At 68.4% G+C, this 56,614-nt stretch carries 47 protein-coding genes (1 of these 47 running past the window's edge); 14 read left to right on the top strand and 33 right to left on the bottom strand.

Annotated elements, in window-relative coordinates; genetic code table 11:
* A protein-coding gene (gmk, locus tag J2W78_RS18980) for a guanylate kinase (protein WP_253373035.1) crosses the window boundary here: on the top strand, positions 1-492 show its 3' portion. It extends 180 nt beyond the left edge of the window; the window shows 492 of its 672 coding nt (coding positions 181-672); its start codon lies beyond the left edge, outside the window; its stop codon occupies positions 490-492.
* Positions 493-667: 175 nt separating this feature from the next.
* Here gmk and J2W78_RS18975 read toward each other — a convergent pair whose 3' ends face one another.
* The 4 genes from J2W78_RS18975 to bluB form a co-directional block, all read right to left on the bottom strand.
* Positions 668-2,416: an ABC transporter ATP-binding protein gene (locus J2W78_RS18975; protein WP_253374086.1), complete on the bottom strand. Its 1,749-nt coding sequence runs from the start codon at positions 2,414-2,416 to the stop codon at positions 668-670.
* 100 nt (positions 2,417-2,516) lie between these two features.
* Entirely contained in the window at positions 2,517-3,731 is a 1,215-nt protein-coding gene (locus tag J2W78_RS18970) for an MFS transporter (protein ID WP_253374085.1), read from the bottom strand.
* Positions 3,732-3,993: 262 nt separating this feature from the next.
* Complete coding sequence (locus J2W78_RS18965) at positions 3,994-4,509, bottom strand: L,D-transpeptidase (RefSeq protein ID WP_253373033.1); 516 nt, start codon at positions 4,507-4,509, stop codon at positions 3,994-3,996.
* Between the two features lie 193 nt (positions 4,510-4,702).
* Positions 4,703-5,368 (bottom strand): 5,6-dimethylbenzimidazole synthase, encoded by a 666-nt coding sequence (gene bluB, locus J2W78_RS18960; RefSeq protein ID WP_253373030.1) that lies wholly within the window; start codon positions 5,366-5,368, stop codon positions 4,703-4,705.
* Positions 5,369-5,882: 514 nt separating this feature from the next.
* On the opposite strand from bluB, the gene J2W78_RS18955 reads away from it, so the two are divergent.
* On the top strand, positions 5,883-6,278 hold the full coding sequence (locus J2W78_RS18955) for a DUF2794 domain-containing protein (RefSeq protein WP_253373028.1): 396 nt from the start codon (positions 5,883-5,885) through the stop codon (positions 6,276-6,278).
* 44 nt (positions 6,279-6,322) lie between these two features.
* Here J2W78_RS18955 and J2W78_RS18950 read toward each other — a convergent pair whose 3' ends face one another.
* The 7 genes from J2W78_RS18950 to J2W78_RS18920 form a co-directional block, all read right to left on the bottom strand.
* Positions 6,323-8,497: a TonB-dependent receptor gene (locus tag J2W78_RS18950; RefSeq protein WP_253373026.1), complete on the bottom strand. Its 2,175-nt coding sequence runs from the start codon at positions 8,495-8,497 to the stop codon at positions 6,323-6,325.
* A 419-nt stretch (positions 8,498-8,916) separates the two neighbouring features.
* Positions 8,917-9,537 carry a bifunctional 4-hydroxy-2-oxoglutarate aldolase/2-dehydro-3-deoxy-phosphogluconate aldolase gene (gene eda / locus J2W78_RS18945; protein WP_253373024.1) on the bottom strand — a complete coding sequence of 207 codons (621 nt, stop codon included), beginning with the start codon at positions 9,535-9,537 and terminating at the stop codon, positions 8,917-8,919.
* A 155-nt stretch (positions 9,538-9,692) separates the two neighbouring features.
* The gene (gene edd, locus J2W78_RS18940; RefSeq protein WP_253373022.1) at positions 9,693-11,522 is read right to left on the bottom strand and encodes a phosphogluconate dehydratase; all 1,830 of its coding nucleotides are present in this window, start codon (positions 11,520-11,522) and stop codon (positions 9,693-9,695) included.
* Positions 11,523-11,672: 150 nt separating this feature from the next.
* The gene (locus tag J2W78_RS18935; RefSeq protein ID WP_253373020.1) at positions 11,673-11,888 is read right to left on the bottom strand and encodes a hypothetical protein; all 216 of its coding nucleotides are present in this window, start codon (positions 11,886-11,888) and stop codon (positions 11,673-11,675) included.
* A 153-nt stretch (positions 11,889-12,041) separates the two neighbouring features.
* Complete coding sequence (locus tag J2W78_RS18930; RefSeq protein WP_253373018.1) at positions 12,042-13,049, bottom strand: Hsp33 family molecular chaperone; 1,008 nt, start codon at positions 13,047-13,049, stop codon at positions 12,042-12,044.
* A 274-nt stretch (positions 13,050-13,323) separates the two neighbouring features.
* The gene (locus tag J2W78_RS18925; protein ID WP_253373016.1) at positions 13,324-15,435 is read right to left on the bottom strand and encodes a carbohydrate porin; all 2,112 of its coding nucleotides are present in this window, start codon (positions 15,433-15,435) and stop codon (positions 13,324-13,326) included.
* 363 nt (positions 15,436-15,798) lie between these two features.
* The gene (locus J2W78_RS18920) at positions 15,799-16,311 is read right to left on the bottom strand and encodes a DUF2147 domain-containing protein (protein ID WP_253373014.1); all 513 of its coding nucleotides are present in this window, start codon (positions 16,309-16,311) and stop codon (positions 15,799-15,801) included.
* Between the two features lie 375 nt (positions 16,312-16,686).
* On the opposite strand from J2W78_RS18920, the gene ndk reads away from it, so the two are divergent.
* A complete protein-coding gene (gene ndk / locus J2W78_RS18915) occupies positions 16,687-17,109 on the top strand; it encodes a nucleoside-diphosphate kinase (RefSeq protein ID WP_253373012.1) in 423 nt (140 codons plus the stop codon).
* A gap of 182 nt (positions 17,110-17,291) precedes the next feature.
* Positions 17,292-17,672, top strand: a complete 381-nt coding sequence (locus J2W78_RS18910; protein WP_253373010.1) for a hypothetical protein — start codon at positions 17,292-17,294, stop codon at positions 17,670-17,672.
* Between the two features lie 93 nt (positions 17,673-17,765).
* Here the strand turns inward: J2W78_RS18910 and J2W78_RS18905 are convergent, their stop codons facing one another.
* The 7 genes from J2W78_RS18905 to J2W78_RS18875 all read right to left on the bottom strand — a co-directional run bounded on the left by J2W78_RS18905 (position 17,766) and on the right by J2W78_RS18875 (position 25,250).
* A complete protein-coding gene (locus tag J2W78_RS18905) occupies positions 17,766-18,902 on the bottom strand; it encodes a M48 family metallopeptidase (protein ID WP_253373008.1) in 1,137 nt (378 codons plus the stop codon).
* Between the two features lie 7 nt (positions 18,903-18,909).
* Positions 18,910-20,199 carry a YjgN family protein gene (locus tag J2W78_RS18900; RefSeq protein ID WP_253373006.1) on the bottom strand — a complete coding sequence of 430 codons (1,290 nt, stop codon included), beginning with the start codon at positions 20,197-20,199 and terminating at the stop codon, positions 18,910-18,912.
* A 389-nt stretch (positions 20,200-20,588) separates the two neighbouring features.
* On the bottom strand, positions 20,589-20,822 hold the full coding sequence (locus J2W78_RS18895) for a YbdD/YjiX family protein (protein ID WP_253373004.1): 234 nt from the start codon (positions 20,820-20,822) through the stop codon (positions 20,589-20,591).
* 7 nt (positions 20,823-20,829) lie between these two features.
* A complete protein-coding gene (locus tag J2W78_RS18890; RefSeq protein WP_253373002.1) occupies positions 20,830-22,887 on the bottom strand; it encodes a carbon starvation CstA family protein in 2,058 nt (685 codons plus the stop codon).
* 300 nt (positions 22,888-23,187) lie between these two features.
* Complete coding sequence (locus J2W78_RS18885; protein WP_253373001.1) at positions 23,188-23,814, bottom strand: TPM domain-containing protein; 627 nt, start codon at positions 23,812-23,814, stop codon at positions 23,188-23,190.
* Positions 23,804-24,592, bottom strand: coding sequence for a TPM domain-containing protein (locus tag J2W78_RS18880; RefSeq protein WP_253372999.1), 789 nt, complete (start codon positions 24,590-24,592; stop codon positions 23,804-23,806). Before J2W78_RS18880 ends, J2W78_RS18885 begins: the two co-directional genes overlap by 11 nt.
* 22 nt (positions 24,593-24,614) lie before the next feature.
* A complete protein-coding gene (locus J2W78_RS18875) occupies positions 24,615-25,250 on the bottom strand; it encodes a LemA family protein (RefSeq protein WP_253372997.1) in 636 nt (211 codons plus the stop codon).
* A 243-nt stretch (positions 25,251-25,493) separates the two neighbouring features.
* Between J2W78_RS18875 and J2W78_RS18870 the strand changes: the two genes are divergently transcribed.
* Positions 25,494-25,808: a SelT/SelW/SelH family protein gene (locus tag J2W78_RS18870; RefSeq protein WP_253372995.1), complete on the top strand. Its 315-nt coding sequence runs from the start codon at positions 25,494-25,496 to the stop codon at positions 25,806-25,808.
* A 102-nt stretch (positions 25,809-25,910) separates the two neighbouring features.
* The gene (locus tag J2W78_RS18865; RefSeq protein WP_253372993.1) at positions 25,911-28,052 is read left to right on the top strand and encodes a sensor histidine kinase; all 2,142 of its coding nucleotides are present in this window, start codon (positions 25,911-25,913) and stop codon (positions 28,050-28,052) included.
* 31 nt (positions 28,053-28,083) lie between these two features.
* Here J2W78_RS18865 and J2W78_RS18860 read toward each other — a convergent pair whose 3' ends face one another.
* The 4 genes from J2W78_RS18860 to J2W78_RS18845 form a co-directional block, all read right to left on the bottom strand.
* On the bottom strand, positions 28,084-28,920 hold the full coding sequence (locus tag J2W78_RS18860; RefSeq protein ID WP_253372992.1) for an aldo/keto reductase: 837 nt from the start codon (positions 28,918-28,920) through the stop codon (positions 28,084-28,086).
* Positions 28,921-29,049: 129 nt separating this feature from the next.
* Positions 29,050-29,829: a Crp/Fnr family transcriptional regulator gene (locus tag J2W78_RS18855; protein ID WP_253372989.1), complete on the bottom strand. Its 780-nt coding sequence runs from the start codon at positions 29,827-29,829 to the stop codon at positions 29,050-29,052.
* 222 nt (positions 29,830-30,051) lie between these two features.
* Positions 30,052-31,578 (bottom strand): glycogen synthase GlgA, encoded by a 1,527-nt coding sequence (gene glgA / locus J2W78_RS18850; RefSeq protein WP_253372987.1) that lies wholly within the window; start codon positions 31,576-31,578, stop codon positions 30,052-30,054.
* A 253-nt stretch (positions 31,579-31,831) separates the two neighbouring features.
* The gene (locus tag J2W78_RS18845) at positions 31,832-33,463 is read right to left on the bottom strand and encodes an alpha-amylase family glycosyl hydrolase (RefSeq protein ID WP_253372985.1); all 1,632 of its coding nucleotides are present in this window, start codon (positions 33,461-33,463) and stop codon (positions 31,832-31,834) included.
* 327 nt (positions 33,464-33,790) lie between these two features.
* On the opposite strand from J2W78_RS18845, the gene J2W78_RS18840 reads away from it, so the two are divergent.
* On the top strand, positions 33,791-36,337 hold the full coding sequence (locus J2W78_RS18840) for a glycogen/starch/alpha-glucan phosphorylase (protein ID WP_253372983.1): 2,547 nt from the start codon (positions 33,791-33,793) through the stop codon (positions 36,335-36,337).
* Positions 36,338-36,605: 268 nt separating this feature from the next.
* On the opposite strand, the gene J2W78_RS18835 is transcribed toward J2W78_RS18840, so the two are convergent.
* The 3 genes from J2W78_RS18835 to J2W78_RS18825 form a co-directional block, all read right to left on the bottom strand.
* A complete protein-coding gene (locus J2W78_RS18835; RefSeq protein WP_253372981.1) occupies positions 36,606-37,547 on the bottom strand; it encodes a ferredoxin--NAD(+) reductase in 942 nt (313 codons plus the stop codon).
* A 44-nt stretch (positions 37,548-37,591) separates the two neighbouring features.
* Positions 37,592-37,975, bottom strand: coding sequence for a hypothetical protein (locus J2W78_RS18830; RefSeq protein WP_253372979.1), 384 nt, complete (start codon positions 37,973-37,975; stop codon positions 37,592-37,594).
* Between the two features lie 121 nt (positions 37,976-38,096).
* Positions 38,097-41,027 carry an EAL domain-containing protein gene (locus J2W78_RS18825; RefSeq protein WP_253372977.1) on the bottom strand — a complete coding sequence of 977 codons (2,931 nt, stop codon included), beginning with the start codon at positions 41,025-41,027 and terminating at the stop codon, positions 38,097-38,099.
* Positions 41,028-41,328: 301 nt separating this feature from the next.
* Here J2W78_RS18825 and J2W78_RS18820 point away from each other — a divergent pair, with 301 nt between their 5' ends.
* The 3 genes from J2W78_RS18820 to J2W78_RS18810 all read left to right on the top strand — a co-directional run bounded on the left by J2W78_RS18820 (position 41,329) and on the right by J2W78_RS18810 (position 43,962).
* On the top strand, positions 41,329-42,336 hold the full coding sequence (locus J2W78_RS18820; RefSeq protein ID WP_253372975.1) for a glycosyl transferase: 1,008 nt from the start codon (positions 41,329-41,331) through the stop codon (positions 42,334-42,336).
* Positions 42,337-42,347: 11 nt separating this feature from the next.
* Positions 42,348-43,271, top strand: a complete 924-nt coding sequence (locus J2W78_RS18815) for an NAD-dependent epimerase/dehydratase family protein (protein ID WP_253372973.1) — start codon at positions 42,348-42,350, stop codon at positions 43,269-43,271.
* Between the two features lie 133 nt (positions 43,272-43,404).
* Positions 43,405-43,962 (top strand): hypothetical protein, encoded by a 558-nt coding sequence (locus J2W78_RS18810; protein WP_253372971.1) that lies wholly within the window; start codon positions 43,405-43,407, stop codon positions 43,960-43,962.
* Between the two features lie 36 nt (positions 43,963-43,998).
* Here the strand turns inward: J2W78_RS18810 and J2W78_RS18805 are convergent, their stop codons facing one another.
* From J2W78_RS18805 to J2W78_RS18780, 6 genes are all read right to left on the bottom strand, one after another.
* Positions 43,999-45,987: a nucleoside-diphosphate sugar epimerase/dehydratase gene (locus J2W78_RS18805; RefSeq protein ID WP_253372969.1), complete on the bottom strand. Its 1,989-nt coding sequence runs from the start codon at positions 45,985-45,987 to the stop codon at positions 43,999-44,001.
* Positions 45,988-46,090: 103 nt separating this feature from the next.
* Complete coding sequence (locus J2W78_RS18800) at positions 46,091-46,942, bottom strand: DUF1206 domain-containing protein (protein ID WP_253372967.1); 852 nt, start codon at positions 46,940-46,942, stop codon at positions 46,091-46,093.
* Positions 46,943-46,948: 6 nt separating this feature from the next.
* Positions 46,949-47,290 carry a hypothetical protein gene (locus J2W78_RS18795; protein WP_253372965.1) on the bottom strand — a complete coding sequence of 114 codons (342 nt, stop codon included), beginning with the start codon at positions 47,288-47,290 and terminating at the stop codon, positions 46,949-46,951.
* Between the two features lie 25 nt (positions 47,291-47,315).
* Positions 47,316-47,882 (bottom strand): Uma2 family endonuclease, encoded by a 567-nt coding sequence (locus tag J2W78_RS18790; protein WP_253372963.1) that lies wholly within the window; start codon positions 47,880-47,882, stop codon positions 47,316-47,318.
* A 71-nt stretch (positions 47,883-47,953) separates the two neighbouring features.
* Positions 47,954-48,514 carry a Uma2 family endonuclease gene (locus J2W78_RS18785; RefSeq protein ID WP_253372962.1) on the bottom strand — a complete coding sequence of 187 codons (561 nt, stop codon included), beginning with the start codon at positions 48,512-48,514 and terminating at the stop codon, positions 47,954-47,956.
* A 90-nt stretch (positions 48,515-48,604) separates the two neighbouring features.
* Positions 48,605-50,053 carry a homospermidine synthase gene (locus tag J2W78_RS18780; protein WP_253372960.1) on the bottom strand — a complete coding sequence of 483 codons (1,449 nt, stop codon included), beginning with the start codon at positions 50,051-50,053 and terminating at the stop codon, positions 48,605-48,607.
* Positions 50,054-50,325: 272 nt separating this feature from the next.
* Here J2W78_RS18780 and J2W78_RS18775 point away from each other — a divergent pair, with 272 nt between their 5' ends.
* Positions 50,326-50,514 (top strand): hypothetical protein, encoded by a 189-nt coding sequence (locus J2W78_RS18775; RefSeq protein WP_003604239.1) that lies wholly within the window; start codon positions 50,326-50,328, stop codon positions 50,512-50,514.
* A gap of 146 nt (positions 50,515-50,660) precedes the next feature.
* Here the strand turns inward: J2W78_RS18775 and J2W78_RS18770 are convergent, their stop codons facing one another.
* Both J2W78_RS18770 and J2W78_RS18765 read right to left on the bottom strand, forming a co-directional pair.
* The gene (locus J2W78_RS18770; RefSeq protein ID WP_253372958.1) at positions 50,661-51,218 is read right to left on the bottom strand and encodes a GNAT family N-acetyltransferase; all 558 of its coding nucleotides are present in this window, start codon (positions 51,216-51,218) and stop codon (positions 50,661-50,663) included.
* A 178-nt stretch (positions 51,219-51,396) separates the two neighbouring features.
* Positions 51,397-52,563 (bottom strand): type III PLP-dependent enzyme, encoded by a 1,167-nt coding sequence (locus tag J2W78_RS18765; protein ID WP_253372956.1) that lies wholly within the window; start codon positions 52,561-52,563, stop codon positions 51,397-51,399.
* A 683-nt stretch (positions 52,564-53,246) separates the two neighbouring features.
* Here J2W78_RS18765 and J2W78_RS18760 point away from each other — a divergent pair.
* From J2W78_RS18760 to J2W78_RS18750, 3 genes are all read left to right on the top strand, one after another.
* Positions 53,247-54,866: a glucan biosynthesis protein G gene (locus tag J2W78_RS18760; RefSeq protein ID WP_253372954.1), complete on the top strand. Its 1,620-nt coding sequence runs from the start codon at positions 53,247-53,249 to the stop codon at positions 54,864-54,866.
* The gene (locus tag J2W78_RS18755) at positions 54,839-55,375 is read left to right on the top strand and encodes a GNAT family N-acetyltransferase (protein WP_253372952.1); all 537 of its coding nucleotides are present in this window, start codon (positions 54,839-54,841) and stop codon (positions 55,373-55,375) included. Before J2W78_RS18760 ends, J2W78_RS18755 begins: the two co-directional genes overlap by 28 nt.
* A 143-nt stretch (positions 55,376-55,518) precedes the next feature.
* Positions 55,519-56,607: an alkene reductase gene (locus J2W78_RS18750; protein ID WP_253372950.1), complete on the top strand. Its 1,089-nt coding sequence runs from the start codon at positions 55,519-55,521 to the stop codon at positions 56,605-56,607.
* Positions 56,608-56,614 lie beyond the last annotated feature (7 nt).

Genomic DNA, 56,614 nt, shown 5'->3' with positions numbered 1-56,614 from the left:
GACGGGCGCGACTACCGCTTCATCGACCGCGAGGCGTTCGAGGATCTTCGCACGCGCGACGACCTGCTCGAATGGGCCGAGGTCCACGGCAACTTCTACGGCACGCCGCGCCGCCCGGTCGAGAAGACCCTCGGGCAGGGCCGGGACATGATCTTCGACATCGACTATCAGGGCACCCGCCAGGTCCGGCAGCGGCTGCAGGACGACGTGGTGACGGTGTTCATCCTGCCGCCGAGCTTTTCCGAGTTGCGCAACCGCCTGGAGCGCCGGGCGGAGGACGCCCCCGAGACCATCGAGCGGCGGCTGGCCAACGCCCGCAACGAGATGCAGCGCTGGAGCGAGTACGACTACGTCATCGTCAACGACGACCTCGACGAGTCGTTTCGAGCGCTTCAGTCGATCCTGGCCGCCGAGCGCCTCAAGCGCACCCGCCGCACCGGCCTGCCGGGCTTCGTCGACGGGCTGCTGGCGGAGGCCGGGCAGGGCGGCTGATACGGTTTCTAGAGCATCATCCCGAAAGGTGGCTGCCGGCTTTCGGAAAAAGATGATGCAAAGACAATAGGCTAGAGCATCGTCCTGGATCCGATATCCAGGACGATGCTCTAGCCGATCACTTCGGTTATCGCGTGTGTCCCCCTCTCCCCGCCCGGCGGGGAGAGGGGGCGCCTCACTCCGCTGCCGTGCGCGGCCGATCCGAAAACGATTCCTCGACCTGGGCGGCGTGCAGGCGGCGGTAGTAGCCGTCGCCGGCCAGCAGCGCGTCGTGGCGGCCCTGCTCGGCGATGCCGCTCTCGGCCACCACCACGATGCGGTCGGCGTGGCGGATGGTGGCCAGCCGGTGGGCGATGACGAGGGTCGTGCGCCCCTCCGCCAGCTCGAACAGCGAGGTCTGGATCTCCCGCTCGGTCTCGGTGTCGAGCGCCGAGGTCGCCTCGTCGAGGATCAGGATCGGCGGGTTCTTGAGGAAGGCGCGGGCGATCGCGAGCCGCTGCTTCTGCCCGCCCGACAGCTTCACACCGCGCTCGCCGATCACCGTGTCGAGCCCCTCGGGCAGGGCGGCGATCAGCCCATCGAGCCGGGCGCGGGTAGCGGCGTCCATGATCTCGGCCTCGCTCGCACCGAGACGGCCATAAGCGATGTTCTCGCGGATCGTGCCGGCAAACAGGAACACGTCCTGCTGCACGATGCCGATCTGCCCGCGCAGCGAGGCCAGCGTCAGGTCGCGGATGTCGTGGCCGTCGATGGTGATGCGCCCGGCTTGCCCCTCGTAGAAGCGCGGAATCAGCGAGAGGAGCGTCGTCTTGCCCGCCCCCGAGGGTCCGACGAAGGCCACCGTCTCGCCCGCGCGGATCGTCAGATCGACGCCGGCCAGCACCGGCCGGTCCGGGCTGTAGCCGAAGCGCACGCCCTCGAAGCGGATCTCGCCCTTGAGCGGCGGGGCGGGGATGGCGCCCGGCCGGTCGGCGATGTCGGGCTCGGTGGCGAGCAGTTCCTGGTAGCGGCGAAAGCCGGCGATGCCCTTCGGGTAGGTCTCGATCACCGCTCCGATCTTCTCCAGCGGCCGGTAGAACACCGCCACGAGAAGCAGGAAGCCGACGAACCCGCCGGCCGTCAGGTCGCCGCGCACCACGAAGGCGGCGCCGCCCAGGAGCACCACGATCTGCACGAGGCGCAGGCCCAGATAGTTGATCGACAGGGCGCCCGCCATCAGCCGGTAGGCTTCGAGCTTGGTGGTGCGGTATTTCAGGTTGTCGGAGGCGAACAGCGCCCGCTCGTGCGCCTCGTTGGCGAAGGCCTTCACCACGCGGATGCCGCCGACATTCTCCTCAATGCGGGCGTTGAAGGCCCCGACGCGCCCGTACTGCGCCTGCCAGTTGCGGGTCATGCGCCCGCCGTAGCGGATGACGATGAAGGCGATCAGGGGCAGGATCGCCAGCGTCATCAGTGCCAATGGCGCGTGGACGAGAAACATCAGCGCGAAGGCGCCGAACAGCGTCATTACCGCGATGAACAGGTCCTCGGGGCCGTGATGGGCGACCTCGCCGATCTCCTCGAGATCCTTGGTGACGCGCGCCACCAGATGGCCGGTCTTCTGCCCGTCGAAGAACCGGAACGAGAGCTTCTGCAGGTGGTCGAAGGCGCGGGCGCGCATCTCGGTCTCGATGTTGATGCCGAGCACGTGGCCCCAATAGGTGACGACCACCATCAGGCCGGCATTGGCGACATAGAGCAGCGTCAGGCCCATGGCCGCGAGCAGGATCAGGCTCCAATCCTGCTGCGGCAGCAGCCGGTCGACGAAGGCTTTGACCGCGAGGGGAAAGCCGAGTTCGAGCAGGCCGGAAAGCACGGCGCAGCCGAAATCCACCAGGAACAGCGTCCGGTGCGGCCGGTAATAGGCGAGGAAGGCCTTCAGCATGGCGTGGCTGTGACGGGTCTTCTGGCCCGGAAGCGGGCGGCTCTCCGGCGCATAGGCGAGGGCGCGTCGTCGCGCCAGCGGCGCCGACGCGGGGCGGCCCTCACGAAGCCGCGTGGTCGGCTGCCAGCGTCCGCCCGATCGCACCGCGCAGGAGCAGCACGGCCAGCCCGTAGAGCGGCACCGCGAGGGCGAAGTAGGCGGGCCAGCCAACCGCCTCGGCGAGTGCCGGCGCCCCGACCCGCAGCGGCAGGGCGGCGAAGAAGGCCGCGCCGAAGAGAAGCGCGTAGTCGGTGGCGGGCTGCGGCCCCTGGGCCCAGCGGTAGATCATGTTGAAGACCGGCACGCCGAGCCCGCCGCCGCACAGGATGCCGAGGATCGCTGCCGCGAGGCCGAGATTGGGTGCTCCCTGCGCGGTCGCCCACAGCATGAGCAGGCCCGACCCCGCGACGCCGAGGGCGGAGACGGTGATGAGCGACAGCGTGCCGACCCGCCGCACGAGGAGGCCGGAGACCAGCGCCATGACGAGGTTGATGCCCGAGGCAAGCCCGCCGGTGACGAGGCCGACTTGCGCGAGCGGCACGCCGAGGTCGAGCAAGGCGAGGTTGTTCGAGCCGGTGAGCGCGAACATCGCCGCGAAGTAGAGGCCGAGCACCAGCACGCGCCCGCCGAGCAGCCGCAGCCGTCCGAGCGCCAGGGCACCGCGCTGCGCCTCCGCCGAGACCCGCCGCAGGGCGCGCTCGGGATAGCGCAGCATCGGCAGGAGGCAGAGCCCGTTCAGCACCGCCACGGCAAGCACGGCGTTGTGCCAGCCGAGCCGGTCGTACTCGGCGATCAGCACCCCGGCGCCGAACAGGCCGCCGAGCGAGGCGCCGCAGAGCTTGGCCGAAGCGACATAGGGCCGGCGCTCCGGGCCGACCGTCTCGACCACGAGGGCTTCGAGCGCGATGTCCATGGTGGCGACGCAGAAGCAGGTCGCGAGCGCGAGCCCGAACAGGAGCGGCAGCGGCCAGGCCTCGCCCCGGCTCAACACCAGCAGCAGGGCGATGGTCGCCCCCTGCATCAGCACGATCCAGCCGAGCCGGTGCGGCAGGCGCGGCAGGTGGATGCGGTCCACGAGCATGGCCCAGAGGAAGGTGAGCCCGACCGGCAGGTTGATGAGCTGGAGGAAGCCGACCTCGGCGAGATCGATGCCGCGGGCCCGCAGGATCAGCGGCGCGCCCCCGGTGAGGAAGCCGAGCGTCGTGCCGAAGGTGATGTAGAGGCAGAAGAACGGCGCCAATTGCGCCGCCCGACCGAGATCGTCCCGCTCAGGCATCGCCGCCTTGTCGCGTGCGGGTTCGAGACCGCTCACGCGCTCGAACCCCCTCGATCGAGCGGAGGGCTGCCGCGAACCCGCCCCTGTCCATCTGTCATCCCAGGTCCTTCGCGCCGCGATGCCGACTCACCGCTCCATCTCACCGCTCCATGGGCCGCCCGGCGCATGTCGGGGCTGCGAATGGCTCCGGTTCGGTCGCAGGGAGGGCCCGTGGGGGTGCGGCCCGCGCGGCGTTGCGGATGGCTGCGGCTCGAACTGCCGTTCAGCGCATGACATACACGTCGGTGCCGACGGTGACGCGCCCGAACAGGTCGGCGATGTCCTGGTTGTACATGCGGATGCAGCCGTAGGACGCGAAGGTGCCGATCGAATTCGGCCGGTTGGTGCCGTGGATGGCGTATTCGCCACCCCGCAGAGTCATCGCCGCCACGCCCATCGGATTGCTCGGCGAGCCGCCGCGGATGAGGTTGGGCAGGCGCGGGTTGTCGCGCTTCACCTCCGCCGGGGGCGACCAGTCGGGCTGGTAATACTTGCCGTCGATCTGCGTGGCGCCGCTCCACTGCTTGCCCGGCTTGCCGACCGCAACGGGGTAGCGGATCGCCGTGCCGTCGCCGTTGACGAGGTAGAGCCGGCGTTCGGTGGTGCGCACCACGATCGTGCCCGCTCCGATCCCCTCGGCGAAAGGGACGACTTCCCGAGCCTGTGCGGCACCGGCCGCGCACAGCACTCCTGCGAGCGCGCCCGCGAGACGCACCCTGTACTTGATTGTCCTGAACATCGAAGACCGCCTTACGAAGCTGGAGCGTAACTGTCGAAGACGATCCGCCGTTCCAGCTTGCCGTTCTGCTTTACGCGCGCAAAAAAGCGGGTCTCATGCACCGCCTCTTGGCAGCAGAGCGAATCCCGGGCTCGGAATTTCCCGAAAATTTTAAGTAACGGCGGCGAGTCCCGGCAACGTCCCCGGTGCTCCCTCAGCGCTCGTGGAGCCGGACCGCCTCCGGGTGCCGCTCCTGCCAGCCGTGGCGGACGAGTTCCGGGTCGGCATGCTCTTCGACCGGGTGGCCGACACAGAGATAGGCGATCAGATCCCAGCCTTCCGGCACGTCGAGGGCGTCGGTCACGAGGCCGGGTTCGAGGATCGAGACCCAGCCGACGCCGAGCCCGTGGGCGCGGGCGGCGAGCCAGAAGGCATGGATGCAGGCCGCCACCGAGTAGCGCAGCATCTCCGGCATGGTCGCGCGGCCCAGGCCGTGGCCGGCGCCCGTCCCGGAATCGCAGAACACGGCGAGATGAACCGGCGCCTCACGCAGGCCCGCGAGCTTCAGGCGGGCGTAGAGCGTCCGTTGTTCGTCGGCATAGGTCGCGCAGGCTGCGGCGTTGCAGCGCTCGAAGCTGGCGATGACCGCCGCGCGCCGTCGAGGCTCGGACACCCGTACGAACCGCCAGGGCTGGCTGTTGCCGACGGAGGGCGCCAGCGCCGCCAGATCGAGGCAGGTTCGCAGCGCGGCCTCATCGACCGGATCGCCGGAGAAGCGCCGCACGTCCCGCCGCCACGCGAACAGATCCGCGAGGCGGGCGCGGAAGGCGTCGTCGAAGACGGGCGGAGAGGTCGCCGCGGGGGGAAGGCACTCTGGCATGGCCGCCGCTTCTCGCGCCGGCGGGCGCGGCTGCCAAGATGGTTATTGGGGGCTGCGGCCCCGGCTCCATGCCGCGAGTATCGTCCCGAGGGGTGGCATCGGCTTTCGGGCTGATGCACCAGCGAGAAGCGGGAGCCTCGACACGAAAAAAGGGCGGCGCTCCGAGGAGGCCGCCTGAAGTCCTTGGGTCTCGAAACCCCTGGATGCCGGTTTGCCGAGATCCGCGGCATTGCCCGAGGGCTGGGGAGCTCGGGTTCAGGCGCCGCCGCAGTGGACAGACCGACGAGGTTTCAGGTCACAGTGAAAGCGTGTCGCGGTGGCGATGGCAAGGCGAGTCTGCGGCGGGACGGTGAAGTTTGCCACCTCACCGTGCGGCGACGCACATGCGTCTCGCGCCCCGCGCCGAAACCCTGCTCCTCCAACGATGGCCGGCGAAGCACCTTGCGGGTGCCTGCCGCGAGGCCCATCATCTCCCCCACGCCGCAGGAACGCCGGCACCGATACGGGAGTGACGATGAGCGAGGGGCAGAGCGTCGATCACCGCTCGAACGACCGGGATAGCCCAATGGCGCCGCAAGCGACGCCGCAAGTCATCCCGTTTCCGTCGCCCACCACCCCGCAAGTCGCCTTCCAGCGCGACGAGTTGCGGACCATCTTCAACCTCTATGGACGGCGCGTCGCCGAGGGCGAATGGCGCGACTACGCCCTCGATTTCCGCCGCGACAAGGCGGTGTTCTCGATCTATCGCCGCGCTTCCGAGATGCCGCTCTACCGGATCGAGAAGGATCCCAAGCTCGCCCGCCGCCAGGGCGCCTACGCGGTGATCGCGGCGAGCGGCCTCGTGATGAAGCGCGGCAACGACCTCGCTCGCGTCATCGGCGTCCTGGAGGGGCCGCTGCGGGCGGTGTAATCCCCGCCTCCGAAGGTCTCCGGAGGCGGGATCAGGCGGGGCGGCTACCAGCGCACGATGACTTGAGCCCGGACCGTGCGGGGGGCGCCGGGCAGGATGTTGTTGTTGTTGTGCGCCGAGACGATGTAGTTGCGGTCGAACAGGTTCTCGATGTTCACCTGTGCGCGCACATTCTCGTTGATCCGGTAGAACAAGCCCATATCGAAGCGCGAGTAGCTCGGGAGACGCACGGTCTGATCCGAGGTCGCGAAGGTGTGGGACTGGTTGATGAAGCCGACGCCGACCGAGAAGCTCGGGTCGATGTCGAACTTGTTCCACAGCGTGAAGGCGTTCAGCGGCACCAGCCCGACGAAGTTTCCGGCAACGATCGCTGGGGAAAGATTGCTGGTGATGCGTGCATCTGTGAAGGCGTAGCCGCCCGCGATCGACCACCAATCGGTGAGGTAGCCGTTGGCGCCGATCTCCGCGCCCTGCGTGTTGGTCCGGCCCGAGGTCAGGAAGAAGCCGGCCCGATTCGGGTCGGGGATGCGCTGGTTGCTGCGGTCGAGGTTGAACAGCGCACCGGTGATCTGAAGCACGGGGGAGACGTCGTATTTCACGCCGACTTCGGTGTTCTCGAACTTCTCCGGCTGGGCGATGGCGAGCCCTGGGCTCAGCGTGCTGAACTGGTCGCCCGACGAGGGCAGGTACGAGATGCTGTAGCTTGTGTAGAAGGCGAGGTTCTGCAGCGGCTTCACGACGAGGCCGGCCCGCGGCGAGACCAGATCATCCACGCGGGCGTTGGTGATATTGGTGCGCCGGTCGGTCGCCGCGAAGTTGAAATGGTCGAAGCGCAGGCCGCCGATGAGTTGCACATGCTCGTTCAGCTCGACCTGATCCTGCACGTAGGCCGCGGCGAGGCCGAGGTCGTAGACGCTGTTGGCGCCGGTCGTATTGCGGAAGTTGATGCCGACCCGGCTCAGCGGCGCAAGCGGATTGACGGCAAGGCTCAGCGGCGCGCCCGGCGTCGCGAAGAAGCCTTCCTCGCGGAAGCTCAAGCCTTCCTGGTAGCCGAGTTCGAACCCGGCGAGCAGGGTGTGCTTCACGGGCCCCGTCAGGAACTGGTAGGTGAAGTCGGTCTGGTTGAAGTAGTTCGTCCGGTCGGTCTGGCTGTTATAGGCCGAAATGTTGACCGCCGTTCCGGCCGCATTCACCTCCCCACCGGGGAAGACGTTCTGGTAGAATTTTTCGTAATCGGCGATGCGTGACTGGCTGCGCATCACGACGCCGTTCTCGAAGACGTGGTCGAGCTGCGCCGTGGCGATGTGGGCGTTGACATAGGTCGGCGACAGGAACGGGTTGCCGAAATAGGTCGTCCGGTTGTCGCGATACCGGTAGGGCCGGCCGAACTGCGAGGGGAGGCCGCGATCGGTGGTGCGGTCGTCGTGGAAGAATTCGTAGGAGAGGCGCAGCGTTGTCTGCGGCCCGAGCAGGAACGTCATCGTCGGGTTCACGCCGTAGCGGCGGATATCGACGAAGTCGCGGTAGGTCGCCGTATCCTCGAACACGCCGTTCATGCGGAAGAACACACTGTCGGAGACGCGGTCGCCGACATCGAGCGCCACGCGCTTGTTCGCGAACTGGCCGCCCTGGGCCACGATCTCGCGGGTCGGGACGCCGTCGGCCTCCTTGAGCACGCGATTGATGACGCCGCCGCCGCCGCCGCGGCCGAAGATCATCGCGTTCGGCCCCTTCAGCACTTCGATGCGCTGGATGTTGTAGAGGTCGCGGTAATACTGCACATCGTCGCGGATTCCGTTGACGAAGAAGTCGGCATTCGAGCGCTGGCCGCGGATGATCAACTCATCGCGGTTGCCCTCGCCCTGGGCCTGGATCACGCCCGGCACGTAGCGCGTCGCCTCGCCGATCGACTGGAAGCCCTGGTCGAGGATCTGCTCCCGCGTGACGACCGAGACGGATTGCGGCGTATCGAGCAGGGGCGTCGGCGTCTTGGTGGCGCTCCGAGTCGCCTTTCCAAGATAGCCGACCGTGACGCCGCCCTGCGGCTCAAGGCGCAGGCCCCCGCGGCTGAGGCCCTCTACGGCCAATTCATCGAGCGCGACGGCGACAGGGGATGCCGTCACCGGAACGACAGGTTGTGCCTGTACAGGCCCTGCCAGTGCAGCGGTCGTCCCCGCCAGAATCGCAAAGGCGACTTCACTCGTTCCAGGACGTCTCAAGTTCAAGCCCCCGTCTTCTTCGTAATATTTGACGACGTCGTTCCGCCGTCTTGGCGGTCATGACGGCATCGCCTGACGGGGATCAAGCGGGTGGGGCTTTATAACAAACGACAGAAATCGTACTTTTGCTTGGAATAATTCGCAATCTGCGGTCAAGCCGCTGAAATTGAGTGCCTATTTTTCAGCATAGAAGCGTTAAAATCTATACAATGCAGCAACAATGTTGCTGCGAAGGCACAGTGTTGCTTGGGGCCATTGTAATCTGTGCGCTTGGTGTCGGCCCAGGGGGCGACGAGACGCCGACCGATCCCAGGCGAATCGCGGCGAGCCCTGCTGTCCAATGTGCCTTTGACAGGCGCGAAGGTTGCGGAGCCTCGCCCTTTTCAGGTGGGAATGCGACTGGCTTGCGCGATGATGCCCTACCGGGCGGGCCGCAAAGCCGCGGCGGCTTCGGCGAACCGGCGGATCGCCGCCGGGTCGAGCTTGCCGGCGGGGACCACCCAGCTTCCGCCGACGCAGAGCACGGCAGGATGGGCGAGCCAGTCCGCGGCGGCCGCCTCGGTGATGCCGCCGGTGGGGCAGAAGCGCACCTGTCCGAATGGCGCGGCGAGCGCCTTTAGCGCCTTCAGCCCGCCCGCGGCTTCCGCCGGGAAGAACTTGAAGCGGTCGAGTCCGTGGTCGAGGCCGCGCATGATGTCGGCGGAGGTCGCGACACCCGGCAGGTAGGGAACGCCCGAGGCGAGGGCCGCCTCCGTCAGCGGCGCTGTCAGCCCGGGGCTGACGATGAACTTCGCGCCTGCCCCGATGGCAGCATCGAGGTCGCGCGCATTCAGCACCGTTCCGGCGCCGACCACCGCGCCCTCGACGCTCGACATCGCCCGGATCACGTCGAGCGCCGCGGGGGTGCGGAGGGTGACCTCAAGGGCGGTGAGGCCGCCGCCGACCAGCGCCTCGGCGATGGGCACCGCGTCGGCGGCATCCTCCACCACCAGCACGGGGATGACGGGAACGGAGCGCATCAGCGCGTCGATGGTGCTCATCGGGGTCTCCTCCGGTGTCGGTTCTGCTGATCGCGCGTATTCGGGGCGATGCTCTAGAGCATCGTCCTGGATATCGGATCCAGGCCGATACTCTAGCCTTCTGATTTCACATCGTCTTTTTCCGAAAGCCGGGGACCACCTTTCGGGACGATGCTCTAAAGACCCGCCGCCGCCAGCATCGCCGAGCCGCCGCGCTCGGCCTCGTCGGCGCCCTGGCGCATGAAGGCGAACAGCTCGCGGCCGGTGCCGACGCCGTCCGGCGGCCGCACCGCCTCCTCCCGGCTGTCCCACTCGGCCGCATCGACCAGCACTTCGAGCAAGCCCTGCTCGGCCGAGAGCCGGACGATGTCGCCGTCGCGGATCCGGCTGATCGGACCGCCGCCAACGGCCTCGGGGCTGACATGGATCGCCGCCGGCACCTTGCCGGAGGCCCCCGACATCCGCCCGTCGGTGACGAGGGCCACCTTGTGGCCGCGGTCCTGCAGCACGCCGAGCGGCGGGGTCAGCTTGTGCAGCTCCGGCATCCCGTTGGCCCGCGGGCCCTGGAAGCGCACGACCACGACGACATCGCGCTCCAACTCGCCTGCCTTGAAGGCGGCGATGACGTCGTCCTGATCGGAGAAGACGCGGGCCGGGGCCTCGATGGTGCGGCGCTCGGGGTCGACCGCGCTGGTCTTGAAGGTGGCCCGACCGAGATTGCCCTTCACCAGCCGCATCCCGCCATCCGGCTGGAACGGGCGGGCGGGGGGGCGCAGCATGGCTTCGTCCAGCGGCTCGGCCGGCGCGTCCTCGAAGGTGAGGTCGTTCCCGTCCCCCAGGAGCTTCGGGTCGCGGGCGTGATCGCGCAGGCGCGTGCCGGCGACCGTCAAAAGGTCGTCGTGCAGGAGGCCGGCATCGATCAGCGAGGCGATGACGTAGGACATACCGCCGGCCGCGTGGAAGTGGTTCACGTCGCCCGCGCCGTTCGGGTAGACCCGCGCGATCAGCGGCACCACGCCGGAGAGCCGGTCGAAATCCTCCCAATCGACGACGATGCCGGCGGCCCGCGCCATGGCCGGTATGTGGATCGCGTGGTTGGTCGAGCCGCCGGTGGCGAGCAGGCCGACGATGGCGTTGACGATCGCCCGCTCGTCGATGCAGCGCCCGAGCGGGCGATAATCGTTGCCGTTCCAGCCGATCTCGGTGAGCCGGTGGATCGCCGAGCGCGTCACCGCCTGCCGCAGCCGCGTGCCGGGATTGATGAAGGAGGCGCCGGGCATGTGCAGGCCCATCACGTCCATCATCATCTGGTTGGAATTGGCGGTGCCGTAGAAGGTGCAGGTGCCGGCTCCGTGATAGGAGGCGGACTCGCTCTCCAGCAGTTCCGCGCGGCCGACCTTCCCCTCGGCATAGAGCTGCCGGATGCGCTGCTTCTCCTTGTTGGCCAGTCCCGAGGGCATCGGGCCGGCCGGGATCAGGATCATCGGCAGGTGGCCGAAGCGGAGCGCGCCGATGATCAGGCCGGGCACGATCTTGTCGCAGATGCCCAGAAGCGCCGCGCCCTCGAACATGCCGTGGCTGAGCGCGACCGCCGTGGAGAGGGCGATGGTATCGCGGGAGAACAGCGACAGCTCCATGCCGCGCTGGCCCTGGGTGACGCCGTCGCACATGGCGGGCGTGCCGCCGGCCACCTGGGCCGTCGCGCCCACTTCGCGGGCGAACAGCTTGATCTGCTCCGGATAGCGTCCGTAGGGCTGATGCGCCGAGAGCATGTCGTTGTAGGCGGTGACGATGCCGATGTTCATGGCGCGGCCCGCGATGATCGCCGGCTTGTCCTCGCCGGATGCCGCGAAGCCGTGGGCGAGGTTGCCGCAGGCGAGCATCGGGCGGTGCACGCCCGCCTCTCTCTCGCGCTCGATCAGGTCGAGATAGGCACGGCGGCTCTCGCGGGAGCGCGCGATGACGCGCTCGGTGACCGCGGCGACCTCGGGATGAAGCTCCGGCATGGCTCGTTCGCCTCGTTCGGATATCGACGGCACGGACAGGCCCGCAAGAACGGGGCCCGCGCACCCCTTAACATGGAGAGACTCCAAACGGGATCACGCTTGTGAGAACGTTTTCATCAATCCAACTGCGAGCTTCGACGCGCGGAAATTTCAGATTGCGACGGTCTGTGCCACGTCGATCGTGCCGCCGCTCACCTCACCCGCGATCACCGCGAACGCCCGTGCGCCGGGCCTTTCGTCGAATGGACGACTACGGCCGCCGCATGACTGAGCAAGCGAGGTAGAGAGGAGATGATCGATGTGGTCGGGGGGCATCTTGACCATCACCGTGAGAAACAACGCCACCGCGTCGTCTTCGCCCGTCACGATAGCGGTCTTGTGGCCCTCTGCGCCTGAGCCGAAGATCGGCGGGGTGCCACCCGCCGATCCTCACCCCTGATCTCATACACGTTCGCATTCCTGCAAACGTCGCCGGTTCATTGAGCTGCTGCCGTCGCAGAACGGACGGAGCGAACGACGTCACGCCCCCGGCGCGGTCGCGATATCCCGCTCGACCTCGGCCGGATCGAGCACGTAGCGGCGCGAGCAGAACTCACAGGTGATGGACACGGTGCCGTCATCCGCGACCATGTCCCGCCGCTCCTCGGCCGAGAACGAGCGGATCATCCCCAACACCCGCTCTTGCGAGCAGCGGCAGCGCTCGACCACGCTCTGCGCCTCGAACACGCGCACGCCGCGCTCGTGGAACAGGCGGTAGAGCAACCGCTCGCTCGAAACCGCCGGATCGACGATTTCGTGGTCCTCGACGGTGTTCACGAGGCTGCGCGCCTCGGTCCAGGCATCGTCGTCACGGGGGGCGCCGGTGAGAATCTCGTGGCCCTCCGGTGCGTCGCCGGGCGGAAGGTCGGCCTGGCGCATCCGGTCGGGTGAGGTCGGCAGGAACTGCACCAGCAGTCCGCCGGCCCGCCAGCGGCTCTCCCCGCCCTCCATCTGCTCGGCCACCGCGAGGCGGACCAGCGTCGGGATCTGCTCGGATTGCCGGAAGTATTGGTGCGCGGCCTCTTCGAGGCTTTGGCCCTCGAGAGCGACGACGCCCTGGTAGCGGCTCTGGGTTGGCCCCTGATCGATGGTCATGGCCAGATGCCCGCGACCCATCAGGTCGGCGGCGCGCGCCTTCGGGCCGAGGGCGGCCACCGGCTCCGCATCGAAGCGGGCGGTGGCCCGCACCCGGTCGGGCGCCTCGAAATCGACCACCAGCATGTTCACCGGTCCGTCGGTCTTGGTCTGGAGCTGGAAGCGGCCTTCGAGCTTCAGGGAGGCGCCGAGCAGCACGGTGAGTGCCGACGCCTCGCCGATCAGCCGAGCGACCGCGTCGGGATAGCCGTGGCGGCGCAGGATGGTGTCGATCGAGGGCCCGAGCCGCACCGCGCGGCCGCGCAGATCCAGCGCTTCGACGGCGAACGGCAGAACGGCGTCGTCGTCGCCTTCGAGCGAGGGTGTGAAAGAAGGGGCGTGTCCGGAGCTCATGGGCTCTCCGTATCCGGGCTGGATGAAAAAGAGGAGCGGGAGGGCGGCCGGTCCGGCGCCGTCGCGTCGAACCGACGGAGGTGCACGAATCGGCGCACGTCCTCGGCGCTCCTCATATGGGGGGCACCGTGCCCCGGCGCGAGACCGGCGCATGATGCCCTCGGCCGGCCCCACCACGCAAATAGTCCGCACGCGGCCGCGCTTGTCGTTTCCGCATCGTCTTTCTTCCGGAAGTCGGCGGCCACCTTTCGGGACGATGCCCTGGCCGGACGGCTCAGAAATCCGTGTGCAGCCGCGTGCCGAAGAAATCGGCCGGGCCCCGGTCGCGGTTATAGGCCGGGTTCTCGACGTGCTGGTAGTCGAAGGACATCGTCACTGCCTTCGTCAGGTTCATCGCGTAATAGACCTCGACCGCCCGTTCCGGCGCGTAATTGTCGAGGCGGCCGTCGCCGATCAGGAGTCCGAGCCCGCCATTGGCGAAGTAGGCGCGGTGAGAGGTCGAGATCCGGTTCGCGGCGGCGCCGATGCCGACCGTGTCCTGCGGCCGGCCCCAGGCCGCGCCCTTGAGCGAGAGGCCGCCCGAGACCGAGCCGTCGATATCGGTGAAGGAGAGGTTCTCGTTGCGCCCGTCGTTGACGCTCGCCCGCGCGAACAGGCCGAGATCGGCGGTCAGTGTCTGTTCGAGATTGACGTAGGCACCGCTCTTGCGCCGAGGCTCCCGGGTCGCGGCGGCCGCCGTGTTGATGTCGGCGAAGGCGCCCGTCTGCGTCAGCGCCACGATCTGCCGGAAGTTGGCGGTGTTGCCGACATTCGAGAACAGGCCGAGGCGTAAGCGGCCCGGCTGGTCGAGCACGGGCAGCGTGTGGCGCTCCTCGAACTCGATGACGGCGCCGGCCCGCTCGAACACCCGCGGGTCGAGCACGTCGGAGGAGGGCTCCTTGGGCACCTGCGTGTAGGCGGCGCGCACCGCAAATTCCGCGCGGTTGTACTCGACCATCACGCCTTGCGTGAAACCGGGAAGGTTGGCCGGGAAGTCCCAGGCGGCCGCGGCCCACAGGCCCCAGTTCATGAAGTCCACCCGCGGGTCGTGGGCGTAGACGTTGCCGTCGAAGAAGTCGCCGAGCGCGAACTTGCCGGCGATGACCGTGATGCGCTCGACGTCGCGCGTGCCGGCGATGGAGTTCGGCCCGTCCGGCACCGCTTCCGTCTCGCTGCCGAGCCCGAAGGTCTGGCGGACGAAGTAGCGGTTCGACCGCAGCTTCGGGAAGGGGGCGCCGGCCTTCTGCGCCTCGCCGTTGACGAAGCCGGCCACGCCCAGCGTGCGCGACAGGCCGAAGCCCTGGCTGAATTCCGGATTGTAGTAGAGTTCGGTTCCCTCGAAGAGCTTGAGGCCGAGGAACAGCGTCGCGGTCGTCGTCGCCTGCGCCTGATCCGGCACGAGGCTCTGCGGCCCGCGATAGGGGGCGCGGAAGCCCGTCACGCCCTGGTTCACGAAGGTGGTCTGGCCGTGCAACGAGAAGCGGGCGTCCTTCGGGGGCTCGTCCTCTTCCTCCGGCACCAGGGTCAGCGCCTGTGGGTGCCAGATCAGCCGCGCCATCATCTGGTTGGAAACGAAGCCGGTGCGGGTCGTCACCGGTCCCCCGTCGAGGCCCGGCAGCGTGCCGAGGCCGAAGCGGCCGCTCTCGCCGAGGTCGCTGTAGCGGTAGTCGATCCCGAGCGAGAGATGCGGATCGACCGCGAACTGCACGCCGGCACCCAGCGTGAAGCCGAGATAGGAGACGTTGCGAGAGGCCGTCGCCGTCGGGCCGCCGGCCTGATCCGGATAGGTGGCGAGCACCCGGCCGTTGGCGCCCGTGAGCCCGGCGGTCGCGTAGATCAGGTTGTTGCCGAAGGCGTAGCCGAGCCGCGCGCGGGCGGCTCCGAACACGTCCGTCTTCTCGCGGATCAGCGCGAAGGGCGGATCGATCGCCTCATAGCCGAAGCCCGGTGCATCGGAGCGTGCGCCACGCTTGAGATTGGCGCCGGCGAGGTCGGCTTCGATCCCGTAGACGAGGGCCCCGTCCTGCCCGTTCCAGCCGGCAAAGGCGCCGCCGATTACCGTGGTGGCGTCGCCGCCGAGGTCGCGGCTGCCGGTGGCATCACCCGTCGAGAGCGTCCGAACGCGGCGCGCGCCGATCGTGGTCGGGCCGAAATCGTAATTGCCGAAGGAAGCGCCCGCGCTGCCCTGTACCCCGGCATAGAAGCCGGACCAATCGATGAAGCGGGGCGTTGCGCGCTCCGCGAGGTCCGCGGCCATGCCGGCGCAGGCATGAAAGCCGAGAATCGCGGCAAGCCCTGCCGAGACGGCCCACCGTTTCGCGATCGTCCCCGCGCGCGCCTTGAACACTGCGCCAGCCCCCGCCGCCACCCCTTGAGCGGCCTAGCAGATGCCGTTGCCGCCGCAATGCGCCCACGACCCGCCGAAGCACGAGGCTTCAGAACGGTTGCGCGGGCGCCACGATGTCCGTGAGAAGCCGAAACATTCGACAGGACGATGACGGACGCGCCGTCACAGCCCGCGGAGAGGTGTGCGAAGCCGGGACGATCGCACGTAAGCGGTCCCAAAAAGACAAATAAGTGCCTACGGGTGCTTGCTGCATTGCACCGTCACGCTAACTTTTGAGCGGACTTGATCCCCATCAGGTTTGTCGAACTTCAGGGCGCGCCAGCAAAGGCGCGCCCCTTTTTCCCTAAAAATGTTCGGCGAGCATCACTCCGCGGGAGCGGCCGGTACCTTGGCCGGGGCCGGCTTCGCGACGGTTTTCGCAGGGGTCGCGGCGGCCTGCTGGTTCACGTCCGGCACGCGGGTCCAAGTCTGCGAGCCGCACAGCACCTTGAGCATGCAGCCCTGAACGCTCAGTTCGCCCTCGCTTTCGCGCTCCAGGCTGACCTGATAGATCTTGCCCTCGTCGGCGTTGTAGATCTCGCCGGCAAAACCCGCATCTTCCGGCTTGAGGTTTTCGAGGAGCGTCAGCCCGATGATCGGGCGTGCCCGCTTCTTCGGATCGGGGTTCTTCACATCGTTGCGCGGCGCCCCGGCGTCATCGGTCGGAGATTTTAGCCACACCACCTTGCCGCAGGCGTTGCCGCCGCTCGGCCCGCAGCGGTCGATGCGGATCTTCGCGCGTCCGTCCCCCGTCAGCCACGTTCCGGAGAGGTCTTTGGGGGCGGCGAAGGCGGCGTTCGAAGCCAGGAGGGCGGCGAGACCGAGAGCGATACGCATGAATGGCTCCTGAGGCTGGGCCCAAAGATGGGCTGAGGCTTGCGGAGGAAGGGTCGCCCCGGCAGCGAGCGGGGGCAGGCGAACCGTCCACCCATTGAGCCGCTGCAATCCGGCGATTTTTCGGCGGTGTTGCGCTAAAGCCATGGCGGAGCCGAAAAAGGCCGAGCTTGCCGTGATTCCGCTCGCATGGGCATCCGTTGCCTGTCAGCGGGTTGACGGTGGTTGAGGGCCTACCGGTCCACCGCTATAAGCCCGGCGCGCCGGGCGCCAGCCGGGCCGTCGACTGCCGACGCGGTCGATCTCTCGGGTGGCTTTCGAGCCCGCCCTCCTTCAGCGCGTCGCGCGACCCCTTTCTCCAACGAACCGGACCGGACCATGGCCAACGAGCGCACCTTCTCCATCCTCAAGCCCGACGCGACGCGCCGCAACCTCACCGGCGCGGTCAACGCCGTGATCGAGGCCGCCGGCCTGCGCATCGTCGGCCAGCGCCGCATCCGCATGACCCGCGAGCAGGCGGAGAAATTCTACGAGGTGCACAAGGAGCGCCCGTTCTTCGGTGAGCTGGTCGAGTTCATGACCTCGGGCCCCGTGGTCGTGCAGGTGCTGGAAGGCGAGAACGCCGTCGCCAAGTACCGCGAAGTCATGGGCGCCACGAACCCGGCCCAGGCCGCCGACGGCACCATCCGCAAGCAGTTCGCCGAGTCGGTCGGCGAGAACACCGTTCACGGCTCCGACAGCGCCGACAACGCCCGGCTCGAGATCGCGCAGTTCTTCAACGACGCCGACATCGCCGCCTAAAGCATGGTTCTCGCCGGCCTTCGTAACAGGGCCGGCGAGAAACACGCTCGCGCTTGCGCGGGGCTGACCTTCCCGGCGCAATCCGGCCGAGTGTGACTCTCCTGCCCTAGCGGTGCAGGGCGAGCGGCCCGAAGAACGGAATCGATCGACGATTTCCCGTCTCTCTTCGGATTTTCGCTCCCATGCGCCTCACGTTTTCGCGCACCGGCCGCCTGCTCGTCGCGGCCGGCCTCGTGTCCCTGCTCGCCGCCTGCAACACCGCCGGCCGCTCGACGCAGTACACCTCGCTCGAAGGCTATGTGCCCGATCCGACGCTGAAGACCGCGACCAAGACCAACCTGACCGGCCGCGTGCGCCACGCCTGCACCGTCACCCAGGCCCGGTTCCAGAAGGTTCCCGAAGACGCGCTCGCCGCGCCCTGCGGCTGCTATGCCGAGCGCACGCTCTCCGCCCTCGACAAGGACGAGATCGCTTCCTACCGCACCACCGGCTACTTCAACGACAGCGCGCGCGCCAAGGCGCTGAACGCGCTCGATAGCTGCAAGCTGCCGCGTCCGGTCTGATCGGATGAGGGACGGCGCTGAGCGCCGTCCCTTCGAGAGATGCAGGGCTCGAACCCGCACCTTTGATAGCTCCCGGTCTTTCGGAGCCGGAATCTACAGCTTCTCGGTCGGCGCCGTGGTATCCCCGTCGTCCGGCTTCGGCTTCTCCGGTTTGGCCGGCTTCGGGCAGATGCCCTGGAGGCTCTTCCACTCGGCCTCGGACAGGATGCCGGGGCCGGCCGGTTTCTGCCCTGCCAAAGACCGGATCCGCGCGGACCGCTCTGCCGTGACCGGATGGGAGCGCAGGAACGAGGTCGCGTCCGGCTTCTCGTCATCCGCGTCGGTGATGCGCTCCAGGATCGCGGCGAGCGCGGCCCCGTCCCCGCCGGCCCGCTTCACCGCCGTCACCGCGTAGGCATCCGCCGTTCGCTCCGCGTCGCGTGAGTAATTCGCCGAGATCGCGGCCTGCCCGATCGTTACCAGCACCGTCGAGCCGGTGAGATCGCCGAGCACGAGACTCAGCAGGAACGAGGTGCCGCCGGCCGTGATCACCGAGCGCATCGGATCGCGGGCGGCGACGTGGCCGAACTCGTGCGCAAGGATGCCGGCCAGCTCATCGCCGTTCTTGGCCTTGGCGATGATGTCCGAGAGCAGGATCACCCGTCCGCCCGGAAGGGCGAGCGCGTTGGCAACCGTGTGACGGCGCACGGTGACCTGCGGAGTCTCCGGCAGCGCCATGCCCTCGGCAAGCCGTGCCGTCAGCCGATCGAGCACTGTCCGCGCCGCCGAATCGTTGCAGAGCGGCGGGTCGCCGAGCAAGCCGACGATCTGAGTATCGACGCTGCGTCCGAGTTGCGCTTCGATCGCCCGCGGGACCAAGGGGGCGAGCAGGTTCGAGGCCGCCGGCACACCGTAAACGGCCGTCAGCAGCACGGAGACGCCCGCCGCGATCGACCAGAGCACGAGGCGGGTCAGGCCGCCTCCGCTCTCGGTCCGGTTCAGGTCGGGACATCGCGCCTTCAGGGCTTCCGCGAACGTCTCGTCGGCGAACTCGATGCTCTCCGGTCCCTGCGTATGGTTGATCCGCATCAGGGGTGGGGCAGCGTCGGCCGCGCGCAGATCGAGCAGGCTCCAATCGCGCGAAACGTCCCCGCCGGAGACTTCGAGCCGGAACGTCAGCCTCAGCGTCACCGGCCGGGGCCGGGCGCTGAGGCCGTCGAAGAACGTGCCGGTCGTGGTGATCGCCTCCATCGGCGGGCTAGAACCCGATCTCGAGGGCGCCGCCGACATCGAGCGCGTCGGCCAGCCCCTCGTTGAGGCCGCTGGCCGGCGCGCGCGTCGAGGCGAGCACCGCTTCCAGCGCCGGCAGGTTCTCGATCTGCATCGTGGTCGCCACCGCGTGCCACAGCCTCACCGTGATGATCCGGACATAGAGCACGTTCGTGCCGAGGATGGCCCCGAGATAGAGAAGCACGCTCGATGCGATGACGAAGGCGTGGATGCCCGCATTCTCGCCGTCCATGGCGATCAACGGCACGAGAAGAGCGAAGATGATGCCGAGAACGATGATGAAGCCGATCACCGCCAGCATGTAGACGAAATAGGGGAAGTAGAACTGGCGCGCCTTCAGCGAGGAGGCCAGCCGCGCCTCACCGAGATGGGCTGCATTGAGGAACGCGCGGGTCTCGCGCGCCCGATAATAGGGGATCAGCAGGAGCGCGAGGGGAATCGACACGCTGGCGGCGATCCCGACGGCGCTGGCGTAGGACACGAGCGGCGAATCCTCGTAGGCCGGATTGAAGATGAACTTGCTCTTCTCGCTCGCCGGATCCTGAATCAGCAGATCGCTCGGGATGTCGAAGCCGGTCGCTGCCAGCAGCGCCACGACGCTCAGCAGAATCGGCAGCAGCGCGGTGATGTAGAACATCATCCACGGCATCAGGATTGAGCGGCCGGTCGCGGTCGAGCGCATCCGGCTCTGGCCGATCAGCGTGTGGTCGATGCGGTAGCGCTCCAGCGCCGCGCGCATGAAGGGGAAGGCCAGGCCGAAGCTGAAGAAGGTCGCGAGCCACCACAGGCAGGCGCGTCCGGCATAAGCGAAGCCCGACCCGTCCTGCCCGAGGCGTATGCCGCGCCAGCGCGTGCGCGAAGCTCGGTAGCGCCGGCCGCGGAACAGCGCGTATTGCCCGAGCACGAACAGGCCGATGAAGGAGATCGGCGCAGTCAGGGCCGCCAGCACGGGGCTCAGGAGACCGACGACGAACAGGACGATGTAGATCGGCACCAGGATGGCAAGCGCCACGAGGAAGCCGAGGAACAACTCCTTGCCGGTGCCGAGATACTCGGCCGGGCTGCCGGCGACGATCGTGCGGCTCCAGAAATACCGCCGCAGATTGGTGATGTACCAGAACCGGTAGATCGAGAAGGTGACCAGCGAGAGCAGGAAGCCTTTGACGACGATGCCCGTCAGCCCCGGCGCCTTCCGGTCGAACGCAATTTGTCCCGTCCGCGCCCCAGCCGGGCCCGGCACGCCTGCCAATTGATCCATCGTTGCAGTCCCCCTCGTTGCTGGGAGACTAGAATCCGTGCTGGTTGCGTTGCAACAGCCGTCGCACACAATCGTTGCTTTAGGAACGATCGGTCACTGGAAAGCCGGTGCAGCGACCGCACGCCGCTGAGTTTTCATGGTTAATTTCACGTGAAAACCACGTCGCGACCGTTTCCCGACAGCTGTTTCTGAGCCGATGGCGGACGCCGCACTCAACTCCGATTCTGCCGCTCGTCTCGCTGCGATGTTGCGCGTAGCGATACCGCGCTCACAGGCAGACCACTGAACGTGCTTTCAAAAGAAAACGCCGGGCCCGATCACGGAGCCCGGCGTTTTCACATGACGTCATCACAAGAGGAGCGAACCGCACCCCTGGGAATCGAGGAGCTTCAGCAGCAACGGAAACCCGATGTGTTTCCGACCCCGAAGCGAGCGTTCTCGCGGTTGCGAAAGAACTCCCGCTCGGTCATCGGCGCCTGATCGGGATGGGTCTTGGCGATATGGGCGACGTAAGTGCCGTAATCGCCCTGACCCACCATCAGCCGCGCGCCGTCGCAGACGCACTTGTTGAAAGCCTGAAGGCGTTCGCGAAAGCTCTGCATCGACGTTGCGGTTCCGCTCATGACACGCTCACTCCGCCGGGACGAGTCTGGGATCGGCTTCCAGCGCCGTCCAGCGATCGGCGCGGTAGGCTTTCACGCAGGCCATGACGCCGAACACCGCGATCGCCACGACGAGGCCGACGAAGAACACGGCGAGGGCCGCGTCGATGCGGTCGTTGAAGACAATCTTGTGCATGTCCGCCATGCTCTTGGCCGGGCCGAGCACCTTGCCTTCCGCGATCGCCGCCGAGAAGCGGTCGGCGTGCGCGAGGAAGCCGATCTTCGGATCGGGCGAGAAGATCTTCTGCCAGCCGGCCGTCAGGGTGCAGATGCAGAGCCAGACGGTCGGGATGATGGTGACGAAAGCGTAGCGCTCGCGCTTCATCTTGAAGATCACCACGGTCGCCAGCGTCAGTGCGACGGCGGCCAGCATCTGGTTCGAGATGCCGAACAGCGGCCACAGGGTGTAGATGCCGCCCAGCGGATCGGTGACGCCCTGATAGAGGAAGAAGCCCCAGGCGCCGACGCACAGAGCGGTGGCGACCACGCTCGGACCCCAGGCCGAGGTATCCTTGAAGCGCGGCGAGAGCAGGCCGAGCAGATCCTGCAGCATGAAGCGGCCGGCGCGCGTGCCCGCATCCACCGCGGTCAGGATGAACAGGGCCTCGAACAGGATCGCGAAGTGATACCAGAAGGCCATCATCGCCTTGCCGCCGATGGCCGAGGAGATGATGTGCGCCATGCCGACCGCGAGGGTCGGCGCGCCGCCGACGCGCGAGATGATCGAGTGCTCGCCGACATCCTTGGCGGTCTGGGCGATGACGTCCGGAGCGATGGGGAAGCCGAGCGCCGTCACCGCAGCGGCGGCGGTTTCCGGCGTGCCGCCGAGCAGGGCGCCCGGGGAGTTCATGGTGAAGTAGATGCCCGGGTCGATCACGCTGGCGGCCACCAGCGCCATGATCGCCACGAAGCTCTCCATCAGCATGCCGCCGTAGCCGATGAAGCGGGTGTCCATCTCGTTGTTGACGAGCTTCGGGGTCGTGCCCGACGAGATCAGAGCGTGGAAGCCCGAGACCGCGCCGCAGGCGATGGTGATGAACAGGAACGGAAACAGCGAGCCCGCCCAGACCGGGCCGGTGCCGTCGACGAACTTCGTCGTGGCCGGCATCTGCATGTGCGGGGCGACGACGACGATGCCGAGCGCGAGGCCGACGATGGTGCCGATCTTGAGGAAGGTCGAGAGGTAGTCGCGCGGGGCGAGCAGCAGCCACACCGGCAGGATCGCGGCCACGAAGCCGTAGCCGATCAGCATCCAGGTGAGCTGGGTGCCGGTGAAGGTGAAGGCGGGACCCCAGGTGGGGTGCTCGTTGATCTGACCGCCGCCGACGATCGCGGCCATGAGCAGGACGAAGCCGATGATCGACACCTCGCCGATCTTGCCCGGCCGGATGTAGCGCGCGTAGAGGCCCATCAGGATCGCGATCGGGATCGTCGCGCCGACGGTGAAGGTGCCCCACGGGCTCTCGGCCAGTGCCTTGACCACGATCATCGCCAGCACGGCGAGCAGGATGACCATGATCATGAAGGTGCCGAACAGGGCGATGACGCCGGGGATCACCCCGAGTTCGGCCCGGATCAGTTCGCCCAGAGAGCGCCCATCGCGGCGCATCGAGATGAACAGGACCATGAAGTCCTGCACCGCGCCCGCGAGCACGACGCCGGCCAGGATCCACAGCATGCCGGGCAGGTAGCCCATCTGCGCGGCGAGCACGGGGCCAACCAGCGGGCCGGCGCCGGCGATGGCCGCGAAGTGGTGGCCGAACAGGACCGACTTGTTGGTGGGAACGTAGTCGAGGCCGTCGTTGTGACGGTGCGCCGGGGTCTCGCGCTTCGGGTCGAGGCGCATCACCTTGTCGGCGATGAAAAGGGAATAGTAGCGGTAGGCGATGAGGTAGGTGCAGACCGCAGCCACCACGACCCAGAGGGCGTTGATCGATTCGCCCCGTTGCGTGGCGACCACCGCCAGCGCCGCAGCGCCCAATGCCCCGACCAGGGCCCAGGGCCCATGCTTCTGTATTGCGCCCATGCGACGCCTCACTCCGTCATTGGCCGCATTCTTGATGCAGGCGGCCTTTCACCGATCTGTGTGGCGCAATTTTTCCTGCGATACCAGTTGCGGTGAGCACACAGCTGCCGGTTCCCTCTGCACCCGCAGTGACATCCGCCATCCCGCGTTACCCGAACCTCGGGATGAAGGCGCCGCGATGCCGCCGACGCCCGCGCCAAGGGCAACTCGGGAAACGGGTCTCCGGACGGTGCCGATGATTCGGAGCACGGCCTCGTGCGGCCCGAACGGCATCGACCGTGGAGAGCGTGTTCGAACGTTCTAGTCGAGGACGATGACGCGGTTAGGGAGTTGATTGCCGCCGTGGCTGCCCGGCAGCTCGGCCTTCAGCACGGCACCGACCTGATCCACCGCCGAGACGAGCCCCTCGCCGAGGGCTCCGCGTTCGGCCGCACCGAGCAGCTCCGAGACGATGGCGCGCCACCGCGCCTCGTCCACGCGGGCCCGCACGCCCTTGTCGGCAACGATCTCGGCGTAGCGCTCGGCGAGGGCCACGTAGACCAAAACGCCGGTGCGTCCCCGCGTTCCGGTGAGACCGTGTGCGAAGAACTCGCGGCGCGCAGCGGCGTGAGCGCGTTCACGCTGCCAGCGTCGCGGGGTGAGGGTGATCCGGAAACGCTCGTTCAGGGTCAGCAGCAGCGTGGCGAGCACGGTCGCCGCCTGAGCGAGCGCAATCTCGCCCGCACCGAGATCGGTGAGCAGGATCAGCGGCCAGGGCAAGGCCAGGGCGACCGCCAGAGCCAAAGCGAGGCCGGGGGAGCGATAGAGGCCGGCGCTGGCCGCGACCAGCACCACGATTTCGCCGGTCGTTCCGGTCTCCGCCCGTCCGATCGCTGCGGCGATCCGCTCCCGCGCGGCGGGATCGAGGATGGTCGTGCTACCAGTCACCGGACGCTCCCCCGCCGCCGAACGAGCCGCCCCCGCCGGAAAATCCTCCGCCTCCGCCATCCGAGAAGCCGCCGCTCCAGCCACCGGACGGCCCCGGAATCACGACGAAGCCGCCGCCCCGGCCCCGCCGCCCGCCGCCATTCATCCGCGTCAGCACGACGACGAGGGCGATGATGACAATGATCCAGAAAATCACCGTGACGGGATCGACCGTGTCTTCCCGCACTGGCGCGCGGCGCTGCCACTCGTCGGCATCGCCCGAGAGGATCGGGACGATGGCGTCCACCCCCGCCTCCACCCCGCCGGAAAAGTCGCCCTGGCGGAAGCGGGGCGTGATCGCCGTCGTAATGATCGTCTTCGACAGCGCATCGGTGAGCGCGCCTTCGAGTCCGTATCCGACCTCGATGCGAACCTTGCGCTCCTTCGGGGCCACCAGCAGCAGCACGCCGTTGTTGGTCTTCTTCTGACCGATGCCCCAGGCGCGGGCGAGGCGGTTGGCGTAGTCCTCGACCGTGAGATCCTGAAGGCTCGGCACTGTGGCGACGACGAGTTGATCGCCCGTCTTGTCCTCGTGGGCCTTGATCTTGCCGTCGATCCGCGTCCGCGTCTCCGGCGAGAGGATGCCGGCCGCATCCACGACCCGGCCCGTGAGCTTGGGGAAGTCGGGCTCGGCCGCGGCGGCGAGACCCAAGGAGCCTCCAACGAGCAGCAGCGCGAGCCACAGCGCCGACAGCGGGCCGAATGCGGGGAGCCGAGCGATCCGATCAGGACGCATCATCACCGGTTCAGGGCCGGACGAACTAGAACTTCACGTTCGGCGCGCGCTCTGAGCCCGGCGTCGAGGTGAAGGTCTCCATCGGCTTTGCCTCAGGGTAGAACCATGAGGCGACCCACCGGCCGGGAATGGTGCGGATCTCGGTGTTGTAGGCCTGGACCGCCTGGATATAGTCCCGCCGCGCCACGGCGATGCGGTTCTCCGTCCCTTCGAGTTGCGACTGGAGGGCGAGGAAGTTCTGGTTCGATTTGAGATCCGGATAGGCCTCGACCGAGGCGAGCAACCGCCCGAGCGCTCCTGAAAGCTGGTTCTGCGCCTCCTGGAACTGCTTGAACTTCTCCGGATCACTGACCGTCGAGGCATCGACCTGCACGCTCGTCGCCTTGGCCCTGGCTTCCGTTACCCGGGTCAGGGTCTCCTGCTCCTGCTTGGCATAGCCCTTCACGGTCTCGACAAGGTTCGGGATCAGGTCGGCCCGGCGCTGGTACTGGTTCTGCACCTCGCTCCAGGACGACTTCGCCTGCTCCTCCAGGCTCGGCACCCGGTTGATCGCCCCGCACCCGGCCAGGCACGTCGCAAGCCAGAGCGCTGCGAGGGCAGAGACGACCCGGCTGAGGATGGAGGGGCGGGAGGGGGTCGCGGGACTGAGGGAATGTGACATGGCAGGCGATCTCTGAGGCGAGCTTGGCGGCGAAGCTGGTCTTGGAGATAGGGGCGGCTTGCCGCTGCGGGAAGGGGCGGCTCCCGAGTCGTTGCTTCAGCTTCTAAAGAGGGATTTGCCTAAAGGACTGTGTTGCGTTGAACATGTCGTTGACAATTGATCGTCAGTCTCCCTGTCCTTGTAGAAGTCTTGCGTGATGCACGCCGCTTGACAGCATGCTTCGGACAACGACTTAATATTTACATGAGCAATGCGACCGCCCTCACTCCTGCCAATCCCCGCATCACCATCACCTACTGCACGCAGTGCCAATGGCTGCTGCGTGCGGCGTGGATGGCGCAGGAACTCCTTTCCACTTTCCGCGACGATCTCGGCGAGGTCGCCCTGCGGCCCGGCACCGGCGGGGTGTTCGTGATCGAGTTTGACTCCGAAATCATCTGGGAGCGGGTGCGCGATGGTGGTTTCCCCGATGTGAAGGTGCTCAAGCAGCGGGTCCGGGATCGGCTCGATCCGGGGCGGGATCTCGGGCATGTCGATCGGGCCGGGCGGGAGGGCTGAACCGGGGCAGTTGGCACGTATGCCCGCGCTGGGGCATGATGAGCGGGCGCCATCCTCAAAAACCCTTCAGCGCAAACGCCGCGGGACGCCTTGATCCGACGCATGCTCTCCCGGCTCGGCCAGCGTGGCTTCTCCACGCAGTTCTACCTGATCATGCTCGTGATCGCGCTGATCGGCCCCGGCCTGATCTTCACCGCGATCCTGCTGACCCGCTACGCTGCCACCGAGCGCGCCCGCTTCGAGCAGGATGCCCGGGAGAACGTGCGGGGTATCGCGCTCTCGATCGACCGCGACACGGCCGGGCTCGTTTCGGTGCTGCAGACGCTCGCCACCTCGCCACGGCTCAAGGACGGCGAGTTTGCCAATTTCGAAAATCAGGCGCGCCTCGTGCGCGAGGCGGTCGGCCTCGATCTCGTGCTGCGCCGGCCGGACGGACAGCAGATCGTCAACACCGCCCTCAAACCGGGCGCCCCCCTGCCGGTGACGGCGCTGCCGGTCGACCGCGAAATGATCGAGAGCGGGCAGCGCTCCATGGTCACCGGCTTCCTTGCGGGGGCCATGCCGGATCAGGCGCATTACGCCGTCGCGGTGCCGGTGCGGATCGACGAGGTGACCGCCTTTCTCCTCAGCTTCTCGGTGCCCCTGAACCGCATCGCCGGCATCCTCGGACGCGAGCAGGTCCGGGGCTGGGTCACGGGAGTCTCGGACCGTGACGGCGTCGTGCTCGCGCGACTGCCGGAGATGCCGGGCGTGATCGGGCAACCCCGGCTCGCGACCCTGCGCCAGACGATGACGGGCACGCCCGGCGTCTGGGAGGGGCGCGACCGCAACTTCAAGCCCGTCACCGTGGTCGAGGCGCGCTCGCGGCTCAACGGCTGGACCGTGGGGGCGAGCATCCCGCGCGAACTGGTCGAAGCGCGGCTGCGGCGCTGGATCTGGGCCTTCGGCGGCTTCGGCCTCCTCGTGCTCGCCACCTCGTCGGTGCTCGCCGTCCACCTCTGGTCGCGGGTCTCGAAGCCTCTGCGCCAGCTCGCGGCGACGGGGCCGGCCCTGGCGCGGGGGCAGGCGATCCCACGGATCGCCTCGCCGATCCACGAGATCCGCCGCCTTGCCGACGTACTTTCGGAAGCCTCGCTGCGGCTGCGCACCCGCAGTGATGAGCGCGACCGGGCGCTCGCCGAGACTCAGCGCGGTCTTGCGGCTTTGCGCGAGAGCGAGGCGCGCTTCCGCCACATGGCCGATTCGGCCCCGGCGCTGATCTGGATGACCGACGAGACCGCGGAGGTGGTCTTCGCCAACATGCATTTCGACCACCTGTTCGGTCGCCCGGCCGCGGAGATGGCCGGCGGCGGCTGGGCGTCGATCGTGCATCCGCCGGATCTGCCGGCTTTTCAGGCGACGTTCCAAGAGGCGTTCGAGCACCGGCATCCGTTCCGGGCCGAGATGCGGGTCGTCGATCGCAACGGGGAAATCCGCTGGCTGCGTTGCGAGGGCGTGCCGCGCCTCGACGATCACGGCACCTTCCTCGGCTTCACAGGATGCAGCGTCGATGTCACCGACGCGAAGCGGGCCGAGGAGCATCTGCGCCTGCTCATCAACGAACTGAACCACCGGGTGAAGAATACCCTGGCCACCGTCCAATCGATTGCGATGCAATCCCTGCGGGGGCTCGATGGCGAGGAGGCGCTCGCGGCCCGCGCCGCCTTCGAGGCACGGCTGCTGGCGCTCGCCCGTGCCCACGACGTGCTGACCCGAGAGAGCTGGGAGGGCGCCGAGCTGAAGACCGTGGTGGGCGACGCGATCCGCCCGCTGGAGGCGGGAGAGGGGCAGGAAACGCGCTTCGTCGTATCGGGCCCGCGCCTTCGCCTCGCACCGCGGCTGGCGCTGTCCATCGCCATGGCCCTGCATGAACTCGGCACCAATGCCGTGAAGTACGGGGCTTTGTCCAAGGAGGGTGGGCGGGTGACGATCACCTGGACCGTGCAGCGCCGGCCCGAACTCTCGCTGTCTCTGCGCTGGACCGAGAGCGGCGGTCCGCCGGTCTCACCCCCGACCCGCCGCGGCTTCGGCTCGCGCCTGATCGAACGCAGCCTTGCCCGCGAGCTCGCGGGCAAGGTCGAGCTGCTCTACGAGCCGGACGGCGTCGTCTGCACCATCGAGGCGCCCGTGCCGCCGCCGAGCCTGCTGGAGCGCAAGGGCGGCACGCAACTTGCCGCGACGAAACCGCTGCCGCTGGCGGGGTGAAAGCCGCTCCCGGGGCGGCCCGTGCCGGGCCTTATTGGAACGTCGTCGGGTCCGGCCCGATCCGGCCGTCGGCCCGGTCGAGGCCGGCGATGGCCGCGTGATCGTCCGGCGTCAGCGAGAAGCCGAACACGTCGATGTTCTCGTGCATCCGGGCCGGCGTGGCCGATTTCGGGATCGCGACGAAGCCGTTCTCGATGTGCCAGCGCAGCACCACCTGGGCCGGGCTGCGCCCGAGGCGGTCGGCGATCCGGGTGATGGCGGGCTCATCCAGCACCTGCGCCTGGCCCAAGGGGCTCCAGGCCTCCGTGACGATGCCGAGCCGAGCATGTGCCGCGCGCAAAGCGTGCTGCTGGAAACGCGGATGCAGCTCAATCTGGTTGAGGACGGGGGTGACGCCTGTCTCGTTCACGAGCCGCTCGAGCTGATCCTCGGTGAAGTTCGAGACACCGATCGAGGCGGTGCGGCCCTCTTCCCGCAGACGGATCAGCGCGCGCCAGCTGTCGAGATAGAGCCCCCGGTCGGGACAGGGCCAGTGGATCAGGTAGAGATCGACATGGTCCAGGCCCAGCCGGGCGAGACTGTCGTCGAAGGCCTGACGCGTCGCATCGTAGCCCTGCGCGTCGTTCCAGAGCTTCGTCGTCACGAACACGTCGGCCCGGGAGACGATCGTCTCCCGCAGGCCGCGCCCGACGCCTGCCTCGTTGCCGTAGGCCGCGGCGGTGTCGATCGAGCGATAGCCGCTGCCGAGCGCCGTGCCGACGAGGGCAGGCGTTTCCGCTTCCTGCAGGCGCCAGACGCCGAAGCCAAGCTGGGGGATGGACCGTCCGTCGTTGAGAGCGATCTGTGGGACGGGATCGGGGGCTGTCATGGCGTTTATATGTTCTCATGCGCTGCCCGAGCGACAGGCCGGGGGCAGGGCACGGAGAATCGGCATGATCGTGCCTGCCGTATAGGCATCCTTCCGAGGGGCAGGCCTGCGCGCGCGTCAGAGCCAGCGTCAGTGTCCGGTGCGAGCCATGTCCGTGGCGGCTTCGAGATCCGGCATCCTGATGAGGTGCAGGTAGGTCGGATCGAAGTCGCAGAACGCCTGCAGGCGCTTGACGTCCGGAACGTGGAGCTGGCGGTCCTTCAATTGGATCAGCCCGGCAAGGCGCAGATCGCGCAGGATGCGGCTGACATGGATCGTCGTGATACCGAGGATGTCGGCAAGCATCGGTTGGGTCAGGGGCAGCGGGCAGTCCCGCTCCCCGGCCGCTCCGACGAGCTGCTGGCGCAGCAGCAACTCGCAGAACAGGTGGGCGATGCGCTTGTCGGCCGAGCGCTGGCCCATGCTGGCCAGCCATTCGCGCAGGATGCTCTCATCGACCAGGGTCGCCCACCACAGCGCCCGGGAGAGGCGCGAATCGCGGAAGACCAGGGCATCGACCCGATCCTGCGGGATGTCGGCGACCGTGCACGCGGTCAGCGCCGCGATGTAGTGGTCGGACGGGCCGAGTACGATCGATTGCAGATCGCAGAAATCGCCCGGGAGGAGCAACCCGAGGATCTGGCGCTGTCCGTCATTGATGAGCTTGTAGCGGAAGGCGTAGCCTTCGAGCACGAGGTGGACACCCGCCGCCCGGTCGCCGGCCCGCACGATATCCTGCTGCGCCTCCAGGCTGCGGCTGGATCGCGATAGGTCGGCCAGCAACGCCTTGTCGCCGGCATCGAGATCCGCGCCGTAGCGAAGCCTTAAGATCAGAGGGTTCGTGCGCGTGAGCGTCACAGTCGCGTCCATGCACGCACAACGCGGATTGCGTCGTTCCGTGCCATGGAAGCAAAAGGAGATTTTACCGGAAACCGTCCCTGCGAACGCGGTGTTCCCGCAACGGTGTCGGGCGTCATCGCCAGTCCGATTGGCCCCTTCGCAAGGGCGGATGTGGACTTCTTTGGAGCGCAGCGTGGGCTTGCTGACACGGTTGCCCGCTCGATTCGGGCGGAAACCGTGGTGGCCCGCGTCTCAGGCCGCCTTCCAACGGCGGGCGGTGTGGTTGCCGAAGGCGCGGGCGTAGAGGTTGCAGTAGTTCAGCGCCGCCCCGTCCCAGCCGAAGGAGCGGGACATGGCGCTGCGCCGCATGGTGTTGAGGCGCTTCTTCTGGCCGAAGGTGTCGAAGGCGCGGCGTATCGCCGAGGTCAGCCCCTTTGGCGAAGCCTCACCGAAGGTGAAGCCGGTGACCCCGTCCTCCACCGTATCGTTGAGGCCGCCGGTGCGGCGCACGATCGGCAGGGAGCCAAAGCGCTGCGCGTACATCTGCGCCAGCCCGCAGGGCTCGAAGCGCGAGGGCATCAGAAGGAAATCGCTGCCGGCGAAGATGCGGCGCGCCTCGGTTTCCCGGAAGCCGACATGGACGCCGACATGGTCGGGATGGCGCCCGGCGAGATCGCGCAGGGCCTCCTCGAACCGGCCCTCGCCCTGGCCGATCACCACGAGCTGGCCGCCCTCGGCGACGATCGACTCGGCGGCGCTGATGCTGAGGTCGATCCCCTTCTGGTGCACGAGGCGCGAGACGATGGCAAAGAGCGGCCCGCGGGAGACCGCCATGCCGAAAGCTTTGCGCACCTCGTCGGCATTGGCCCGCTTGCCCTTCCAGTCGTCGGTCTCGAAGCGGGTGGCGAGGTGCGGGTCGGTGCGCGGATCCCAGCTCTCGTCGATGCCGTTGAGAATGCCGGTCAGGCGGCCCTGTGCGGCGCGGGTGCGGAGCAGGCCGTCGAGGCCACAGCCGCCTTCGGGCGTGGTGATCTCGCGGGCATAGGTCTCGCTTACCGTGGTAACGTGCGAGGCGTGATAGATGCCGGCCTTGAGGAAGGAGAGTTGCCCGTAGAACTCCACGCCATCCATCTGGAAGGCGTGGTCCGGTACGCCGACCCGGCCGAGATTGTCGCGGTGGAACAGGCCCTGGTAGGCGAGATTGTGGATCGTCAGCACGCTCGGGCGGCGGATGCCGAGCCAGGACATGTAGGCCGGGGCCAGCGCGGTCTGCCAATCGTTGAGGTGCAGCAGGTCGGCCGACCAGAACGGGTCGATGCCCCCGGCCAGTTCCGCCGCCGCCCGGCTGAGGCGGGCAAACCGCAGGTCGTTGTCTCCGAAATCGCCGCGCTCGTCGCCGTAGGGCGTGCCGTCGCGCTCATACAGATCGGGGGCAACCAGCACGTAGACGCCAAGGCCGTCCGGCGTGGTGCCGAAGCCGAGTTCGCAGCCCGGAACGCCGGCAAAGCTGCCGAGCCGGGCGATCATCGTCAGGTTGTCGAGCCCGGCGAGAACCTGCGCGTAGCCGGGAATGAGAACGCGGACGTCGTAGTGGCGACGCAGGGAGCGGGGCAGGGCGCCCGCAACCTCGCCGAGGCCGCCGGTCTTCACGAAATCCGCCATCTCGGGGGTGGCGTAGAGAATGCGGGGGAGGAGAGCGTTGCCTAATCGCGGCTCGGGCTCGGAGGCGGCAGTCGGTGGATCGGTGACCCGGAGCCCACCGAGATCCACATAAGCCATCGATTGACCCCTACGCCACCGGCGCGGCTCGTGAAGGGCGGGAACCGCCGCTGCTGCGCTCGGCATTGCAATGCTCCGGAAGGCAATCCGTTCCGTTGCATCGCACAATTCAGGCCATGTTCAGACCGATATTTGTGGGTGAGTGCCTGCGCTTCCATCATGGGTTGTCTGCGCTGGGCGAATGGCGAAAGTGTCCTGCGCATCCATCCCGGTTTTAGGCGGGCTGAATGCGCAGAGTGCAGTGCCGCATCGATCAGCCCTGTCGGATTGCCGGCTTCAGGATGACGCCTTCATCGGGTGCGAGCCGGATATGGTCGTCGGCCCTGTCACCCGCCCGTCCCGAATGGGTCGAGAGCAGGATCGTCCAGCCCCCATCCTCCAAGGGGATCGTCCGTTCCAGGCTGCCGAAATTGAGCAGGATGCGTAAGACGTCGCCACCCGAGGCGCGCTCGAAGGCAAAGACGTCGGCGGCGAGATCCGCTGAGAGCGACAGGCCCCGCCAATCTCCGATCGACAGGGCCGGATGGTCACGGCGCAGGGACAGGAGCCGGCGGTAGAGCGTCAGGATCGAGCGGGAATCATCGCGCATCTCGTCGACATTGCGCCGCTTCGCATCCGCGCTGAGCGGCAGCCACGGCGTAGCGGTGGTGAAGCCCGCATTGGGTGCGTCCTCCCACTGCATCGGCGTGCGCTCGGGGTCGCGGCCATGACCGGGTTCGTTGCGCCCCCACGGGTCCTGTGCCTGCTCAGGCGGCACCGGAACGCGAGCGAGGCCGATCTCGTCACCGTAATAGAGCGTCGGCGTGCCGCGCAGCGTCAGCAGCAGCATTGCCGCGACGCGGGCCTGTGCCTCGCCGACGCGGGCGGCAATGCGGGGCTGATCGTGGTTGCCGAGCACCCAGTTCGGCCAGCCGCCGTCGGGGAGGGCCATTTCATATTCCGCCACCAAGGCCGCCACCGCGTCGGCGCGCCACGGTGTCTGGATGAGCTGGAAGTTGAAGGGCAGGTCGGCCCCGGTCAGGCCGGGCCCGTAATAGGTCACCAGCCGCTCGATCGGCAGATAGATCTCGCCGATCAGCACCCGCTCGCCGTACTCGCGCAGGACCGCGCGCATCCCGGCGATGACCGCGAGCACCTCGGGCCGATCGCAGGAATAGACCTGCTGGAAGCGGTTGATCCCGGCCTGATGCGGTTGAAACTCGGGATTGTGCGGGTTGTCGCGAAATCCCTCGTCCTTGATCAGGTGCCAGATCACATCGACGCGGAAGCCATCGACGCCGCGGGCCAGCCAGAAGCGCAGGGCGTCGTGCATCGCCGCCCGCACTTCGGGGTTGCGCCAGTTCAGGTCCGGCTGCTCGGGCAGGAAGGCGTGATAGTAGTACTGGCCGGTGGCCGGATCGCGGGTCCAGGCCGGGCCGCCAAAATTCGAGAGCCAGTTGTTGGGCGGGCCGCCATCGGGGGCGGGGTCACGCCAGATGTACCAGTCGCGCTTGGCCGCCTCGCGGCTCGCCCGGCTCTCGGTGAACCACGGATGCTCGATCGAGCTGTGGTTGGGCACGAAGTCGAGGATCACCCTGAGCTTGCGCCGATGCGCCTCGGCAATCAGCGCGTCGAAATCCTCAAGCGTGCCGAACAGCGGATCGACCGCGCAATAATCGGCCACGTCGTAGCCGAAATCGGCCATCGGCGAGCGGTAGAACGGCGAGATCCACACCGCATCGACACCGAGCCAAGCGAGGTAGTCCAGCCGTGCCGTGATCCCCCGAAGGTCGCCGACGCCATCGCCGTCGGTGTCCTGGAACGAGCGGGGATAGACCTGATAGACTGTCCCGCTCTGCCACCAAGCCGCTTCGGAGCCGTTCGTCCCGGATATCGGACCGCCCATCGGACCTCCCGCGATGCTGCCCTCGACGCCTTGCGCATCGCCCGAAGAGGGTTAGGGCCGTTCAGCAAGCCTTCAAGCGGCCGGGGTTATCTCTGGCGCGAGGCGCCGGCCGATGCGTCGGGGATGTGTCTACCATGACACAGTCCTGTGGGCACACGACTTGCGAAAGCTTTGTTCCGACGCATGTGTCTCGACAAGTCCTGCGACCGGCAACACCATGGCGGAGCAGGGCGACAGACCACGTCGCGGGTCATCGTGCCGCCGCAAGAAGCGGCCAGACTTTGCGTCCGTCCGACATCCTCGGCTGCAACGAAGGGGGATACCCAGGTGCTGAACGAAGCTCTGTCCGTTCTCGTCCGGAACGGCGAAGCGGACGCTCCCGCTTCATCGGCGAAGTCCGCAAGGGCCGCCGCCACATATGTTAAGCCCCGCCCCGTTGCCGATGGCGATGCGGTGGTTGAATTGCGCGAGGCCATCCGCGCCAAGCTCCACTATGCTCTCGGCAAGACGTCCGATGTCGCCCGCGAGCGCGACTGGTTCGCCGCCACGGCGCTGGCGCTGCGCGACCGGATCATCGACGCCTGCTACGGTGCGCAAGCCGCCGACGTGCCGGAGAAGCGGGTCTATTATCTCTCGCTCGAATTCCTGATCGGCCGGCTGCTGTCGGACGCGATGAACAATCTCGGCCTCGTCGAGACCACCAAGGCCGCGCTGCGCGACCTCGGCGTCGATCTCGCCAGCGTCGAGGGGGCCGAGCCCGACGCGGCACTCGGCAATGGCGGCCTCGGGCGGCTCGCCGCGTGCTTCATGGAAAGCATGGCGAGCCTGTCGATCCCCGCGATCGGCTACGGCATCCGCTACGATCACGGCCTGTTCCGCCAGTCGCTGGAGGACGGATGGCAGCGTGAGGCGCCGGAGACCTGGCTCGCCGAAGGCAATCCATGGGAGTTCCCGCGGCCGGAGGCAACCTACAAGATCGGTTTCGGCGGCCACGTCACCATGACGAGCCAGGGCGACCACCACATCCGCCGCCACTGGCACCCGGCCGAGACCGTGAACGCCGTGGCCCACGACGTGCCGATCGTCGGCTGGCGCGGCAAACACGTCAACGTCCTGCGCCTCTGGAAGGCGGAGGCCGATGCGCCGGTCGAGCTCGCGCGCTTCAATGCTGGCGACCATGTCGGCGCCGTGGCTGGCCGGGCCCGGGCCGAGGCGATCTCGCGGGTGCTCTACCCGAGCGATTCCTCCGCCGAGGGGCAGGAGCTGCGCCTGCGCCAGGAGTTCTTCTTCACCTCCGCCTCGCTCCAGGATCTCGTGCGCCGGCACGTGGCGGAGCGCGGCTCCCTACGCTCCCTGCCCGACCACGCCGCGATCCAGCTCAACGACACCCACCCGGCCATCGCCGTGCCGGAGCTGATGCGCATCCTGATGGAGGATCACGACCTCCCCTGGGAGGATGCGTGGCAGATCACCTCCAACACGCTGCATTACACCAACCACACCCTGCTGCCCGAGGCGCTGGAGACCTGGCCGGTGGAGCTGATGGAGCGGCTGCTGCCGCGCCACATGCAAATCATCTACCTCATCAACTGGCTGCACCTCGAAGAGCAGAGCAAGAACGCCAAGGGCGGCGCGTCGGGCGGGGCGTTCGACGTGTCCACCGTCTCGCTGATCGACGAGTCGCACGGCCGGCGCGTGCGCATGGGACCGCTGGCCTTCCACGGTTCGCGGCGGGTCAACGGCGTCTCGGCGCTTCATAGCGAGCTCTTGAAATCGACCGTGTTCAAGGATCTCCACGCGATCGAGCCGGAGAAGATCCTCAACAAGACCAATGGCATCACCTTCCGCCGCTGGCTGCACAACGCCAACCCGGAGCTGACGGCGCTCGCCGTCGAGGCCGCGGGCGAGGGCGTGCTCGACGATCCGACACAGCTCGAACGTCTGGTGCCGTTCGCCGACGATCCGGAGTTCCGCCAGCGCTACGCGGCGGTGCGGACAATCCGCAAGCAGCGCCTCGCCCAGGTCATCGCCGAGCGCACCGGCATCACGGTCGATCCGTCGGCGCTGTTCGACGTGCAGATCAAGCGCATCCACGAGTACAAGCGCCAGCTCCTCAACCTGATCGAGACGGTAGCGCTCTACCAAGCGATCAAGCAGGCCCCCGACAAGGACTGGACGCCGCGGGTCAAGATCTTCGCCGGCAAGGCGGCGCCGAGCTACGTGCAGGCCAAGCTCATCATCAAGCTCGCGGGCGACATCGCCAAGGTCGTCAATGCCGATCCCGAGATCGGCGACCGGCTGAAGGTGGTGTTCCTCCCGAACTACTCGGTGAGCCTGGCCGAAGTCATTATCCCGGCCGCCGACCTCTCCGAGCAGATCTCGACCGCCGGAATGGAAGCCTCGGGCACGGGCAACATGAAGCTCGCGCTTAACGGCGCGCTCACCGTCGGCACGCTTGATGGCGCCAACATCGAGATCAAGGACCATGTCGGCGCGGAAAACATCTTCATCTTCGGCCTCGACGCCGAAGGAGTGCTCGCCCGCGTGAGGGAGCCGGCCTACGCTACCCAGGCGATCGCGGCCTCGCCCCGGCTGGCCGCGGCGCTCGACGCCATCGCCGACGGCACGTTCTCGCCGGACGATCCGGCCCGCTTCGCGCCGCTGGTGGACGAGTTGCGCCACGGCGACCGCTACCTGACCACGGTCGATTTCGAGGATTACTGGCGCGTCCAGCGCGAGATCGACGCGGCCTGGAAGCGCCCCGCTCAATGGTGGCGGACGGCGATCCTCAACACCGCGCGCATGGCGTGGTTCTCCTCCGACCGCTCGATGCGGGAATATGCCGAGGAGATCTGGCGGGTGAAGGTGGCCTGAACCCGGCAGCCGGTCGAATCGAGAAAGGGGCAGGGCGGGTGATCCGTCCTGCCCCTTTTCTTTTGACCGAGAAGGGCAGGCAGTGCCCGATTGGTAATGCGCTGTCCGGAACAGGTTCGTCCGAACCATACCCTCATCCTGAGGCGCCCGCGTCGGCGGGCCTCGAAGGATCCTCCAGAGCCCGCACGGCTTTTGGAAGACCCTTCGAGGCTGCTTCGCGGCGCCTCAGGATGAGGGAGGTGGACCGGAAAAGCGATTTGAAGGGAGTCTAAGACTCCGGTTCGAGCGGGATCGCGTAGAACCGCGCGCCGGCTGCCGCGGCCAGGACTTCCACCGCGCCCAGCGTCGAGGGGCAGCCGGAGGCGTGCACCACGTCGGTGGTCCGCAGGCTCGGGATATGGGCGGTGAGCGGGCCTGGGCGCACATCGGGCCCCCGCTGGCGGTGGCGGTCGGCGGCGAGCGTGATGCGGGTGACGCCGGTGGCGCGCAGCCATTCGAGCGACGGCCGCATGTAGAGGTCGAGGGGATCGCGCGCGCCGACCACGAGGCAGATCTCGCGGGCCGGCTCGATGTAGCGCGCGGCGCGGGCAATCGCCCAGATGCCGGCGAATCCGGTCTCCGCCGCGACCAGCACGAGGCGACCGCCGCCGGGCCGATAGGTGCCGTTGCCGACGGGGCCCTTCACCTTCACCGCGCGGCCGGGCTCGACCGGGCAACCGAACAGGGCGGTGAGATCCTCGGCGCACTCGCCGCGCAGGTGGAAGACGAGTTCGTTCAGCTCCGCCCCGCCCTCGACGCCGAGCGTCGGTGTGAGCGTGACCGGGCGCCCGCCTTCGAGCGTGACGACGACTTGGTCACCCGGCTCGAAAGGAAGCCGCCGCTCCAGGGTCGCGACCACTTGAAGGACTCGCGGCGCCAAAGCCGTGATGGAGTCGATGCTGCCGGTGCGGCGCGCGAGCGTCCGGGCCGGCGTCTTGACCGGCCGGATCGTCGCGTCCGGATCGGGCGCGGACAGCGTCACCGCCTCCGCCCGCCGCGCCCGAACGGGTAGCCGCCGCGAGGCTGGGCCGGCGCCCTGGCCGAGGAGCCCGGTCATCGGGGCGATCACGCCGTCCGCCAGCGCGGTCTCCAGGGAGGTGTCGCCGGGGGAGACCCGCAGGGGCTGGCCGTTGACGACAAGCGAACAACGGGCGCTCGTGGGAGCACGCATGGCGGCAACCCGCTCCGATCGGATGAGAGGTGTTTTGGAAAGGATCAGAGCGGGGTGTGGATCAGGCGCTCGACCAGCGCGGCCCAGCGCGCGCGGACGGCCCGCGCCTCCTCGCTCAGCGTTTCCGCGTCCGCGAGGCCGAGGCTGGTCCGAAGCGCCTCGCTCTCCCGGCGCTCGGCGGCGAGTGCTGCCTTCATCATCGCCACTTCGAGGCGCAGGCGCACGAGATCCGCCTCATCCGCTTCGGGCGTGGAGGGCAGGGGGGCGGGGACTTCCGCCGGAGCCTCCGTCACCGCTTCGGGCGCCTCCGCAACGACCGCCCGCGGCTGTGCCGCGACGGCGAGATGCGCGTGGATGGGCCGCGTCATCAGGCGGCGCATCGCGTTGCCGGTGGGGGCCGGGCTCCTGCGTCTCGTCGCCTCGATCATCGTCCATCCTCAGTCCGGCGGGTCCGCCGCAGCGGCGTCCCGGATCGTTCGGGTGGACCTTCCCGCAACATGGTTAAGGGAGGTTTAAACAGAAGTGCGAGACCCCCGCGTCATCGCGGGATCAGGCGGCTTCGGGCGCGGCGCCGACGAGCTGGCGAGCCTGGAGCACGGTCATCGGCTCGCCGAAGGCCGCCCCTTGCGCGTAATCGCAGCCGAATTCCTGCAACACCTGCGCGTCCTCCTCCGATTCGGCGCCTTCGGCGATGGTGGCCAGACCGAGCTCCTGCCCCATCCGCAAGACCGAGCGCAGCATGGCGGTGCGGCCCTGGCCCATCTGGCGCACGAAGCTCTGGTCGATCTTGATCGTGTCGAAGGGGAAGCGCTGAAGATAGGAGATCGCCGAGTAGCCGGTGCCGAAATCATCGAGGACGAGCCCGGCGCCGAGATCGTGGATGCGGGCCAGCATCTGGGCGGCGTATTCCGGGTTTTCCATCACCAGCCCCTCGGCCATCTCCAGCTTGAGCGAGCCGGGCAGCACGCCGGTGCGGGCGATCACCGTCTTCACGTCGTGCAGGAGGTCGTGGCGCAGGAGTTGGCGCGAGGAGACGTTGACCGAGGCGAAGATCGGCGGCTCGACGTCGAGCGAGCGCTGCCAAGCGGCGAGTTCGAGCGCCGTGCGCTCGATGGCGAAATTGCCGAGCGGGACGATGACGCCGGTCTCCTCCGCCACCGGCAGGAAGGTCGAGGGCGGGATGCGTCCGAGCTTCGGGTGATCCCAGCGCAGCAGCGTCTCGAAGCCGGCGACGGTACGGTCTTCGAGCCGGACGATCGGCTGGAACAGCACCTTGATCTCGTTGCGCTCCAGCGCCTTGCGCAGATCCGCCTCCAGCATCAGCCGGTCTGAGCGTTCCAGCCGCATGTTGGCGCGGAACACCTCGATCCGGTCGCCGCCGCCGCGCTTGGCCTGGATCATCGCCATCTCGGCGTTCTTGAACACCTCCTCGCGCCGCGTCTGCCCGCTGCCCTGGTGGCCGGCGCCCTGCGCCGCCTCGTGCAGGGCGATGCCGATGGAGACGGTGAGGAACACCTCGCGGTCGGCATAGGTGACCGGAGTGGCGATGGCGCGCCGGATCATCTCGGCGAACGAAAGGATGCGGTCGGGCTCGCGCTCGGAGAGCAGGATCACCGCGAATTCGTCGCCCGCTACCCGCGCCAGGGTGTCCTGCGGGCGCAGCAGCCGGCCGAGCCGACGCGAGAGCGTGAGCAGGATCGAGTCGCCCGCCGAGAGGCCGATGGCGTCGTTGATCGCCTTGAACCGGTCGATGTCGAGGGCGATCACCGCGGGCTTCAGGCGCGGATCCTGGCTCGCCAGCGCCAGCGCGGCCTCGAGCCGGTCGTGGAACAACTCGCGGTTGGGCAGGCCGGTGAGGCTGTCATGCACCGCGTCGTGCAGCAGCCGCTCTTCGGCGGTCTTGGCTTCGGTCACGTCGCTGATCGTGCCGACGATGCGGATCACCTCGCCGTCGGTGCCGATCACCGGCCGCGCCTTCAGCCGGTACCACGCGTAGGGACCGTCGGCCGAGCGCAGGCGGAAATCGTGGGTGATGCGCCCGCGCCGCTCCTCGATCACGGTGTCGAGGGCCGCCGAGTAGCGCTCCACGTCGAAGGGGTGGAGCAGGCCGAGCCAGTTCGCCGCCGGGCCTTCGAGGGTGCCGCGCTTGAGCCCGAGCTGCGCCTCGATCTCGGGACCGGCGAAGACGCGGTCACCCGGTACGTCCCAGTCGAACACGATGTCGCCCGCCCCCGTCAGCGCCAGCGCCCGGCGCTCGGTGTCCGAGACGAGGCTGTGGCTGAGGCCGCCGCCGGCGAAAGCGTGCTGCATCACCGTGAAGCCGATCAGCATGACGATGAGCACGAGGCCGCCGATGAGCGCCGGCTGCACGAGGTCGGAGCCGATCTGCCCGGTGATGGCAAAGCCCGCCGCCACAACCCAGACCAGCAGCAGCAGCCAGGTCGGCACCAGCAGGATGGCGCGGTCGTAGCCGTTATGGACGGCCAGATACAGGATCAGCAGCAGCCCGACGCCCGCCACAGCCGCGATCGAGATGCGCGCTACGCCCGCCGCCACCGGCGGGTCGAACACCGCGAGCGCCACGAGGCCGGCGAGGAAGGTGAGCCAGAAGAAGGCGACGTGGCTGTAGCGCACGTGCCAACGCGACAGGTTCAGGTAGGCGAACAGGAACACGAGCAGGGTCGCGCCGAGCACGGCTTCGGCCGAGGCGCGGTAGATCCGCTCGGCGAGTTCGGTGACGGGAAACACCCGCTGCAGGAAGCCGAAATCGATGCAGGCATAGGCCAGGACCGCCCAGGAGAGCGCGGCGGCGGCGGGGAAGATGATCGCGCCCTTCACCACGAAGATGATGGTGAGGAACAGGGCGAGCAGCCCGGCGATGCCGATGATGATGCCCTTATAGAGGGTGAGCCCCGACGTCTTCTTGCGGTAGGCGTCCTGATCCCAGAGGTAGACCTGCGGGATGTTGGGGCCCTTCAACTCGGCGACGTAGGTCACCGTGGTGCCGGGATCGATGGTGATGAGGAACTGGTCGGCGTCGAGGCTCTCGTCGCGCTCGGGCCGGATGCCCTCGCTCGCGGTGATCGCGGCGATGCGCGAGCCGCCGAGATCGGGCCAGATCACCCCGGAGCCGACGAGGCGGAAGTGGGGGGCGACCAGCAGGCGGTCGATCTGCTCGTCGGTGTCGTTGGTGAGCGCGAACACCATCCAGTCGGGCCGCGCGCCGGCCTCGCGCGCCTTGACCGCGATGCGCCGCACGATGCCGTCCTTGCCCGGTGCGGTGGAGATCTGGATCAAGTCGCCGTCGGAGCGGTAGCGCTCGATCGTCGGCGTCAGGTCGATGGCGGGCGCGTCGAGGGTGACGCGCACGGCCTCGACCGCGTAGGCGGGCGTGGTGGTCCCGAGGAGACCGGCGAGGGAACCCGCCACGGCCGTCAGGATCGCGAGGGCCAGGGCAAGGGCCAGGGAAAGCGTGCGCAACGGGCGATTCTTGACAGCCAGCTTGAGCGGTGGGGGCGAGCGGCCAAGTCGTATCGGCGGCTCCCCGCGCCCGCAAGGCGAGCCGGCCGGGGACGCGCGGCCCGCCCACCGCTCTTTCGGCGGACCACGTCAGGCGGATCGCGTGGCTTTGCGGCCAAAACAAGTTGGGACCGGTTGCCGTGGTCTCGCTTGGGCAGGTGCGGGCGGGTAGAGCGGGCGATATGCGAATGATTGAAACACGCAGTTTGAAATCCCTCCCCCGCAGAGGGGGGAGGGCTGTTGCGCGTCCTCTTACGACCCGATGACCCTCGTACCGCCCCTCGTCGTACCGCTGGCGGCGCTCCTCTCCGCCGGTCTCATCGTGCTGCTGAAGCCGCTCTTGCAGCGCTACGCGCTCGCACGGCCCAATGCCCGCTCCAGCCACCGGGTGCCGACGCCCCAGGGCGGCGGCATCGCCATCATCGCTGCCGCGCTGCTCACGGTGGCCGTTCTCGCTGCACCGGCCGGGATCGCGCTCGGGGGCGTCGAGCTGCCGGTGTTGGCTCTCTCCGTGATCGCCCTTGCCGTCGTTGGCGCCGTCGACGACATCCGGCCGCTGCCGGCCTCGCTCCGTCTCGTGATCCAGGCCGGTGCGGTCGCCGCCGTCGTGATTACCGCCGAGGGCCGCCTGCTCCCGGACGTGCCGCTGGGGCTCGAGCGCGCTTTCACGATCCTCGCCGGGCTCTGGTTCGTGAACCTCGTCAACTTCATGGACGGGCTCGACTGGATGACGCTGGCCGAGTTCGTGCCGCCCACCGCCTTCCTGTTCGCCCTCGGCCTCGCGGGCCAATACGCGCCCGAGCCGACCCTGGTCGCCGGCGCGCTGCTTGGCGGGCTTCTCGGCTTCGCCCCGTTCAACCGGCCGGTGGCACGGCTGTTCATGGGCGATGTCGGCTCGCTGCCGGTCGGGCTGATCGTGGCGTGGCTGCTGTTCCGCCTTGCGGGGGAGGGTAGCTTGGCCGCCGCGCTGATCCTGCCGCTCTATCCGATCGCCGACGCGACGCTCACCCTTTTGTGGCGCCTGCGGCGGGGTGAGGCCGTCTGGCAGGCCCATCGCAGCCACTATTATCAGGTCGCTACCGTCAACGGGTTCTCCGTGCTGGAGACCGTCGGCTCGGTCTTCGCCGTGCAGGCGGTACTGGCCGGGCTTGCGGGCGTGACCTTGCTTTGGCCGTCTCGGACCGTCACGCTCGTCTGCCTCGTCCTCTCGGCGGGGCTGGTCGGATGGCTGCTGCGCCGGTTCGCGACGCCGCGGGCTGCCAGCGCGTGAGGGGATGACGGGTGAGCGGAAAGCTGATCGCGCTGACGGGAGCCACGGGCTTCATCGGACGCCACCTGCTGCGGGCCCTCTCGGAGCGGGGCTACCGGGTCCGCGTGCTGCTGCGCCGGCCGGTGGAGGTCCCGGAGGGCGCCAGCGGCGCCGTCGTCGGCGATCTGGCCCGGCCGATGAACATGGCCGCTGCGCTTACCGGGGTCGATGCGGTGGTGCATTCCGCCGGCCTCGCTCACGCCATGTCCGGCGCACCCGAGGACGACTTTCGCAATTCGAACACCGAGGCGACGCGTAAGCTCGCCGAGGCGGCACAACGAGCCAAGGTGGGCCGCTTCGTCTTCCTCTCCTCGATCCGGGCGCAGGTGGGATCGAGCGCCCCGGCGCCCGTCTCCGAGGCGGACGCGCCCGCGCCGACCGATCCTTACGGCCGCTCGAAGCTCGCCGCAGAGGAGGCACTGGCCGAGACCGGTCTCGATTGGGTCGCCCTGCGCCCGGTGCTCGTCTACGGCGCCGGGGTGAAGGGCAACATGGCAGCGCTGCTCAAGCTCGCCCGCACGCCCTATCCCCTGCCGCTCGCGAGCCTGACCGGGCGCCGCTCGCTGGTCTCGGTCGAGAGTCTCGCGGGCGCGGTGGCGACCGCGTTGGAGGCGCCCGGCCCCCTGCGGCGTCCGCTGGTGGTGGCCGATCCCGATCCGTTGACCCTGCCCGAGATGCTCGCCGCGCTCCGCGCCGGCCTCGGCCGCGGACCCGGCCTGATGCCCTGTCCCGTTCCGCTGATCAGCCTCGCCTGCCGCGCCACCGGCCGCGAGGCCGCCTTCGACCGGCTGTCCGGCTCGCTTGTTGCCCGCGCCGAGGGGCTGGAGGCCCTGGGCTGGCGGCCGGCGCAGGCGTCGCGGGATGGGCTCGCGGCGCTGGCGCGGGCGGGCGACTGACACCCGGATTGTTGCCGGGCGGTCACCGTCGGTGCCGATCCGACCTGTGCGGTGCCGTCTCGATTTCCCTGTCGTCGGTTTCGGCGCAGAAAGATGTACGCAACCCCAGCTCGAACTTTGAGAAACCACGGACATGGCCGATCTGACGATCGTGGCGGGTGAATGCGGCCGGGGAAGCGGTGAGTACGACACGGGTGTGTTCAAGCTACCCGGACCCTCGGATCGCGGCGCAGAGACGATTGCGGAGATCGTCGTGCATGGCGGGGTCGGCGAGAAGCAATCGACGCTCGGTCAGATGCTGGGCGGTCTGCGAGGCGGCTTGGCACTGGCGCAGCAGCTCGATTTGTCCGTCCCCGTCAATGTCGCGGCCTCGGCGCTCGGTGCCGGCCTCGGTGCCCTCGATAGCGGACCGAAGCAGAAGGCGCTGATCGAGGTGCGGTTCCTCGACGGAGCGACCCTGCTCGCGATGACCGATATCGGCATTGCGGCGCTGATGGAGAACGACCGCCGGGTCATCCAGCTCGCGGCCAACCGCCTCCGCGAGGAGTCTGCGGTGCAAGAAACGCCCCTCGATTCATCGGAGGCCGGGTTCGGAGCAACGGCGCTGAATGCGGTCTCCGACGTTGCCGGCACGACCGGAGCCACCGTGTCGTCGGCGCTCGGATATCTGAAGCGTAGGACCATCGGTTAGCGCAGCGCCGGCCCGAGGGCTGGCGGAGCGCCTTTCCTAAGCGTTCGTCGGCTGTGGAAGCGGCACGGTTGACGACTCGGGCTCGACGGCACGGTTCTCAGGCTTCGCGTTCGGAACGGCCCCGGCGCGATTGCGAAAATCCGGGATCGCCTCCTCGAACACCGCCTCCGCCGCCGCCCGGTCCCCCGCGGCCACGGCCTCGTGCAGGCGCGCGATCCACCCTTCCAGCACGGTGCGGTCGGCGAAGACGGGCTTGGCCGCCATCACGCCCTCGATGCCGGCGAGCGTCACGCGCGGCTCCTCCTTCGCGAACAGGATCTCGTTGAGCCGCTCGCCCGGGCGCGCGCCGGTGACCTGGATCTCGATGTCCTCGCCGGGCTCGAAGCCTGCGAGCCGGATCATCCGCTCTGCGAGATCCCGGATGCGCACCGGCTGGCCCATCTTCAGCACGTAGACCGCCGCGCGCTGATCGCCGGTATCGCCGCGCCCCTCCGCATCGGCGTGGGAGGCCGCCGTAAGCACGAGGTCGGAGGCCTCGCGCACGGTCATGAAGTAGCGCACCATCTCGGCATGGGTCACCGTAACGGGGCCGCCGCGGGCGATCTGCGCCTTGAACACCGGCACTACGGAGCCGGCCGAGCCCAGCACGTTGCCGAAGCGCACGGCGATGAGCCGGGTCGCCTCCGCGCCACTGCGTTCCGCGTCAAGCGATTGGGCCACCATCTCGGCGAAGCGCTTGGTGACGCCGAGCTGCGAGACCGGTTCGATCGCCTTGTCGGTCGAGATCATCACCAGGGCGCGGGCGCCCGCGGCCACCGTCGCCTCGGCGACGTTGATCGAGCCGAACACGTTGGTCTTGATGCCCTCGGCCCAGTCGCGCTCGAGATAGGGCACCTGCTTCAGAGCGGCGGCGTGGAAGACGTAGGTCGGCCGGAAATCGCGGAGGATGGCGTGCAGCCGCTCGCGGTCGCGGATATCGGCGAGCGCACCCTCGACCGCGGCCTCGGCGTGGAGCAGGGCGGGGCCGTTGAGGACGGCGTGCAGCGCCGGCTCCGAATTCTCGATGACGAGCAAGGCCGAAGCGCCGAAGGCGACGGCGCGGGCGCAAATCTCTGCACCGATCGAACCACCGCCGCCGGTCACGACCACGCGGGCGCCGGTGAGGAAGTTTTCCAGCCGCGGCCGGTCGATGGCGACGGTGGGTCGCAGGAGCAGATCCTCGATTTCCAACGGCGCGAGTTCGGCGTCGCGCATCCCCTCGCCGAGGCTGGTGACGCGGGCGAGCGGCAGGCCGAGCCGCCGGGCGCGGGCGATGAGGTCATCGGGCTCGGATTCGGGCGCCAGCGCGCTCGGCGTCGCCACCAGCCGGCGCACCGGCAGGCCGCGGTTGGCGAGATCCGCCACCACCTGTTCGAGATCGCGAAACCCACCGAGCACGGGCACGCCGCGCATCATCTGGCCCGCTTCGTCCGCCCGCGGCGAGAGGATGCCCTTCGGGGAGAGGCGCTTGACCGAGCCGGATTCGATGGCCCGCAGCACGATCTCGATGTCGGCGCCGCGGCCGAGCAGCAGCGTCGGCGTGGTGGCGGCCCGCGCCTGGCTCTGCCGCGAGCGGGCGTATTTCAGGTAGCGGAAGGCCAGCCGCGGCCCGCCGAGCAGGAAGATCTGCAAGACCCAATAGAGGAGGATCGCGACCTTTCCGAAGAAGTAGAACCCGTAGAGGTTCGAGGAGACCAGCACGTAGTCGAGGACGAGCAGAGTCAGCGCGGTGACGCTGGCCGCGCGCACGATGCCCGCGAGGTCGGGCAGCGAGGCGAAGCGCCACTTGGTGCGATAGAGCCGGAACCATGCGTAGATCAGCCCGGCATAGGCCAGGAACGGCGGCAGCAGCAGCGGCAGCGCGTGCAGGCGCTCGGCCAGCGCTCCGTCCTGAAAGCGAAAGACGAAGGTCAGCACCACGGCCGCCGCGGTCGCGGCGAGGTCATGGACGACCATCACCGCCGTCTTGAAGGTGCGCTTCTGCATGGTGCTTCGTGTCAGAGCATCGGCCCGAACGATGGAGACCGGTTTTCGGCACAAGGCCGATGCTCCAGGCGGAGCGCGGTATCGGCGCCGACCGGGGGGATTGTCAACGCGCGGCGCGGACCGCCTTGGCCACCGCCCCATCCCCTTCGTCGAGATCCGGGGCGTCGATGTGGCGATAGCGGGCCTGGATCAGGCCGAAGGCGCCGAAGGCGAAGTGGCCGGCGGCGACGATGGCGAGCAGCACCCAGCCGTAGGGTTGCGCCCGCAGCGCCGAGAAGGCGCCCGAGAGCCCCGAGGCGTCGGAAGAGGCCTGCGTCCAGGCTGCGGTGAGGACGAAGCCGCCGATCATCAGGAAGACGAGCCCTCGCGCCGCGTAGCCGAACCGGCCGAGCTGGTCGATCCAGGCCTCGGAGCCGGCGGGAAGGGAGAGTCGTTCGGTGACGTTGCCCTTCCAGGCCTTGGCGGCGTAGCCGATCCCGGCGGCGGCGATGCCGAGCCCGACGATCCCGACGAGCCAGGGGCCGAGGGGCTGGTCGAGCAGCCACTTGGTCCAGTCCCGCACACCGTCGCCGCCGGCCGAGGCGCGGCCGATGCCGAAGGCGAGGCGGGCGGCGGTGAGGCTGAGGCCGGCATAGATCACGGCGCTGATCAGGTGGGCGCCGCGCACGGCGAGCGCCTTCGGCGAGCGCCCGCGCCGGTCCGCATCTGTCACGCCTTCGAACAAGCGCCATACGGCGAAGCCCGCGAGCCCCAGCGCGATCAGCCCGACGACGACGGCGCCGAACGGGCCGCCGAGCACGGCACGGATTGCGCTCTTGCTGTCGCCGGCCGAGCCGCCCTGTCCGAGGGCGGCGAGCACGGCGAGCGCCCCCACGACGCAGTAGACGAAGCCGCGCGCGCCGTAGCCGAAGCGGGCGAGGTGCTCCAAGGCGTTGTCGTTCCGACTCCAAGCCATCCCGGTTCAGTCGCGCTCGCGGTCGGGCTTGCCCGCCAGCGCCACGTAGAAGCCGAGCCCGTCGCCTGACGGCAGCGTCTGGAGCCGCTCAATCCAGCCGCGGCGCTTGGCGTCGAGGAGCTGGCGCCCGATCGGCTGGAACAGGGTCTCGCCCCCGCCCTCCGGCGGCGGATCGAGGCGGATCGCCACGGTCTTGCCCTTGGCGAAGCGGCTGCGCTCCAGCATGTCGGTCAGCGAGGCCTCCGCGGTCGGGCGGTTGGTCCCGCGCAGGTCGAGCACCGATTCCGCATCGGTGACCCCGAGCGAGCCGCGCAGCTTGTTGGCGTAGAAGTCTTCGAAATGGGGCAAGGCCGGTCCCGCGCGGGTTCGTCGTCTAGAAGGCGATGTCGTCATAGATCTCGGCAACGGCCAAGCGGCCGCCGAGTTCGGGCAGGTCGATCGCGCCGCCCAAGTCCCTGGCCTCGAATGCCCAGCCGCTATCGGGTTCTCGCCGCCACACCTCGACACGCGGCTCGTCCTGATAGGCGATCAGGAACAGTTTGAGCGAGGCGATGCTGCGGTAAAAGTCGGTCTTGAGGCCGCGGTCCCGGCTCATGGTCGATGGTGAGAGGACTTCTGCCACGAGGACGGGATCGCGGGCATAGCCGTCCTTCAACGAGGGCCCGCAACGCACCACCACGTCGGGGATCGGTGCGAAGGTGTCCATACTGTCGCTCAGCACAGCGATTCCGGGAATCGCGCGGCAGCCGCGGTCGCGTCCGAACGGTCGAAGATGCCGGACCGAGTTCGCGACGATCTGCTGATGCCGCGCACTCTGAGGCGCCATCAGCACCGGCTCGCCGTCGATTAACCCCCAGCGCTCCTCGTCCGGAAGGTCGGCGACCCAGGCTTGATACGCCGCCACCCGCATGCCGGGGTCGCGCCGAAGGGCGAGCGCCATCGTGAGACCTCCGAAAACGATCTCGATGCTAGCACCGCCTCCGAGCCAAGCAAGCGGCGTGCGTCGGGGGGTCAGAAGCTGAGGCGCGCATGGATCTCCGCCACGGACAGCATGCCGCCGAGTTCGGGCAGGTCGATGACCGCGCCGGGCCCGGCGACTTCAACCGTCCAGTCCGGCGCCCGGCGCCAGACCTCCACCCGCGCTTCGTCCGGCTGCACGAGCAGGAGGACGGCGAGTGACGGAACGGACTGATAGAACTCAGTCTTGCGCCCGCGGTCGAGCACGAGGGTCGAGGGGGAGAGGACTTCCACGACGAGCAGGGGGTCGCCGGTATAGCCGTCTTTCGGCGGCTCGCCGCATTGCACCACCACGTCGGGAATCGGCGCGTAATCGTCCATGGCTTCGCTCAGGATCGCGAGACCCGGATAGGCGCCGCAGCCACGGCGCTCGGCGAGATCATCGAGACGCTTGGCGATGTTCATGACGATCCGCTGATGCCGCCCCGTGGCGGGTGACATCAACAGCGGCACGCCTTCGATCAGTTCCCAGCGCTCGTCGTCCGGACGCGCGGCGGCCCAGTCCCGATACTCGGCGACCCGCATGCGGGTATCGCGACGCGCGGCGACAGCCATCGCTCAGCCTCCTGTGCGAAGGCACGCACCGTAACAAAAAAGGGCCGCCCCGGACAGGGCGGCCCCTCAAAGCTTTCGTTCGAAGAACCCTCAGCCGTGCACGAGCACGTTGCGGAACTGCCAAGGATCGCTCGGGTCGATGTCCTCCGGGAACAGGCCGGGGCGGTCGGTGAGCGGGGTCCAGTCGGTGTAGACGCCCACGACCGGGCCGAGATACGGCGTCTGCACTTCCAGGCAGCGGCGGAAGTCGATCTCGTCGGCCTCGACGATGCCGGCCTCCGGGTTCTCCAGTGCCCAGACCATGCCGGCGAGCACGGCGCTCGTCACCTGCAGGCCGGTCGCGTTCTGGTAGGGGGCGATCCGCCGGGTCTCCTCGATGGAGAGCTGCGAGCCGTACCAGTAGGCGTTCTTCTTGTGGCCGTAGAGGAGGACGCCCAGCTCGTCGATGCCGTCGACGATCTCGTTCTCGTCGAGGATGTGCTGGCGCTCCTGCACCTTGCCGGCGTTGCCCCACATCTCGTGCAGCGAGAGCACGGCGTCGTTGGCCGGGTGATAGGCGTAGTGGCAGGTCGGGCGGTAGACCGCCTCACTGCCCTCGCGGACCGTGTAGTAGTCCGCGATCGAGATCGCCTCGTTGTGGGTCACGAGGAAGCCGAACTGCGCCTGCGCGGTCGGGGTCCAGGAGCGCACGCGGGTGTCGGCGCCGGGCTGGAGCAGGAAGATCGCGCAGCGCGAGCCCTTGGTCTGCTCCTCGGCATTGGCGGGCTTCCAGGTCTCGTGCGTGCCCCAGCCGAGTTCGGCCGGCTGGTTGCCCTCGGAGACGAAGCCCTCTACCGACCAAGTATTGACGAACACGCCCTGGGGCTTGGGGTTCTTGGCGCGCTGGGTGTCGCGCTCGGCGATGTGGACGCCCCTGACGCCGAGCTTCTGCATCAGCCCGGCCCACTCCTCGCGGGATTTGGGCTCCGGATCGGTGACGCCCGTATCCGCCGCGATGTTCAGGAGCGCCTGCTTGACGAACCACGAGACCATGCCGGGATTGGCGCCGCAGCACGACACGGCGGTCGTGCCGCCGGGGGCGGCGCGGCGGGCGGCGAGGATGTTCTCGCGGAGCGCGTAGTTGGTGCGGTCGGCCTGGCTCAGATCCTTGTCGAAGTAGAAGCCGGCCCAGGGCTCGGCCACCGTGTCGATGTAGAGCGCGCCGAGTTCGCGGCAGAGTTCGAGGATGTCGCGCGAGGAGGTGTCGACCGAGAGGTTCACGCAGAAGCCCTGGCCGCCGCCCTCGGTGAGGAGCGGCGTGAGGACGTCGCGGTAATTCTCCTTCGTCAGCGCGACCGTCTCGAAGCGCAGGCCGTGCTTCTCGGCCAGATCCTTATGGGTATCGACCGGATCGATCACGGTGAAGCGGGCGCGGTCGTACTCGAAATGGCGCTCGATGAGGGGCAGGGTGCCCCGGCCGATCGAGCCGAAGCCGATCATCACGATCGGGCCGGTGATGCGACCGTGGACGGGCCAATCCTTCTTCGGGCCATCGGACATGCGCGGACACTCCTGTCGGGCTGCTCGTTGTTTGAGAGCGGCGTGATTGATGCTTGGAAGTGACGAGCGGATGACGGTTCGACGTCTGCCGGTCAACCGGTCGATCCGTTCGGATGTTGCGGAACGGTGAAGATTCCAGGGTTTCAGCTATGAGGTGAGTGCAGGTCTGGGACCGGATGGCGTCGGAGGCGTGCGCCGAAAAGTCGGCTTATGCTGCACCGCAACAAGGGAGTGACGCTCAAGGCCGACAGCACGCACAAGGAACTCGCACCATGCTGACCGTCCTCACCGCACCGTCCATCCATCCCGAAATCGAGACGATCGATCGCGATCCGGGCATCATCACACTCCTCGCCGCCCTCGTCCGCGCCGGACGCACGGCCGCCGGTCAGGCCCGCGCCTTCCACGAGGGGGCCAGCCGCCTGTCCTTCTCCGCGACCGCGTGGCCCTATCACCGCTGAGCCGGTGATCCCGGCCCTTTCCACGACGACCACCCGAGACCGAACCAGGGTCCGCCGCCGTTCCTGCGCGTCGATGGGCCCTGTTTCGCACGTGATCGCGCACTCAATCCGATAACGGGAAGCGGGCGCCGTAGCCCGGTCTCGCCTCAGGCGGCGTGTCGTCGCGCCACGACCGCGGCGGCCTCGGCCGCGACCTCCGGCAGTTGCTCGAACGCGCCGGTCGCGCGCAGCACGCCCTCTGCGCCTGCGAGTGCTTTGGCCGCCAGTTCCAGTCCGAGGAAGCGCTCGCGCTCGAACGGACCGGGCATGTAAAGCCCTGCCGTCTTCTCCGGGGCGAAGCCGAAGCGGGCGTAGTAGGGCGCATCCCCCACCAGCAGCACGGCGCCATGGCCGAACGCCGCCGCTTCGGCGAGCGCGGCCCGCATCAGCGCTCCGCCGAGGCCGGTGCCCTGAACCTCCGGATCGACCGCGAGCGGGCCCAGCAGCAGGGCCGGCCGGCCGCAGCCGGTCTCGACATCCCACAGCCGGACGGTGCCGACGAGCTTCTCCCCCCGGACAGCCGAGAGGGCGAGGCCGCGCGCGGGAAGACGGCCCTCGCGAAGGCGCTGCGAGGTCTTCAGGAAGCGGCCGGGGCCGAAGCAGGCGTCGAGCAGGTGCTCGCGGGCCACGACATCGGAGGCGGTTTCATTGCGGATCTGGATCACGGCCGTACCCTCCCAGGTCGCTGAGAAGCGGGGGGAAACAGCCCTCGCACCCGCCGAGGCGGGCCGTCCGGGACACAACGACATGCGCGTCTCGTGAGACGCGCGGCACTTCTGGCGGAAGAGGCGTGAACGAAGCCTGACCGCGGCCGGCCCGCCGGAGCGGGACTGGCCTCCCGGTTCAGATCACGATCTGCTCGAGGGGCGGGAAGCCGTTGAAGGCGACCGCGGCATAGGTCGTGGTGTAGGCGCCCGCGCCCTCGATCCACACCTTGTCGCCGATCGAGAGGGAGACCGGCAGCGGGTAGTGGTTCTTCTCGTAGAGCACGTCGACCGAATCGCAGGTCGGGCCGGCGACGACGCAAGGGCTCATGCGATCCTCGTCGTGGTCGGTACGGATCGCGTAGCGGATCGACTCGTCCATGGTTTCGGCCAAGCCACCGAACTTGCCGATGTCGAGATAGACCCAGCGCACCTCGTCCTCGGCCTCCGACTTCTTGGAGACCAGCACGACTTCAGCCTCGATCAGGCCGGCATTGCCGACCATGCCGCGGCCCGGCTCGATGATCGTCTCCGGGATGCGGTTGCCGAAATGCTTGGTGAGCGCGCGGAAGATCGCGTCGCCGTAGGTTTCCACGCCCGGCACCTGCTTGAGGTACTTGGTCGGGAAGCCGCCGCCGAGGTTGACCATCGACAGGCCGATGCCGCGAAGCGCGCATTCCCGGAAGATCTCAGAGGCCGAGGCGAGCGCCCCGTCCCAGGCTTCCGTGTTGGCCTGCTGCGAACCGACATGGAACGAGACGCCGTAGGCATTGAGGCCGTGCCGGTGGGCGTGCTCCAGCACGTTCACCGCCATCTCCGGCTCGCAGCCGAACTTGCGCGAGAGCGGCCAGTCGGCGCCCGCGCCGTCGCAGAGGATACGGCAGAACACCTGCACCTCACCGGCCTCGATGCCGGCCGCCTCGCTCGCACGAACGATTTTCTCGACTTCGGCCTGGCAATCGACGGCGAAGAGGCGGATGCCGAGCTTGAGCGCGCGGACGACGTCGCGCTCCTTCTTGATGGTGTTGCCGAAGGAGATGCGGTCGGCGGTGGCGCCGGCGGCGAGCGCCATCTCGATCTCGGCCACGGATGCCGTGTCGAAGCAGGAGCCCATCTCGGCGAGCAGGCGCAGCACTTCCGCGGCCGGGTTCGCCTTCACGGCGTAGAACACGCGGGTGTCGGGCAGCGCGCGGGCGAAGGCCGTATAGTTGTCGCGCACGACATCGAGGTCGAGGACCATCACCGGGCCCTCGTCCCGGCCGAGGTCGCGGCGCGCGCGCAGGTAATCGCGGATGCGATCGGTCATTGGTCGTCCCCACCACAGGTTCGAGGCGCCGTCGAGGGCGCGAGATCGAATCGTGACGGTCCCGGAAGGACCGTCGGCGTCAGGGGGCGATGCGTCGCTTCCGCTTCGCGCTTTGGAGACGCGGAACGGTCAGCGGGCGCGAGAAGCACCCCGGAAGCTGCCGTGGATTGGATGGGGGAACCCCAACCGCACGCCGGGCAAGGATAAACAAGCCTCTTCGGTGTCGGCCTTTGGAGGGCCGACGAGACCAAAAAAGCCCGTTCGTCGTTGCTTTAAGCTGCGTCCCCCGTGGAGAGCGGGGTTCGCCGGTTTCGCCTCCGGCTGCCGGTTGTTGTTAGGGTCTGGTGTCACCACCCGGATGCCGGCCGTAGGGATCCACCCTTTACGACCATCGATCCTTTAAGACCCCTGGCGGCTGTCCGGCAGTTGACCGGATGCCCACCAACCGACACGCGGCCACAGGCACGTGCGAAATTGGGCAGGCGGCATATACGGCCGGGTGCTCTCGACCACAAGGGAAAAACGGGTCCGCTCCCCCCGATTTACGGCCGGATCGGACGAGACTTCGGCGCGGCGCGCGATTGTTGCGCAAAAGACGCAGCTCCGCATCGCACAAGCCCGGCTGGCCCCTTCCCAAGCCCGACCGAAGCGGCCATTGAACCGTGGCATTTCGGGATGGGATCATGATCCGCGCCAAAGGCCATCACGCCCCCAACGGCCCTGCCAAGCAGGCCGTGCCGACGGGCGTGCCCTCGCGGCGGGGCGTGATGTCCGGGCTGGCCGCCGCCGGCCTCGCCGCAGCCCTGCCGGCTTGCGCTGAAGAGGAGGCAAGGAGCCTTCCTTTCGAGCCCGGCATGGTCGAGCGCCGGGCACAGGCGCTCGCAGCGCAGCCCTTCGACGGCCGCTTCCCGCCGCTGCCGGCACCACTCGCGGGCCTCGATTACGACGGCTATCGCGACATCCGCTTCCGGAAGGACCATGCGTTGCTCGGCGAGGCCGGCGGGCCGTTCCGGCTTCAACTGTTTCACCGCGGCTTTCTCTATCCGCGCCCGGTCTCCGTGAGCCTCGTGCGCGACGGGATCTCCACGCCGATCCCGTACGATCCGGCTCTGTTCGATTTCGGCCGAACCCGGATCGAGGGGACGCTGCCGAGCGACCTGAACTTTGCCGGCATCCGCATCCACGCGCCACTGAACCGACCCGACCGCCTCGACGAACTCATCGTCTTCGCCGGTGCCAGCTACTTCCGTTTCCTCGGCCAGGACCAGCTCTACGGCCTCTCCGCCCGCGCTCTCGCGATCGGCACGGATTCCGACAAGGAGGAGTTTCCGTTCTTCCGCGCCTTCTTCATCGAGGTGCCGCCCGCGGATGCGAAGACGCTGACGATCCACGCCCTGCTCGACAGCCCCTCGGTGGCCGGCGCCTACCGCTTCACGGTCGAGCCGGGCCGAAACACGACCGTGCGGGTGAGCGCGACGCTCTACCCGCGGCAGGATCTGTCCTCCGTCGGTCTCGCGCCGCTGACCTCGATGTTCTTCATCAGCGAGACCGATCGCGGCCACAGCGACGATTACCGGCCGGAACTGCACGATTCGGACGGGCTCCAACTCGCCACCGGCGCCGGCGAATGGCTGTGGCGGCCGCTCGACAATCCGCAGGGCCGGCGGATCTCGACCTTCCTCGACCACGACCCCAAGGGGTTCGGGCTGATGCAGCGCGACCGCGACTTTGCCAGCTACCAGGATCTGGAAGCCGGCTACGAGCGGCGTCCCGGTTACTTCGTCGAGCCGGAGGGCGCCTGGGGCGAGGGCAGCGTCGTGCTGATGGAACTACCGACCGACAACGAGACCGCCGACAACGTCGTCGCCTTCTGGCGCCCGAAACAGCCCTATCCGGCGGGCAAGCCGGCGCGGCTCGCCTACACGATCCGCTCGCAGACGGGCGAGGATCTCCACCCGAACGGCAAGGTCATGAACACCTTCGTCGCCGAGCCCGCCGCGAGCGGCGCCGCGCGGCGGGCCGCGGACGCAGCCGCCCTGCGCAACCGGCGCTTCCTGATCGACTTCGGCGGTGGGGCGCTGGCAAAGCGTCTCGGCGATCCGGCGCCGCCCGAAGTCGTCGCCAGCGCCAGCCGGGGCCGGATCACCGCGACCTCGATCGTGCCGAACCCGCATGTCGGCGGGTTTCGCGTCGCCCTCGACGTGCAACTCGACGGGCCGGGCGCGACCGAATTGCGGGCCTATCTGAGACAGGACGATCAGGCTCTGACCGAGACATGGTCCTATCCCTGGAGCGTAGCGTGAGCACCCGCAGCGAGCGTATCGCCGCCCGCCTGCCGGTGGAGGTTCGGCCGGCCCGACTCGCCGACCTCGACGCGCTCGTCTCGCTCGAACACGCCGCTTTCAGCACCGACCAGGCCGAGCGCAGGGCGATCCGCCACGCGATCCGCTCGGTCAGCATGACCCTCCTCGTCGCCGTCGCGCGCGAGCGGGCAGAGGGCGGTGAGGTCGAGATCCTTGTCGGGGCCGCCACGACGGAGCGGCGGCGCACCAGCCGCGTTGCCCGGCTCTCGTCGCTCGCCGTCGCGCCCGCCCGCGCCGGCCTCGGGCTCGGGCGCCGCCTGCTCGAGGCCGCCGAGGCCGATGCCCGCGCCCATGGCTGCGAACGGCTACGCTTGGAGGTGCGGGCCGACAATGGCGGCGGCATCCGGCTCTACGAGCGGGGCGGCTATGCGCGCACCGGGACGAAATCGGACTACTACGAGGACGGCATGGAGGCGTGGTGCTACGAGAAGGCACTGCCGGAGGGGTAACGTTGGCTTGTGCACCGCAGCGCAGGTGCGCCAGCGCACTGGCGAACGGGTCGGCCAGATACAAGTTTCAGCCCACCCGAAGGCGGCTCTCGCGCCTGCACCGCAGCGTTTTTGAGAGCCGCTCCCTCTCGATAGAGTATCGAATGCCCTCAATCTTTGACCCGATCACGCTCGGCGCGTTGAAGCTGCCGAACCGTATTCTCATGGCCCCGCTGACCCGCGCCCGCTCGACGCGGACCCACGTTCCGACGCCGCTGATGGGCGAGTATTACGCGCAGCGCGCCAATGCCGGCCTCATCATCTCCGAGGCCACCGGTATCAGCCAGGAGGGGCTTGGCTGGCCCTACGCGCCGGGAATCTGGTCCGATGAGCAGACCGAGGCCTGGAAGCCGGTGGTGAAGGCCGTGCACGACGCGGGCGGGCGCATCGTCTGCCAGCTCTGGCACATGGGCTACCTCGTCCATTCCGATTTCCTCGGCGGCGAGGCGCCGGTCGCCCCCTCGGTCGCCACCGCGCCCGACGAGGCGCACACCTACGACGGCAAGAAGCCCTACAGCCAAGCGCGGGCGCTGCGCGAGGACGAGATTCCGCGGCTCATCGCCGATTACGAGCGCGCGGCGAAGAACGCTGTCGCGGCAGGCTTCGACGGCGTGCAGATCCACGCGGCGAACGGCTACCTGCTCGACGAGTTCATCCGCGACGGCAGCAACAAGCGCAGCGACCGCTACGGCGGCTCGGTGGAGAATCGTGTGCGGCTGGTGACGAAGGTGGCGCAGGCGGTGGCCGGCGTGGTCGGCGGGGACCGCACCGGCATCCGCTTCTCGCCCAACGGCCCGATCCAGGGCGTTGACGATTCCAATCCGCACGAGGTCTTCGGCTTGGCCGCCGAGATGATGGAGCGCGCCGGCCTCGCCTTCATCGAGATGCGCGAGCCGGGTCCGGACGGCACCTTCGGCAAGGCGACGGTGGCGCCGGTGGCGCCCGTCATCAAGGAGCGCTTCGGCGGTCCGGTCATCCTCAACTGCGACTATGACGGCGAGCGCGCCAAGCAAGCGGTTGCCTCGGGCGAGGCGGACGCCATCGCCTTCGGCCGGCCCTACATCGCCAATCCCGATCTGGTCGAGCGCATCGCCAAGGGCCTGCCCTTCGCCAAGGACGACATGAAGACTTGGTACAGCCAGGGGCCGGAAGGCTACGTCGATTACCCGGCGCTGTCGCAGAAGGCGGCGTAAGGCGAGC

Origin of the sequence: Methylorubrum extorquens (assembly GCF_024169925.1) — a bacterium.
Classification (GTDB): domain Bacteria; phylum Pseudomonadota; class Alphaproteobacteria; order Rhizobiales; family Beijerinckiaceae; genus Methylobacterium; species Methylobacterium extorquens_A.
Note: the sequence above shows the minus strand (reverse complement) of the source record. Positions and strands in the feature narration are given on the sequence as shown.

What these genes read in the sequence shown, in the direction of transcription:
- J2W78_RS18975 (WP_253374086.1), bottom strand. Translation starts at nt 2,416, where the DNA reads ATGCTGAAGGCCTTCCTCGCCTATTACCGGCCGCACCGGACGCTGTTC.
- J2W78_RS18970 (WP_253374085.1), bottom strand. Translation starts at nt 3,731, where the DNA reads ATGCCTGAGCGGGACGATCTCGGTCGGGCGGCGCAATTGGCGCCGTTC.
- J2W78_RS18965 (WP_253373033.1), bottom strand. Translation starts at nt 4,509, where the DNA reads ATGTTCAGGACAATCAAGTACAGGGTGCGTCTCGCGGGCGCGCTCGCA.
- bluB (WP_253373030.1), bottom strand. Translation starts at nt 5,368, where the DNA reads ATGCCAGAGTGCCTTCCCCCCGCGGCGACCTCTCCGCCCGTCTTCGAC.
- J2W78_RS18955 (WP_253373028.1), top strand. Translation starts at nt 5,883, where the DNA reads ATGAGCGAGGGGCAGAGCGTCGATCACCGCTCGAACGACCGGGATAGC.
- eda (WP_253373024.1), bottom strand. Translation starts at nt 9,537, where the DNA reads ATGAGCACCATCGACGCGCTGATGCGCTCCGTTCCCGTCATCCCCGTG.
- edd (WP_253373022.1), bottom strand. Translation starts at nt 11,522, where the DNA reads ATGCCGGAGCTTCATCCCGAGGTCGCCGCGGTCACCGAGCGCGTCATC.
- J2W78_RS18930 (WP_253373018.1), bottom strand. Translation starts at nt 13,049, where the DNA reads ATGAGCTCCGGACACGCCCCTTCTTTCACACCCTCGCTCGAAGGCGAC.
- J2W78_RS18920 (WP_253373014.1), bottom strand. Translation starts at nt 16,311, where the DNA reads ATGCGTATCGCTCTCGGTCTCGCCGCCCTCCTGGCTTCGAACGCCGCC.
- ndk (WP_253373012.1), top strand. Translation starts at nt 16,687, where the DNA reads ATGGCCAACGAGCGCACCTTCTCCATCCTCAAGCCCGACGCGACGCGC.
- J2W78_RS18910 (WP_253373010.1), top strand. Translation starts at nt 17,292, where the DNA reads ATGCGCCTCACGTTTTCGCGCACCGGCCGCCTGCTCGTCGCGGCCGGC.
- J2W78_RS18905 (WP_253373008.1), bottom strand. Translation starts at nt 18,902, where the DNA reads ATGGAGGCGATCACCACGACCGGCACGTTCTTCGACGGCCTCAGCGCC.
- J2W78_RS18900 (WP_253373006.1), bottom strand. Translation starts at nt 20,199, where the DNA reads ATGGATCAATTGGCAGGCGTGCCGGGCCCGGCTGGGGCGCGGACGGGA.
- J2W78_RS18895 (WP_253373004.1), bottom strand. Translation starts at nt 20,822, where the DNA reads ATGAGCGGAACCGCAACGTCGATGCAGAGCTTTCGCGAACGCCTTCAG.
- J2W78_RS18890 (WP_253373002.1), bottom strand. Translation starts at nt 22,887, where the DNA reads ATGGGCGCAATACAGAAGCATGGGCCCTGGGCCCTGGTCGGGGCATTG.
- J2W78_RS18880 (WP_253372999.1), bottom strand. Translation starts at nt 24,592, where the DNA reads ATGATGCGTCCTGATCGGATCGCTCGGCTCCCCGCATTCGGCCCGCTG.
- J2W78_RS18875 (WP_253372997.1), bottom strand. Translation starts at nt 25,250, where the DNA reads ATGTCACATTCCCTCAGTCCCGCGACCCCCTCCCGCCCCTCCATCCTC.
- J2W78_RS18870 (WP_253372995.1), top strand. Translation starts at nt 25,494, where the DNA reads ATGAGCAATGCGACCGCCCTCACTCCTGCCAATCCCCGCATCACCATC.
- J2W78_RS18865 (WP_253372993.1), top strand. Translation starts at nt 25,911, where the DNA reads ATGCTCTCCCGGCTCGGCCAGCGTGGCTTCTCCACGCAGTTCTACCTG.
- J2W78_RS18860 (WP_253372992.1), bottom strand. Translation starts at nt 28,920, where the DNA reads ATGACAGCCCCCGATCCCGTCCCACAGATCGCTCTCAACGACGGACGG.
- J2W78_RS18855 (WP_253372989.1), bottom strand. Translation starts at nt 29,829, where the DNA reads ATGGACGCGACTGTGACGCTCACGCGCACGAACCCTCTGATCTTAAGG.
- glgA (WP_253372987.1), bottom strand. Translation starts at nt 31,578, where the DNA reads ATGGCTTATGTGGATCTCGGTGGGCTCCGGGTCACCGATCCACCGACT.
- J2W78_RS18845 (WP_253372985.1), bottom strand. Translation starts at nt 33,463, where the DNA reads ATGGGCGGTCCGATATCCGGGACGAACGGCTCCGAAGCGGCTTGGTGG.
- J2W78_RS18835 (WP_253372981.1), bottom strand. Translation starts at nt 37,547, where the DNA reads ATGCGTGCTCCCACGAGCGCCCGTTGTTCGCTTGTCGTCAACGGCCAG.
- J2W78_RS18830 (WP_253372979.1), bottom strand. Translation starts at nt 37,975, where the DNA reads ATGATCGAGGCGACGAGACGCAGGAGCCCGGCCCCCACCGGCAACGCG.
- J2W78_RS18820 (WP_253372975.1), top strand. Translation starts at nt 41,329, where the DNA reads ATGACCCTCGTACCGCCCCTCGTCGTACCGCTGGCGGCGCTCCTCTCC.
- J2W78_RS18810 (WP_253372971.1), top strand. Translation starts at nt 43,405, where the DNA reads ATGGCCGATCTGACGATCGTGGCGGGTGAATGCGGCCGGGGAAGCGGT.
- J2W78_RS18805 (WP_253372969.1), bottom strand. Translation starts at nt 45,987, where the DNA reads ATGCAGAAGCGCACCTTCAAGACGGCGGTGATGGTCGTCCATGACCTC.
- J2W78_RS18800 (WP_253372967.1), bottom strand. Translation starts at nt 46,942, where the DNA reads ATGGCTTGGAGTCGGAACGACAACGCCTTGGAGCACCTCGCCCGCTTC.
- J2W78_RS18790 (WP_253372963.1), bottom strand. Translation starts at nt 47,882, where the DNA reads ATGGCGCTCGCCCTTCGGCGCGACCCCGGCATGCGGGTGGCGGCGTAT.
- J2W78_RS18785 (WP_253372962.1), bottom strand. Translation starts at nt 48,514, where the DNA reads ATGGCTGTCGCCGCGCGTCGCGATACCCGCATGCGGGTCGCCGAGTAT.
- J2W78_RS18780 (WP_253372960.1), bottom strand. Translation starts at nt 50,053, where the DNA reads ATGTCCGATGGCCCGAAGAAGGATTGGCCCGTCCACGGTCGCATCACC.
- J2W78_RS18775 (WP_003604239.1), top strand. Translation starts at nt 50,326, where the DNA reads ATGCTGACCGTCCTCACCGCACCGTCCATCCATCCCGAAATCGAGACG.
- J2W78_RS18765 (WP_253372956.1), bottom strand. Translation starts at nt 52,563, where the DNA reads ATGACCGATCGCATCCGCGATTACCTGCGCGCGCGCCGCGACCTCGGC.
- J2W78_RS18760 (WP_253372954.1), top strand. Translation starts at nt 53,247, where the DNA reads ATGATCCGCGCCAAAGGCCATCACGCCCCCAACGGCCCTGCCAAGCAG.
- J2W78_RS18755 (WP_253372952.1), top strand. Translation starts at nt 54,839, where the DNA reads ATGGTCCTATCCCTGGAGCGTAGCGTGAGCACCCGCAGCGAGCGTATC.
- J2W78_RS18750 (WP_253372950.1), top strand. Translation starts at nt 55,519, where the DNA reads ATGCCCTCAATCTTTGACCCGATCACGCTCGGCGCGTTGAAGCTGCCG.